At 63.1% G+C, this 55,802-nt stretch carries 54 protein-coding genes (2 of these 54 cut by a window edge); 29 read left to right on the top strand and 25 right to left on the bottom strand.

Annotated features, from left to right (window positions below; all coding sequences use genetic code 11):
* On the top strand, positions 1-163 hold the 3' portion of the coding sequence (locus ABWP89_RS01885; protein ID WP_353226776.1) for an alpha/beta fold hydrolase. It extends 560 nt beyond the left edge of the window; only the last 163 of its 723 coding nucleotides appear in the window; the start codon falls outside the window, past its left edge; it ends in the stop codon at positions 161-163.
* Positions 164-287: 124 nt separating this feature from the next.
* Here ABWP89_RS01885 and purU read toward each other — a convergent pair whose 3' ends face one another.
* Entirely contained in the window at positions 288-1,157 is an 870-nt protein-coding gene (gene purU / locus ABWP89_RS01880) for a formyltetrahydrofolate deformylase (RefSeq protein WP_353226775.1), read from the bottom strand.
* A 118-nt stretch (positions 1,158-1,275) separates the two neighbouring features.
* On the opposite strand from purU, the gene ligM reads away from it, so the two are divergent.
* From ligM to ABWP89_RS01865, 3 genes are read left to right on the top strand one after another with little or no spacing between them, the layout of a single operon-like run.
* Positions 1,276-2,676, top strand: coding sequence for a vanillate/3-O-methylgallate O-demethylase (gene ligM, locus ABWP89_RS01875; RefSeq protein WP_353226773.1), 1,401 nt, complete (start codon positions 1,276-1,278; stop codon positions 2,674-2,676).
* Positions 2,677-2,679: 3 nt separating this feature from the next.
* On the top strand, positions 2,680-3,558 hold the full coding sequence (locus ABWP89_RS01870; RefSeq protein WP_353226772.1) for a methylenetetrahydrofolate reductase: 879 nt from the start codon (positions 2,680-2,682) through the stop codon (positions 3,556-3,558).
* Entirely contained in the window at positions 3,555-4,223 is a 669-nt protein-coding gene (locus ABWP89_RS01865) for an alpha/beta fold hydrolase (RefSeq protein ID WP_353226770.1), read from the top strand. Before ABWP89_RS01870 ends, ABWP89_RS01865 begins: the two co-directional genes overlap by 4 nt.
* Positions 4,224-4,278: 55 nt before the next feature.
* Here ABWP89_RS01865 and ABWP89_RS01860 read toward each other — a convergent pair whose 3' ends face one another.
* Both ABWP89_RS01860 and desA read right to left on the bottom strand, forming a co-directional pair.
* On the bottom strand, positions 4,279-4,989 hold the full coding sequence (locus ABWP89_RS01860; RefSeq protein ID WP_353226768.1) for a nuclear transport factor 2 family protein: 711 nt from the start codon (positions 4,987-4,989) through the stop codon (positions 4,279-4,281).
* A gap of 125 nt (positions 4,990-5,114) precedes the next feature.
* Positions 5,115-6,518, bottom strand: coding sequence for a syringate O-demethylase (gene desA, locus ABWP89_RS01855; protein WP_353226767.1), 1,404 nt, complete (start codon positions 6,516-6,518; stop codon positions 5,115-5,117).
* Between the two features lie 121 nt (positions 6,519-6,639).
* On the opposite strand from desA, the gene ABWP89_RS01850 reads away from it, so the two are divergent.
* Both ABWP89_RS01850 and ABWP89_RS01845 read left to right on the top strand, forming a co-directional pair.
* Positions 6,640-7,770 carry a cobalamin-independent methionine synthase II family protein gene (locus ABWP89_RS01850; RefSeq protein WP_353226765.1) on the top strand — a complete coding sequence of 377 codons (1,131 nt, stop codon included), beginning with the start codon at positions 6,640-6,642 and terminating at the stop codon, positions 7,768-7,770.
* A gap of 98 nt (positions 7,771-7,868) precedes the next feature.
* On the top strand, positions 7,869-8,375 hold the full coding sequence (locus tag ABWP89_RS01845) for a MarR family winged helix-turn-helix transcriptional regulator (protein WP_353226763.1): 507 nt from the start codon (positions 7,869-7,871) through the stop codon (positions 8,373-8,375).
* A 1-nt stretch (position 8,376) separates the two neighbouring features.
* Here the strand turns inward: ABWP89_RS01845 and ABWP89_RS01840 are convergent, their stop codons facing one another.
* Positions 8,377-9,096 carry a nuclear transport factor 2 family protein gene (locus tag ABWP89_RS01840; RefSeq protein ID WP_353226762.1) on the bottom strand — a complete coding sequence of 240 codons (720 nt, stop codon included), beginning with the start codon at positions 9,094-9,096 and terminating at the stop codon, positions 8,377-8,379.
* Between the two features lie 120 nt (positions 9,097-9,216).
* Between ABWP89_RS01840 and ABWP89_RS01835 the strand changes: the two genes are divergently transcribed.
* Entirely contained in the window at positions 9,217-10,131 is a 915-nt protein-coding gene (locus tag ABWP89_RS01835; protein WP_353226761.1) for an SDR family oxidoreductase, read from the top strand.
* Positions 10,132-10,143: 12 nt separating this feature from the next.
* Here ABWP89_RS01835 and yghU read toward each other — a convergent pair whose 3' ends face one another.
* Both yghU and ABWP89_RS01825 read right to left on the bottom strand, forming a co-directional pair.
* Positions 10,144-11,049 carry a glutathione-dependent disulfide-bond oxidoreductase gene (gene yghU / locus ABWP89_RS01830; RefSeq protein WP_353226759.1) on the bottom strand — a complete coding sequence of 302 codons (906 nt, stop codon included), beginning with the start codon at positions 11,047-11,049 and terminating at the stop codon, positions 10,144-10,146.
* A 90-nt stretch (positions 11,050-11,139) separates the two neighbouring features.
* Entirely contained in the window at positions 11,140-11,613 is a 474-nt protein-coding gene (locus tag ABWP89_RS01825; protein WP_353226758.1) for a Saro_0803 family transcriptional regulator, read from the bottom strand.
* A 58-nt stretch (positions 11,614-11,671) separates the two neighbouring features.
* On the opposite strand from ABWP89_RS01825, the gene ABWP89_RS01820 reads away from it, so the two are divergent.
* Both ABWP89_RS01820 and ABWP89_RS01815 read left to right on the top strand, forming a co-directional pair.
* Positions 11,672-13,141, top strand: coding sequence for a lignostilbene-alpha,beta-dioxygenase (locus tag ABWP89_RS01820; protein ID WP_353226757.1), 1,470 nt, complete (start codon positions 11,672-11,674; stop codon positions 13,139-13,141).
* Positions 13,113-13,613 carry a DUF3237 domain-containing protein gene (locus tag ABWP89_RS01815; protein WP_353226755.1) on the top strand — a complete coding sequence of 167 codons (501 nt, stop codon included), beginning with the start codon at positions 13,113-13,115 and terminating at the stop codon, positions 13,611-13,613. The genes ABWP89_RS01820 and ABWP89_RS01815 overlap by 29 nt, the downstream gene beginning before the upstream one ends.
* Positions 13,614-13,697: 84 nt before the next feature.
* On the opposite strand, the gene ABWP89_RS01810 is transcribed toward ABWP89_RS01815, so the two are convergent.
* From ABWP89_RS01810 to ABWP89_RS01790, 5 genes are all read right to left on the bottom strand, one after another.
* The gene (locus tag ABWP89_RS01810; RefSeq protein WP_353226753.1) at positions 13,698-14,222 is read right to left on the bottom strand and encodes a hypothetical protein; all 525 of its coding nucleotides are present in this window, start codon (positions 14,220-14,222) and stop codon (positions 13,698-13,700) included.
* A gap of 353 nt (positions 14,223-14,575) precedes the next feature.
* The gene (locus tag ABWP89_RS01805) at positions 14,576-16,180 is read right to left on the bottom strand and encodes an MFS transporter (RefSeq protein ID WP_353226751.1); all 1,605 of its coding nucleotides are present in this window, start codon (positions 16,178-16,180) and stop codon (positions 14,576-14,578) included.
* A gap of 5 nt (positions 16,181-16,185) precedes the next feature.
* Positions 16,186-17,241, bottom strand: a complete 1,056-nt coding sequence (locus tag ABWP89_RS01800) for an amidohydrolase family protein (protein ID WP_353226750.1) — start codon at positions 17,239-17,241, stop codon at positions 16,186-16,188.
* 5 nt (positions 17,242-17,246) lie between these two features.
* Positions 17,247-18,677 (bottom strand): NAD-dependent succinate-semialdehyde dehydrogenase, encoded by a 1,431-nt coding sequence (locus ABWP89_RS01795; RefSeq protein WP_353226749.1) that lies wholly within the window; start codon positions 18,675-18,677, stop codon positions 17,247-17,249.
* Positions 18,674-20,074: an MFS transporter gene (locus ABWP89_RS01790; protein ID WP_353226748.1), complete on the bottom strand. Its 1,401-nt coding sequence runs from the start codon at positions 20,072-20,074 to the stop codon at positions 18,674-18,676. Before ABWP89_RS01790 ends, ABWP89_RS01795 begins: the two co-directional genes overlap by 4 nt.
* 182 nt (positions 20,075-20,256) lie before the next feature.
* Between ABWP89_RS01790 and ABWP89_RS01785 the strand changes: the two genes are divergently transcribed.
* From ABWP89_RS01785 to ABWP89_RS01770, 4 genes are read left to right on the top strand one after another with little or no spacing between them, the layout of a single operon-like run.
* Complete coding sequence (locus ABWP89_RS01785; RefSeq protein WP_353226747.1) at positions 20,257-21,183, top strand: SDR family NAD(P)-dependent oxidoreductase; 927 nt, start codon at positions 20,257-20,259, stop codon at positions 21,181-21,183.
* Positions 21,184-21,186: 3 nt separating this feature from the next.
* Complete coding sequence (locus ABWP89_RS01780; protein WP_353226745.1) at positions 21,187-22,107, top strand: SDR family NAD(P)-dependent oxidoreductase; 921 nt, start codon at positions 21,187-21,189, stop codon at positions 22,105-22,107.
* Between the two features lie 11 nt (positions 22,108-22,118).
* Positions 22,119-22,988, top strand: coding sequence for a CmcJ/NvfI family oxidoreductase (locus ABWP89_RS01775; protein ID WP_353226743.1), 870 nt, complete (start codon positions 22,119-22,121; stop codon positions 22,986-22,988).
* On the top strand, positions 22,985-23,482 hold the full coding sequence (locus ABWP89_RS01770; protein WP_353226742.1) for a DUF3237 domain-containing protein: 498 nt from the start codon (positions 22,985-22,987) through the stop codon (positions 23,480-23,482). The genes ABWP89_RS01775 and ABWP89_RS01770 overlap by 4 nt, the downstream gene beginning before the upstream one ends.
* Before the next feature lie 38 nt (positions 23,483-23,520).
* Here the strand turns inward: ABWP89_RS01770 and ABWP89_RS01765 are convergent, their stop codons facing one another.
* The 3 genes from ABWP89_RS01765 to ABWP89_RS01755 form a co-directional block, all read right to left on the bottom strand.
* Positions 23,521-24,444: an NAD(P)H-binding protein gene (locus tag ABWP89_RS01765; RefSeq protein ID WP_353226741.1), complete on the bottom strand. Its 924-nt coding sequence runs from the start codon at positions 24,442-24,444 to the stop codon at positions 23,521-23,523.
* A complete protein-coding gene (gene nov2 / locus ABWP89_RS01760; protein ID WP_353226740.1) occupies positions 24,441-25,910 on the bottom strand; it encodes a lignostilbene-alpha,beta-dioxygenase NOV2 in 1,470 nt (489 codons plus the stop codon). The genes ABWP89_RS01765 and nov2 overlap by 4 nt, the downstream gene beginning before the upstream one ends.
* Before the next feature lie 108 nt (positions 25,911-26,018).
* Entirely contained in the window at positions 26,019-26,813 is a 795-nt protein-coding gene (locus ABWP89_RS01755) for a CmcJ/NvfI family oxidoreductase (RefSeq protein ID WP_353226739.1), read from the bottom strand.
* A gap of 158 nt (positions 26,814-26,971) precedes the next feature.
* Here ABWP89_RS01755 and ABWP89_RS01750 point away from each other — a divergent pair, with 158 nt between their 5' ends.
* On the top strand, positions 26,972-27,373 hold the full coding sequence (locus tag ABWP89_RS01750; protein WP_353226737.1) for a nuclear transport factor 2 family protein: 402 nt from the start codon (positions 26,972-26,974) through the stop codon (positions 27,371-27,373).
* Between the two features lie 10 nt (positions 27,374-27,383).
* On the opposite strand, the gene ABWP89_RS01745 is transcribed toward ABWP89_RS01750, so the two are convergent.
* Positions 27,384-28,394 carry a sodium:calcium antiporter gene (locus ABWP89_RS01745; protein ID WP_353226736.1) on the bottom strand — a complete coding sequence of 337 codons (1,011 nt, stop codon included), beginning with the start codon at positions 28,392-28,394 and terminating at the stop codon, positions 27,384-27,386.
* A 182-nt stretch (positions 28,395-28,576) separates the two neighbouring features.
* Here ABWP89_RS01745 and ABWP89_RS01740 point away from each other — a divergent pair, with 182 nt between their 5' ends.
* The 7 genes from ABWP89_RS01740 (at position 28,577) to ABWP89_RS01710 (ending at position 35,517) form a co-directional block, all read left to right on the top strand.
* On the top strand, positions 28,577-29,329 hold the full coding sequence (locus tag ABWP89_RS01740; protein ID WP_353226734.1) for an IclR family transcriptional regulator: 753 nt from the start codon (positions 28,577-28,579) through the stop codon (positions 29,327-29,329).
* A gap of 227 nt (positions 29,330-29,556) precedes the next feature.
* Positions 29,557-31,854 carry a bifunctional salicylyl-CoA 5-hydroxylase/oxidoreductase gene (locus ABWP89_RS01735; RefSeq protein ID WP_353226733.1) on the top strand — a complete coding sequence of 766 codons (2,298 nt, stop codon included), beginning with the start codon at positions 29,557-29,559 and terminating at the stop codon, positions 31,852-31,854.
* Positions 31,851-32,612: an SDR family NAD(P)-dependent oxidoreductase gene (locus ABWP89_RS01730; protein WP_353226731.1), complete on the top strand. Its 762-nt coding sequence runs from the start codon at positions 31,851-31,853 to the stop codon at positions 32,610-32,612. Before ABWP89_RS01735 ends, ABWP89_RS01730 begins: the two co-directional genes overlap by 4 nt.
* On the top strand, positions 32,612-33,079 hold the full coding sequence (locus tag ABWP89_RS01725; protein ID WP_353226730.1) for a MarR family winged helix-turn-helix transcriptional regulator: 468 nt from the start codon (positions 32,612-32,614) through the stop codon (positions 33,077-33,079). The genes ABWP89_RS01730 and ABWP89_RS01725 overlap by 1 nt, the downstream gene beginning before the upstream one ends.
* A complete protein-coding gene (locus ABWP89_RS01720; RefSeq protein ID WP_353226728.1) occupies positions 33,076-33,885 on the top strand; it encodes an enoyl-CoA hydratase family protein in 810 nt (269 codons plus the stop codon). Before ABWP89_RS01725 ends, ABWP89_RS01720 begins: the two co-directional genes overlap by 4 nt.
* Before the next feature lies 1 nt (position 33,886).
* Positions 33,887-35,074, top strand: a complete 1,188-nt coding sequence (locus ABWP89_RS01715; RefSeq protein WP_353226726.1) for an acyl-CoA dehydrogenase family protein — start codon at positions 33,887-33,889, stop codon at positions 35,072-35,074.
* Positions 35,074-35,517: an acyl-CoA thioesterase gene (locus ABWP89_RS01710; protein WP_353226725.1), complete on the top strand. Its 444-nt coding sequence runs from the start codon at positions 35,074-35,076 to the stop codon at positions 35,515-35,517. The genes ABWP89_RS01715 and ABWP89_RS01710 overlap by 1 nt, the downstream gene beginning before the upstream one ends.
* Positions 35,518-35,790: 273 nt before the next feature.
* Here the strand turns inward: ABWP89_RS01710 and ABWP89_RS01705 are convergent, their stop codons facing one another.
* The gene (locus ABWP89_RS01705) at positions 35,791-36,897 is read right to left on the bottom strand and encodes an LLM class flavin-dependent oxidoreductase (RefSeq protein WP_353226723.1); all 1,107 of its coding nucleotides are present in this window, start codon (positions 36,895-36,897) and stop codon (positions 35,791-35,793) included.
* A 208-nt stretch (positions 36,898-37,105) separates the two neighbouring features.
* Here ABWP89_RS01705 and ABWP89_RS01700 point away from each other — a divergent pair, with 208 nt between their 5' ends.
* The 6 genes from ABWP89_RS01700 to ABWP89_RS01675 are packed head-to-tail and all read left to right on the top strand — an operon-like array spanning position 37,106 to position 43,825.
* On the top strand, positions 37,106-37,993 hold the full coding sequence (locus tag ABWP89_RS01700; RefSeq protein WP_353226722.1) for an alpha/beta fold hydrolase: 888 nt from the start codon (positions 37,106-37,108) through the stop codon (positions 37,991-37,993).
* Positions 37,994-38,042: 49 nt separating this feature from the next.
* Complete coding sequence (locus ABWP89_RS01695) at positions 38,043-39,395, top strand: aromatic ring-hydroxylating dioxygenase subunit alpha (protein WP_353226721.1); 1,353 nt, start codon at positions 38,043-38,045, stop codon at positions 39,393-39,395.
* 14 nt (positions 39,396-39,409) lie between these two features.
* Positions 39,410-40,423, top strand: coding sequence for an FAD-binding oxidoreductase (locus ABWP89_RS01690; RefSeq protein ID WP_353226720.1), 1,014 nt, complete (start codon positions 39,410-39,412; stop codon positions 40,421-40,423).
* Between the two features lie 21 nt (positions 40,424-40,444).
* Complete coding sequence (locus ABWP89_RS01685; protein ID WP_353226719.1) at positions 40,445-41,311, top strand: VOC family protein; 867 nt, start codon at positions 40,445-40,447, stop codon at positions 41,309-41,311.
* A 4-nt stretch (positions 41,312-41,315) separates the two neighbouring features.
* Entirely contained in the window at positions 41,316-42,497 is a 1,182-nt protein-coding gene (locus ABWP89_RS01680; RefSeq protein WP_353226718.1) for an amidase, read from the top strand.
* Between the two features lie 2 nt (positions 42,498-42,499).
* Positions 42,500-43,825, top strand: a complete 1,326-nt coding sequence (locus ABWP89_RS01675) for a M20 family metallopeptidase (RefSeq protein WP_353226717.1) — start codon at positions 42,500-42,502, stop codon at positions 43,823-43,825.
* Positions 43,826-43,972: 147 nt separating this feature from the next.
* Here the strand turns inward: ABWP89_RS01675 and ABWP89_RS01670 are convergent, their stop codons facing one another.
* The 6 genes from ABWP89_RS01670 to ABWP89_RS01645 form a co-directional block, all read right to left on the bottom strand.
* Positions 43,973-44,503 carry a winged helix DNA-binding protein gene (locus ABWP89_RS01670; RefSeq protein ID WP_353226716.1) on the bottom strand — a complete coding sequence of 177 codons (531 nt, stop codon included), beginning with the start codon at positions 44,501-44,503 and terminating at the stop codon, positions 43,973-43,975.
* Positions 44,504-44,556: 53 nt separating this feature from the next.
* Positions 44,557-45,303: a maleate cis-trans isomerase family protein gene (locus ABWP89_RS01665; protein WP_353226715.1), complete on the bottom strand. Its 747-nt coding sequence runs from the start codon at positions 45,301-45,303 to the stop codon at positions 44,557-44,559.
* Entirely contained in the window at positions 45,300-46,061 is a 762-nt protein-coding gene (locus tag ABWP89_RS01660) for an aspartate/glutamate racemase family protein (protein WP_353226713.1), read from the bottom strand. The genes ABWP89_RS01665 and ABWP89_RS01660 overlap by 4 nt, the downstream gene beginning before the upstream one ends.
* Before the next feature lie 84 nt (positions 46,062-46,145).
* Complete coding sequence (locus tag ABWP89_RS01655) at positions 46,146-48,638, bottom strand: TonB-dependent receptor (protein WP_353226711.1); 2,493 nt, start codon at positions 48,636-48,638, stop codon at positions 46,146-46,148.
* A gap of 174 nt (positions 48,639-48,812) precedes the next feature.
* Positions 48,813-50,405 carry a GMC family oxidoreductase N-terminal domain-containing protein gene (locus ABWP89_RS01650; RefSeq protein WP_353226710.1) on the bottom strand — a complete coding sequence of 531 codons (1,593 nt, stop codon included), beginning with the start codon at positions 50,403-50,405 and terminating at the stop codon, positions 48,813-48,815.
* A gap of 16 nt (positions 50,406-50,421) precedes the next feature.
* Positions 50,422-51,006 carry a gluconate 2-dehydrogenase subunit 3 family protein gene (locus tag ABWP89_RS01645; RefSeq protein WP_353226708.1) on the bottom strand — a complete coding sequence of 195 codons (585 nt, stop codon included), beginning with the start codon at positions 51,004-51,006 and terminating at the stop codon, positions 50,422-50,424.
* A gap of 147 nt (positions 51,007-51,153) precedes the next feature.
* Here ABWP89_RS01645 and ABWP89_RS01640 point away from each other — a divergent pair, with 147 nt between their 5' ends.
* Positions 51,154-51,978, top strand: a complete 825-nt coding sequence (locus ABWP89_RS01640; protein WP_353226706.1) for an alpha/beta fold hydrolase — start codon at positions 51,154-51,156, stop codon at positions 51,976-51,978.
* A 4-nt stretch (positions 51,979-51,982) separates the two neighbouring features.
* Here the strand turns inward: ABWP89_RS01640 and ABWP89_RS01635 are convergent, their stop codons facing one another.
* Positions 51,983-53,437 carry an oxidoreductase gene (locus tag ABWP89_RS01635; protein ID WP_353226704.1) on the bottom strand — a complete coding sequence of 485 codons (1,455 nt, stop codon included), beginning with the start codon at positions 53,435-53,437 and terminating at the stop codon, positions 51,983-51,985.
* 86 nt (positions 53,438-53,523) lie between these two features.
* Here ABWP89_RS01635 and ABWP89_RS01630 point away from each other — a divergent pair, with 86 nt between their 5' ends.
* A complete protein-coding gene (locus tag ABWP89_RS01630) occupies positions 53,524-53,913 on the top strand; it encodes a RidA family protein (protein ID WP_353226702.1) in 390 nt (129 codons plus the stop codon).
* A 9-nt stretch (positions 53,914-53,922) separates the two neighbouring features.
* Here ABWP89_RS01630 and ABWP89_RS01625 read toward each other — a convergent pair whose 3' ends face one another.
* Entirely contained in the window at positions 53,923-55,440 is a 1,518-nt protein-coding gene (locus ABWP89_RS01625; RefSeq protein WP_353226701.1) for an indolepyruvate oxidoreductase subunit beta family protein, read from the bottom strand.
* Between the two features lie 2 nt (positions 55,441-55,442).
* Positions 55,443-55,802: the 3' portion of a thiamine pyrophosphate-dependent enzyme gene (locus tag ABWP89_RS01620; RefSeq protein ID WP_353226700.1), read on the bottom strand. 1,779 nt of this gene lie beyond the right edge of the window; only the last 360 of its 2,139 coding nucleotides appear in the window; its start codon lies off the right edge, out of view; it ends in the stop codon at positions 55,443-55,445.

The raw sequence follows: 55,802 nt of genomic DNA, 5'->3' as shown, positions 1-55,802 counted from the left end.
CGTCTATATCGAATGCACCGATGACCGTACCATCCCGCTCACCAGCCAGCGGCGCATGCAGCAACTGGTGCCCGGCGCACGCGTGGAAACGCTGTGGGCCGATCACAGCCCCTTTCTGTCGCGCCCCGAAGCGCTGGCGGCGATGCTGCTGGCGCTCACTTAAAGCCCCGCCCCTCAGGGGAGGGGCTGGGGAGGGGTGTCCGGCGGCCGAATTGTCGCACGTCACATCAGCGTCAGACACCCCCACCCAACCCTCCCCCTGAGGGGGAGGGCTTTTTTGTTTTATTTCAATCCCTGAACACCACGGTGCGGGTGCCGTTGACCAGCACGCGGTCTTCCAGATGCAGCCGCACCGCTTCGGCCAGCACGCGGCGTTCGATGTCGCGACCCTTGCGCACCAGATCGTCCGGGCTGTGGGCGTGGCTGATCGCCTCGACATCCTGGTGGATGATCGGCCCTTCATCAAGATCGGTGGTCACATAATGCGCGGTCGCGCCGATCATCTTCACCCCGCGTGCATGCGCCTGGTGATAGGGTTTGGCGCCCTTGAACCCGGGCAGAAACGAATGGTGGATGTTGATGCAACGGCCATTCAGAAACGCCGACATGTCGTCCGACAGAATTTGCATATAACGCGCCAGCACCACCAGCTCGGCGCCGCTGGCGGTGACCACATCGCGAATCTGCGCTTCCTGCTGCGGCTTGGTGTCGCGGGTGATCGGGAAATGGTAATAGGGGATGTCGCCGATCAGCGTGATCGCCAGCGCTTCACGCGGGTGGTTGCCGACAATGCCGACCACATCCATGTTCAATTCGCCAATGCGGTTGCGATAGAGCAGGTCGCCCAGGCAATGGTCGAACTTGCTCACCAGCAGCAGCACCTTGCGCCGGGCGGCCTTTTCGCGCAGCGCCCAGCGCATGTCATATTGCGCGGCAAGACTTTCAAATCCCTGGCTTATCTGCATCAGATCTGATCCGCGCGGATCGAATTCGACGCGCATGAAGAATGTTCCTTCAATCACGTCATTGAATTGCTTGGCCTCGACGATATTGGCCCCGGCGCCGGCCAGATAGCCGGTGACGGCGGCGGTGATGCCGGGCAAGTCGCGGCACGACAGCGACAGAATCTGGTGCCGGGGTTGTGAAATCAGGCTCATGGGGTGCAGCTCTCCTGTTGGCCGGCATTGCGCCGTGCCGGTCCACTTTTCATTTGCATGGCCTTTGTTTCATAGTATGTGTTGCATACAAATAGCAATCCTTTGGAGAGGGAACACCGTGGCGGCCACAAATCTGGACCAGCTGCTTTCGCAGCAGAGCAGCATTGTCGATATGCTGCGCAATTCGCAGCTTGGCGCCTATGTCTATCCGGTAGTGGCGCCCGAATTTTCCAACTGGCGTTCCGAACAGTGGGCGTGGCAGCACAGCGCGGTGCTGTTCGACCAGTCGCACCACATGGTGAACCTGTATATTCGTGGGCGTGATGCGGGCAAACTGCTGTCCGACACGATGATCAACAGTTCAAAGGGCTGGTCGGTCAACAAGGCCAAGCAGTATGTGCCGACCACGCCCTATGGCCATGTCATCGGCGACGGCATCATTTTCTGGGAAGAAACCGAATCGTTCACCTATGTCGGCCGCGCGCCGGCATCGAACTGGCTGCGCTACCACGGCGCCACCGGCGGCTATGACGTGGAAATCGAGCTGGACGACCGTTCGCCGATGCGGCTGATGGGCAAGCCGGCGCATCGCAAGGAATGGCGTTTCCAGATCCAGGGCCCGCAGGCGTGGAACGTGATCGAAAAGCTGAACGGCAAGGCGCTGGAACAGCTGAAGTTCTTCAACATGTCGACGATGAATATCGCTGGCCGCGAAGTGCGCACGCTGCGCCACGGCATGTCGGGTGCGCCGGGTCTGGAAATCTGGGGTCCCTATGAAGAACAGGAAGAAATCCGCGCCGCCATTCTTGAGGCCGGCAAGGAATTCGGCCTGATCGCCTGCGGCAGCCGTGCCTATCCGTCGAACACGCTCGAATCCGGCTGGATACCGTCGCCGCTGCCCGCGATCTACACCGGCGAAAAGCTGAAGGGTTTTCGCGAATGGCTCGGGCCCGACAGCTATGAAGCAACCGGTTCGATCGGTGGTTCGTTCGTGGGTGGCAGCATCGAGGATTATTACCTCAACCCGTGGGAACTGGGTTATGGCCCGTTCGTGAAGTTCGACCATGATTTCCACGGCCGCGAAGCACTGGAAGCGATCGACCCGGCACAGCAGCGCAAGAAAGTGACGCTGGCGTGGAACCCGGAAGACATGGCGAAAATCATGGCCTCGTTGTTCAACCCGGATGGCGATCAGTACAAGTTCTTCGACGTGCCGCTGGCCAACTATGCCTCGTCCAACTACGACCGCGTGGTCGATGCTGGCGGCAAGACGGTCGGGCTGTCGATGTTCACCGGCTATTCCTACAACGAAAAGCAGGCGCTTTCGCTCGCCACAGTCGATGCAGAAATTCCGTTCGGCACCGAATTGCAGGTGATCTGGGGCGAAGAAAACGGCGGCACGCGCAAGACCACGGTCGAACCGCACAAGCAGATTGCCGTGCGCGCGATTGTCAGCCCTGTGCCATACAGCCGTGTGGCGCGCGAAACCTACCAGGGCGGCTGGCGCACCGGTCGCTGATCGATGGCCATCCCGCAGATCCATCCCAATTGGGACAAGCAGCCGGACGTCATCACCCACGGCTATTCGCTGGAAATGACTGCCAAGGACAAGGCGGCGCTGCATGAAGCAGCGCCGCTGATTCCTGCGGAAACGCCCATCGCGGTGACCTTTCTGCCCGGTGAAGAGGCCAGTGCGCGTATTTCCGCCACGGTGGCGGTGCGCGACCTGGGGCTGGAACCGATGCCGCATTTTTCGGCGCGGCGGATCACGTCGGAGGATGATTTCGAAGGCTATCTGCACGCCGTGGTGCGTGAGGCCGGCGTGCGCCGCTGCTTCATCGTTGCGGGTGATCCGCCAGAGCCGCAGGGGCCCTATTTCGACACCATGGCGCTGCTGGCGACAGGGGCGTTTGAACGCGCCGGGATCACCGCGATCGGCATTGGTGGCCATCCCGAAGGCCACCCCAATATGTCGGTTGAACAATGCTGGGATGTGCTGACGCGCAAGGTGGTGGATATCCAGGCGCGCGGCATGGCGCCGCTGGTCGTCACGCAATTCGGGTTTGACCCCGATGCGTTTCTGGCCTGGTTGGTCGAATTGCGCGCGCGCGGGATCGATGCGCCGGTCCGCATCGGCGTGCCGGGGCCTGCCGGGATCAAGCGCTTGTTGTCGTTCGCGGCGCGTTGCGGCGTGGGCGCATCGACCAGCGTGCTGCGCAAATACGGGATTTCGGTCACCAACCTGCTGGGCAGCGCCGGGCCGGACAAGCTGGTCGATGCGTTTGCCGCCGGGCTGGGGCCGCAGCATGGCCGGGTGCGGCTGCATTTCTATCCGTTTGGCGGCCTGCGCAAGACGGTGGAATGGATCGCCGATTATGAACGGCGGCATGTGCCGGCATGACCGATTATGTGCTGGTGCATGGCGCGTGGGGCGGCGGTTGGGGCTATGACCGGTTGCGCGCTGATCTGGTCGGGGCCGGCCACCGCGTGCTGGTGGCCGAACTGAGCGGTTTGGGCACCCGCGCCAATGCGTTTCATCCGGGGATTTCGTTGACCACGCATATCGATGATGTGCTGGCGCAGATTGCCGATGCCGGGTTTGACCGGTTCGTGCTGGCCGGGCACAGCTATGGCGGCATGGTGGTGACCGGGGTCGCCGCCCGCATCGGATCACGCATCGATACGCTGATCTATATCGACGCGTTTCTGCCCGCCGATGGTCAGTCGCTGTGGGACCTGACCGGCGATTTCGAACATCACCACTATATCGACAGCCAGAAATTCACTCCAGGTGCGGTGGCGCCGCTGCCCGGGCTGGAATCGCCGGCGTTGACGCGCCACCCGCTGCTGACTTTGCTGGAAGCGGTGCGGATCGACGATCCGGCGCAGGCAGTAGCGCGGCGCATCTACATTTTCGCCAGCGGCTGGCCGCATACGCCATTCACGCGGTTTCGCGATGCGGTGATGGCTGACCCGGCATGGGACTATCACGATCTGCCGTGCAGTCACAACGTGATGGGTGATTGCCCGCGCGAGCTGCTGTCAATCGTGCTCGGCGCGGGCTGATTGGCTGCGGAAAATCCCGCAGCGCGTTCTGGGGTATGTTGGGATTCAGCCCGCCCTAATCCTTGAATCCTTCGCGCGCGCGGGTGTTGTCACACACGATCGGTTCACCGGTTACCGGATGCGGATAGGGGAAGGGGACGATGTCGGTTGCCGGCCACAGCCGCGTTGGCGGGTCGACAAACGCGTCGGGGCCAAGCGGGTCTTCGGGATAGGCGACTTTGGTGAACGGGATATAGTCGATCGGCGTCTTGGCCCAGCCATCGGCAAAGGTGCCATGCCAGAACGGAAAATAGCCCAGCCGGGCGATTTTCCACACGCCATTTTCGCGCACATAGCGGTTGTCATAGATGCCGCCTTCCCACCACGCGCGCTGGTTGCCCTCGGCAGTTTCGTGCAGGCCGGCCTGCATCATCGACCGGCCGCGCACGGTGGCGGTCTGGCGGTCGGGGGCGACATCGATCACCATCTGCAATTGCGGGTGATCGAGCAGCCAGCCATAGCGCGGACCATTGTGGCCGCCGGTAAAAGTCTTTTGAAAACGTTCGATATACAACCGGCGCACCCCGGCCTTGCCGCGATAGATGCCACCCAGGAACCAGACTTCGCCATCTTCGGCAAACAGGTCCACCGTTTCATTGTATTGCGATTTGTCGATGAAATAGCCGTAGGTGTATTGCACCTTGCGGATCATTTCGATGTCCTGCTGGATCGCCAGTTCGTGTTCCAGCCGTTCGATCCGCGCCACCAGCGCCGCTACGTCAGTCATGGGCTTCCTCTTCCGGTTATCGATGCCAGGGCATCGTACCATTTGTTATGATCGAACCATATGGTGGCGGCTGATCAAAGGCAAGCCGTGATGTGGCCGGGCGAGGGGGCCCGGCCACAACTTTGTCACTTTTGCTGGGTGCGCCAGCTGGGGGCATAGGCGGTGCGCGCCACTTCGGAATAGGGCACCGGCGCGACCACGCCACGAATGCGGATCTGGCGGTGCTTTTCCACCGTCGGTTTGCTGGTGCCGCCATCGGGTTCGCCCCACACCAGGTCGATTTCGGTGCCCGGCTCGGCATGTTCGGGGTCGACCATCGCCAGCGTGACCATCTTGCCGTAATTGGTGGTATAGCCGATCCAGGTCGAAAGCCCGATCAGCTGCCCGTCGCGTTCAACCCGGTCGAACGGGTGCATGGCATAGACTGCGCTGGGGAATTCCATGAATTTCGGGCGCAGGCCATTGTTGCCAAACTGGCCAAAGATCGCCTCGGTCACGGCTTCGTCGTCCAGCGCCAGCGTCACCTTTTTGCGATGCGGACCGGCGGCGATCTTTTCCAGCGCCTCACGCCCGATGAAATCGTGGTCGAACTTTACAAACGCGCCATAGCCCAGGTCCCACGGCGTGGTGTAATACCCTTCGACGCTGTCGGGCACATAGCTGCCGCCGACCGAACAGCGCGATTCATAATGGTTGGCCGACAGCCATTCGCGATAAGGGCGGTTCGCTTCGCCGGTATAGATGCCGGGCAGGGGCGACGGAATCCACCCGGATTCCAGCGTGTTGGACGAATAGGTGCGTCCACCCACCAGCGCCAGGCCATGGTTTGCCCCCGCCGCGGTCAGCGCAGCATGGATCGCGTCGTGGTCTGCAAACGGCCCCATCAGCTCATAGCCCGGCTGCCCGGCCATGCCGTGACGCAGGGCGTGCACCTGTTTTCCGGCAATTTCGATCCAGGTCATGTGAAAGAATTTCAGATCGGGCGCGGTTGAACCCATCGCATCGGTCAGCACCGCGGCGGCATTCGGCCCCTGCAACTGGAACCGGTAATGGCGGCGATTTTCGGGATCGGGGCGCGCGGCGGTGCGTTCATCATAGGTCAGCGTGACGTCATCGCGGCCCTGACCATGAAACATCAGCCAGTTCAGCGTCGGCGCACGGCCGACCAGGTTGAACTTTTCGGGTGCCAGATAGAACAGGATGACATCGCCGATGACATGGCCATAGGCGGTGACCGGCACATATTGCTTGGCGCGATCGGGGATGAACCCTTTGAAACTGTTGATGCCAAGCCCCAGCAGAAAATCGAACGCGCCTGGCCCCTCGACCATCAGTTCGGCCATGTGATAGCTCTGGTTGAACAGCACGCAGGTTTCGTTCCACGCGCGCTGTTCGTCGCGCCAGTTGGTGTATTCGGCCGGCACGCCGGGATAGGCGTTGGGCCCGACCTGCTGGTTGCGCAGCATGTCCACCACGGCGGACGGGCTGTGGCCCAGATCGGCCAGGATCGCTTCGAGGTTTTTGGTCATGGTCTGCACTCTCCCAGAATCTGCCTGCGCCGCGCCGGTTGGACGCTTGCGCTTCGTCGTCTTTTTGTTAGTAATACATACAAATTGCAAGATTGAAAAAACTCGAGAGGAACATTTGCTCATGGGCACAATCGCAACGACGCATGTTGGCAGCCTGCCGCGCGGGGACGCGCTGGTCCCCCTGCTGCTCGCGCGCGACCATGGAGAGGCCTATGATGCGGCGGAATTCGACCGCGTGGTGGCCGCTGCGGTGGACGAAGCCGTCAATTTGCAGATTGCCGCCGGGGTCACCATGGTCAGCGATGGCGAACTGGGTAAGGTCGGCTATTCCACCTATATGACCGAGCGCCTGTCGGGTTTTGGCGGCGATGTCCCGCGCAAGCCCGCGCTCGATCTGGCGCCGTTGCCCGATTTCCGGCGCAAGCTGGCGGCAGTGATGGGCGATCAGGAATTTGTGCGCGCTGCCTGCATCGGCCCGGTCAAACTGGTCAATCTGCAACCCGCAATTGACGATATCCGCCGCTTTGCCGCCGCGCTGGAGGGCAAGAACACGCGCGGGTTCATGAATGCGGCCTCACCCGGGCTGATCACCGCGTTTCAGCCCAACCAGTTCTACCCGAGCCATGAGGCCTATCTGGCCGATCTGGTCGACGCGATGCGCCCGGAATATGAGGCGATTGTCGCGGCCGGGTTCGATCTGCAGCTTGATTGCCCCGATCTCGCGATGTCGCGCCACACCGGGTACCAGGATCTGTCGGAAGCGGAATTCGTGGCGATCGCGGCCGCCAATGTCGAGGCGCTGAACGCCGCCACCGCCAATCTGCCGCCCGAACGGCTGCGCATGCACATCTGCTGGGGCAATTACGAAGGGCCGCACGATCACGATATCCCGCTGGAACGTGTGATCGATGTGATCCTGGGCGCGCGGCCATCCACCGTGCTGTTTGAGGCCGCCAATCCCCGCCACGAACACGAATGGAAGGTGTGGGCCGATGCCGACATCCCCGACACCAAAGTGCTGGCCCCCGGGCTGATCGACACCTGTTCAAACTATGTCGAACACCCCGAACTGGTGGCGCAGCGGATTGAACGCTTTGCCGCGATCGTTGGCGCGGATCGCGTGGTGGCGTCAACCGATTGCGGGTTCGGCACGTTTGCCGGTTATGGCAAGATTGACCCGGCGGTGACCTGGAAAAAGCTGACAGCGCTGCGCCAGGGCGCGGATATCGCGGCGGCGCGGTTGGGGGCATAATTCGCGCCCCCTAAAGCGTAAAACTAACAAGTGATGCAAAAAAGGGATGGGCTCGCCCCCTTGCCAGCCATGCCGTGGAGTGGCTAAACGTTCACTCCATGAATGAACCATCCGCCGCAAAGCCGGTACCCGAGCCCGCACAACTGCTGATCAATCTGCTCAAACTGGGCAGCTTTATTTCGGGGCCGATGCGCGACGGCGTGTGTGACCCGGCGGAGATAAGCGCGAACGAATTGCGCGTGATTATGCCGTTGGCGGGCGAAGGCGAACTGGCCGGGCATGACCTGGTGGAAATTACCGGCCTGCCGGCAATGAACGTCAGCCGGGCGATTGCAACCTTGCACGAACGCGGCTGGATCGAGGATGCGATTGATCCCGACAACCGCCGCCGCCGCCCGGTGCGGCTGAGCGAGGCCGGCCACGAAGCCTATCGCCGCACGCAGCCCTATTTCGATGTGGTGGCCGATGCGGTGCTGGGTACGCTGACCACGCGCCAGCGCGCCCAGCTCGCCAGCCTGACCGACAAGGTCAACGCCCGGCTGATCACCTGGATCCGCGAACACCACGCCGAAGTGAAGCTGGCAAAGCCCGATCAGGACGGGTAATTCACGGCCATTGGCCCTGCAATTTGGTGAAATCACCGCGCACGAACGCCGCGCCCAGCACCGGGTGGGCAAAACTCATCGCCACTTCCTGCCGGTGTGGCCAGGTTTCGCGCAAGTCCTGGCCGGGCAGGATCACGTCTGGCCCGATCGGGTTTTCGGGATAGCACACTTGCGCGGGTTGCAGATGCGCGATGGTGTTTGCCCAGCCGGTTTCGTAATCGGCCTGCCATTGCATCAGGTAATCCAGCCGGCGGATTTTCCAAACCCCGTCTTCGCGTACATAATCGTTTTCATACAGGCCCGCCTCCCAGAACTGCTGCGGCACGCCGTCGGGCTTGTTGCCAATCGCGCTCTGGTGCCAGCCCCCGGCCAACAGCCCGCGAAACCGGCCTTTGGCGGTCTGCCGGTCGGGCGCCACGGTGATCACATCCTGCAGCTGGAAATGATCAAGCAGCAGCCCGTCGACCGGGCCACGACGGCCACCGGTGAACAGATTCTGGAACCACGTGCCATACAACCGCATGATGCCGGCGTGGCCGCGGTATTCGCCCGACAGGAATACGACCGCGCCGTCGCGTGAAAACAGCGCAGCGGTCTCTTCGGGTCGGTTGTAATCGATGTAATAGCCATAGGCCATCTGCAGGCGGCGGATGGCGTTCAGGTCTTCCAGTTCATCGACGCGCGCTTCCAGCGCGGCCAGGCGGGTATCCAGATCACCCATCGCATATCTCCCGTCATGCGTTTGTGCCCGGGCTTGCGCGTTGCCCGGATCATTTGATATGTATTGCTAACAAATGATAGAATGTATGGCGAGCGTTAAAACGGTAAAGGACAAATCGATATGACGCAGGCAGACCGGTTTCGCGGGCGCACCGCGCTGATCACCGGCGGGGTATCGGGCATCGGTTTTGGCATTGCCCGCGCGTTTGCGCTGGCGGGGATCGATCTGGTGCTGACCTGGCGCAACGCGGCACATCGTGAAACCACCGCGCAGTGGTTTGCCGATCAGGGCCTGCCCGTGCCGCGGTTTGAACGGCTGGACGTGACCGATCGCGCGCGCTGGGCCGATCTGGCCGCATCGCTTGGCCCGGTACACATCCTGGTCAACAACGCCGGGATCAGCGTGTTCGGGCCGACTGATTGCGCCACGCATGACGATTATGACTGGATCATGGGGGTCAATTTCGGCGGGGTTGCCAACGCGCTCGTGGCGATGCTGCCAGGGATGAAGGCGCTGACCGGCCCGCGCCATGTGATCAATGTCGCATCGATGGCGGCATTCTGCGCCGGGCCACAGGCGGGCATCTATACCGCCAGCAAATTTGCGGTGCGCGGCCTGACCGAAAGCCTGCGTTACAACCTGATTCCTTATGACATCGGCGTGTCGCTGCTGTGTCCCGGTCTTACCCAAAGCAATGCGTGGGACAGCGCGCTGAAACGCCCGGAGCAGTTCGCCGGGTCAGGTTTCCCGGCGGTCGATGCGGCCGAGCTGGCGCAGTTCGGCACGGCGTTCGATCTGGGCATGGACGCGCTGGAGGTGGGCCGGAAAACCCTGCGCGGCATGATCGCAAACCACCCGCTGATCCTGACCCACCCCGACCATCGCGAAGATTTCGAAGCGATCGCCGCCGAGCTGCTGGCCGCGCTGCCCGATGAGGCGATACCCGCCGGGCGCGCGCATATCGAAGCGCTGCGGCGCGATGCCAACCGCGCCGCGTTGGCCGGATCGCGGATCGGAATCAGCGACCTGACGTAACCGCCGCGATCATTACACTCGCGTGCCGCCGCGTGCCTGCACTTTGTCTTCGGTGTTGTGTTCAAAATCGCTGGCGTCGTGGCGTTCTTTCAGCTGGCTGGCGGGTTCGCCAAACGGGCGATTGACCATGCGCCCGCGCTGCACCGCCGGGCGCGCGGCGATCAGATCGACCCACCGCGACAGGTTGGAATATTCGTGCGTCGCCAGAAATTCCTGCGCGCTATAGGCATCGCGCATCATGCTGCCAAACCAGGTAAAGTTGGCGATGTCGGCGATGGTGTAATCATTGCCCGCAACATATTCGGTCTTGCCCAGCTGCGTGTCGAGCACGTGCATCAACCGCTTGGTTTCCATCGTAAAGCGGTTGATGGCATATTCGATCTTGATCGGCGCATAGGCATAGAAATGCCCGAACCCGCCGCCCAGGTATGGCGCGCTGCCCATCTGCCACATCAGCCAGTTCATCACCGCGGCCCGGCCACGCGTGTCGGTGGGCAGAAATTCGCCGAACTTTTCAGCGAGGTAAAACACGATCGAGCCGGATTCGAACAGATGCACCGGCGGGTCGAACGAATGGTCGGCCATCGCCGGGATTTTTGAATTGGGGTTGATATCGACAAACCCGCTGGAAAACTGGTCACCCTGGCCGATGTTGATCAGCCAGGCGTCGTATTCGGCGCCGCTATGCCCCTTGGCGAGCAGTTCTTCGAGCATGATCGTCACTTTGACGCCATTGGGCGTGCCCAGCGAATAAAGCTGCATGGGATGTTTGCCCACCGGCAGCACTTTGTCATGCGTGGCCCCCGACACCGGGCGATTGATATTGGCAAAGGTCCCGCCCGATGGCTGATCAAAGGTCCACACGGCGGCGGGAACATAGCCGGCAGGCAGGTTGTCGGCGGGGTCACCATTGGCCATGATCGTATCCTTGATTTTTGAGAGGGATCGCGTTGCGCTGAAAATGGCTTTGCCGTACTTGCATTGCAAGCCCGCGACGGGGTGCCAATTCTATTCGTGGATGCGCGCCAGCATTTCGATCAGCGATTCCACTTCCTTGTCGGTGAAACGCGATTTCAGCCAGCGTTCGTGTTCGCCAATGGCATCCTTGGCGCTGACCAGTGCGGCGCGCCCGGCATCGGTCAGATGCAGCGTCTGTTTGCGCCGGTCGGTCAGCGATGCACCGCGCACCAGATAGCCGCGATCCTGCAACCGGTTGACAATCGCCATGGTCGTGGCGCGGTCCATGCGCATGCGGTGGGCCAGATCGGTCTGGGCAATATCGGCATGATCGTCGATCAGCCACAGCACCGAAACCTGTTTCTGCGTCAATTCGATATCAGAAAACGTTTCGGTAAAATGGCGATAGACCGCACCATGTGCCAGCCGGATATGAAACCCCACGATCGACCGGATTTCGCCGATATCTTCATACCCGTCGACATGCGGGGTGGTCGGTACAAGGATCTCTTTTGGTCTTGCCATTCTCGTGTCCCTGGGGGATTGTAAGCATAACGTACTATAACAAATGAGAGCGATGTCGATGGCCCATTTCCCACAGACACCCGCCTTTACCGGTTTCAACACGCCATCGCGGATCGAAGCCGATATTGCCGATCTGGCACACGAAGGTGTGATCCCGGCCGGATTGTCCGGCGCGTTCTACCGTGTTCAGCCCGATCCGCAATTCCCTCCTTTGCACAACGATGACATCGCGTTCAACGGCGATGGCATGATCACCCGGTTTCACATTCACGATGGCCAGGTCGATTTCCGACAGCGCTGGGCCAAAACGCGCAAATGGGAACTGGAACATGCCGCCGGCCAGGCGTTGTTTGGCAATTACCGCAACCCGCTGACCGATCTGCCGCAGGTTGGCGGCGAAGTGCGTTCGACCGCCAACACCAATGCGTTCATCTTTGCCGGCAAGCTGTGGGCGATGAAAGAGGACAGCCCCGCGCTGCTGATGGACCCGGTCAGCATGGAAACGCTGGGTTTTGAAAAGTTTGGCGGGGCGATGACCGGCCAGACGTTTACCGCGCACCCCAAAATCGACCCTGCCAGTGGCAACATGGTGGCGATCGGTTATGCCGCCAGCGGCCTGTGCACCGATGATGTGACGTATATGGAGGTTGCGCCCGACGGTACGCTGATCCGCGAAGTGTGGTTCAAGGTGCCCTATTATTGCATGATGCACGATTTCGGCATCACCCGGGACTATCTGGTGGTGCACATTGTGCCATCGATCGGCAGCTGGGAACGGCTGGAAGCGGGCCAGCCGCATTTCGGGTTCGATACGACGCTGCCGGTCTATCTGGGGGTGATCCCGCGCCGTGACGGGGTGACCGACGCCGATATCCGCTGGTTCAAACGCGACAACTGCTTTGCCAGCCATGTGCTCAACGCCTGGCAGGATGGCAGCAAAGTGCATTTCCTGACCTGCGAAGCCAAGAACAACATGTTCCCGTTCTTTCCCGATGTGCACGGCGCGCCGTTCAACCCGCGTGAGGCGATGAGCCACCCGACCGAATGGGTGGTTGATCTGTCCAGCAACGACGACAGCTTTGCCGCGGTCAACCGCCTGTCCGACACCGCGGCCGAATTCCCGCGCATCGATGACCGCTTTACCGGGCTTAAAACCCGTCATGGCTGGTTTCTGGAAATGGATATGGCGCGTGCCGTGGAAATGCGCGGCGGCAGTGCCGGGGGCCTGCTGATGAATTGCCTGTTCCACAAGGACCTGGTTACCGGCGCCGAACAGCACTGGTGGTGCGGACCGGTCAGCAGCCTGCAGGAACCGTGCTTTGTCCCCCGCAGTGCCGATGCGGGCGAGGGCGATGGCTGGATCGTGCAAGTGTGCAACCGGCTGGACGAAGCGCGCAGCGATCTGCTGATCTTTGACGCGCTCGACATCGCCAAGGGCCCGGTGGCGACCGTGCATATCCCGATCCGGTTGCGCTTTGGCCTGCACGGAAACTGGGTCAATGCCGATGCGATCGGGCTGGCGGCATGATCGAACTGCGATGATTCAGCCGGGATTGGAATTTGTTTACGAGGCGCACGGCGATCTGGAACCGCCGCGCCAGATTGGCGCGACCTATGATGGCACGCGCCGCATCATTCCGATCGTCGGTGGCGGCCGTGTCGAAGGGCCGCGCATCACAGGGCGGCTGATCGGCAATTCGGCCGATTGGCAATTGACCCGCGCCGATGGCGTGACGGTTGCCGACGCGCTCTATGCCATTGAAACCGACGACGGCGTGGTGATCCAGATCCGCAACCGGGGCCTGCGCCACGGCCCGCCCGAGGTGATGGCGCGGCTGGCAGCGGGCGAAGCGGTCGACCCGGCCGAATACTATTTCCGCACCGTGCCCGAATTCATCGCACCGAACGGGGCGTACGATTGGCTGAACCGGTCGATCTTTGTGTGCGCCGGCGCGCGCTATCCATTGGGCATCCGGCTGTGGGTGTGGCGGGTGACGTAGCCACACCGTTCGTCATTCCTGCGAACGCAGGAATCCAGTTCGGTGGTTGCAACCGGAATCGACCCGGTGGGCTGAGCGTTACCCCTATCCACGGATTGTTATTTCGATGGCCTCGGGGGAGACTCCAAACATAAGGGCCAGCCCTTTTTTGGCGTCATTCATGGTAAGTGGTTGAACGACGTCGATGATGTGCTTCGGCACTTCGTATCGCTCGCTAATGTCAGTCAACACGGCTGGCATAGGTTGCCAGACCAAATCTGCCAGCTCAATGCCGAGTTCGTCCATGTCAGCGTAGCGAACCGGATTTCGATCACCTTTCCAAACCTCCGGGATTGCGACCAACGCATATTCGCTGAACTGAACGAGATAGCGGTTTTTCATGTCGCTGTCGGGATCGTTTGTCGGCACCACATCCCTGACCTTCCCGATTAGAAAGGCAGAGTGGTGTGCCTCAGGACCTTCCACCCATTCGGCGTAGGCATTTCGGGTACAGATCGCAAAAGCGCACTTCCGTGCGTGTTTTCGATCTAGCCGCCACGACGAAGTGCCGCCGTCGGCCAGAATTCGCTCGACGCTCTTGGCGGTGAAAAACAGTGCAACTTCAGGCATGGCGGTAACATTCCTTGCGCAAGCCCAGAGGCGGGTTGCCAAGGTCGATATACATTATACAACCATTAATTCAATACATGATATAAAATTTATATAAAATTTATCATAAAAGGTGGCACAATCGTAGCCCCGCCATTCGGCTAACTACGTGCATGGCGTGGATGCGGTCTGCCTTTGTGACGCCACTTAAGGGGGGCTGGGTTTTTGTGGTAAACTAAACCAAATAACCGTGTCTATCCCGCGAAGGTGGGGAAAGGAGTGCACCGAGTGTAATCCAGTTGGAACCGTCGAACTGGATTCCTGCGTTCGCAGGAATGACGAAGAAAATCTAATTATCGCAATGCCTTATTTCCCTAAACCAATTCCCCCGCCGCACATGCCCGGCCCAGCGCCCCCGCCGCATCACGGTCTGCGCGGCGCCACAGTGCCAGTAGCGCGATCACGATCACCGGTGACAGTCCGTTGACCGACAGGATCGCCGTGCCCAGGTTGCCATGGGTGCGGTCCGCCACCATGCCCACCCAGTATGGCCCGATACCCAGCCCCAGAATGGTCATCAGCAGGATATACAGTGCCGCGGTCTGCCCGCGCATGCGCGGCAGCACTTGTTCGTACAGCACGGCATAAAGCGGCGGCAGCCACATTGTCAGGATCACGCTGTACAGCGTGAAACGCAGGTAAAACGTTGCCGGATCGGGCGAGGTGTAGACCGCCATCGCCACAAACGGCGATACCCCGAGCGACAGGGCCACCAGCATCACCCGCCCGCCGGCGCCATGGCGCGCCGCCAGCCAGTCCGACAATGGCCCCGAAATCATCGGCCCGATCATGCCGATCGCCGCCGACAGCAACCCGAATTTCAGCCCGACGTCGCCCGCGCTCAGGTGCCAGGTTTTCATCAGGAACGCCGGGGTAAAGCCCATCACCCCGTAATTGATGGTGGTCTGCAACGCGCCGACAAACAGGCATAGCCACAATGCGGGCGACCCCATGATCACCGCATGCGTCGGCGCATCGGCCAGCCGCAGCGATTGCAGGAAATTGACCACGACATACCCGCCGATGCCCACGATCGTCCATTGCAGGGCATGCGGATCGATCGTCAGCCCCAGCAGATGCAGCGGCGGGCGCGGGGACAGGCCTGCGCAAAAGTGCGCCAGCGCGACCATGACGACGGATATCGCCACCAGCGCGAGCGCATTGCGCGCGATCACGCGCGATCCCGCTTTTGCCCGCGCCAAAGTCCACCACACGCCCAGCGGCAGCACCGCGACCAGCACCGCCAGGCTTGCACGAAACGGCGCCGGATCAACCCGGCTGACGATCCCGTCGCTTTGGCCGCGCACCGGTTCGCGCATCAGCGCCAGCAGGATCGCCAGCGGCACGCCGGGCAGGGCCGCCAGCACAAATGCGAACTGCCAGCCTTTCAGCCCCAGCGGCGCCAGGTGTCCCGGCCCGAACGCATGGTCCCAGCCATCGGCCGCCATCCCGCCCAGCACCGACGACAACCCCAGGCCCGCCGCCAGCATGGCACCCATCACCGCCAGCGCCAGCCCCCGCCGGCTTTTGGGGAAACAGTCGAACACCAAGCTGGTGCCGGCTGGTTGCACCGCCGCTTCGCCAATGCCGACGCCCAGCCGCGATATTGCCAGCATGGCAAACCCGCTGGCAAACCCGGCCATCCCCGTGGCCAGCGACCACAGCACGATACAGATCGCCAGCAACCAGCCGCGCCGCCAGCCATCGGCCAGGCGTCCCAATGGCAGCGAAAACACCGCATAGAACAGCGCAAACACCGTGCCGTACAACAGCCCCATTTCGGCATCGCCGATATGCAGATCGGCCTTTATGCGCGGGTTGAGGATCGCCAGAATATTGCGATCGAGCATGGCCAGGCACTGCATTGCGCCCACCAGCCCCAGGCAGATCCACGCATCGCGCCGCGGCCGTGCCGGCACGCCAATCACAATTTGAACCAGCGTTCGGCGTTGCTCTGGAAAAACCGCTTTTTCGCTTCGGCGCTGATATCCATCGCATCCATCGCACGCACTTCGTCGGCAACATATTGATAGGGATAATCCATCGCATACAGCACGCGATCATCCCCCATCACCTGCTGGCAGAACCGCACCGCCGGTTCCCACGCCATGCCGCTGCAGGTGACCAGCACGTTCGATTTGAAATATTCGGCGATGGTCTTGTTGAGCGGTTTCATCCGTTCATAGCGGTTCGACCGCACCCCGGCCTGGTGCATGTAATCCAGCCGATAGAGCCAATAGGGCAGCGCTTCACCCATATGCCCGACCATGATCTGCAAGGTGGGATAGCGGTCGAAAATGCCGATGGTGATCAGGCGCAGCAGATGCATGCCGGTTTCGACGCCAAAGCCGAATATCGCGCCATCCAGCCCCGCCTCCAGCATCGGCCCGATCATGCTGTCGGGCGGGGTGGCGGGGTGGATGTACAATGGCTGATCCATGTCCACCAGCGCGCGAAAGATCGGATCAAAGAACGGATCATCCAGATAACGCCCCTGCGTGTGGCTGTTGATCTGCACCCCTTTGAAGCCGAGTTCGGTCGCACCCCGGCGGATTTCGGCAGCTGACCAGTCCGGGTCCTGCGGCGCGACCGCGGTCAGCCCGATGAACCGGTCGGGATAGCGCGCGCAGGCGGCGGCGAGCTGGTCGTTGGCAGCGGCGGCAATGCGCTTTGCCTCCGCCACATCGAGCATGGGTTGCACCCCGGGCGAGGTCAGCGCCAGAATGGCCTTGTCGATGCCGGTTGCATCCATATGCGCAATCCGCTGGTCCCCCAGATCGAGCAGCCGGTCCATGATCTGTGTCGCGCGTTCGGATGGCGATTGCGCGTAAAAGCCCCAGAGCGACACCATGCCCTGATCGGCCTGGCCATCGCGGATCATGCGCAGAAACACGTCGATCTGTTCGCGCGTGGCAAACGCCTCTTCGGTGGCGATGCGCAAATAGCCATGGGCGCCGCCGGTTTTCAGATCGTTTGTCATCACCATCATCCTTCGTGAACGGTTTTGGTAACCAGGCAGGCGTGCAGGCCTTCGGGGCCGTCTTCGGCGCCATGGCCCGACCATTTGACCCCGCCGAACGGCGCATCGGCACCGGCGATCATCACGGTGTTGAGCCCGATCATCCCCGCCTCCAGCTCGGCAGCGAGCCGGCGCTGGCGCCGCGCATCCTCGGTCCAGCCATAGGCGGCCAGGCCATAGGGCAGACGGTTGGCCTCTGCGATCATCGCCGCTTCGTCGGGCAGCGGGTTGATGATGGCGACCGGGCCGAACGGTTCTTCGTTCATGATTGCCGCGCTGGTCGGGACCTCTGCCAACACGGTCGGGGCAAAGAAATAACCCTGGTTGCCGATTCGTGCGCCGCCGGTCAGCAGCTTGGCACCGTGCGCGGTGGCGTCGGCCACCAGCCGCTCCATCGCTTCGGGGCGGCGCGCATTGGCCATCGGCCCCATTTGCGTGGCGGGATCGAGCCCGGGTCCGACACGAAACGCGCCGGCGCGTGCGGCAAACCCACTGGCAAAGCGGTCGAACACGCGTTCTTCGACCAGGAACCGGGTCGGGCTGACGCAGACCTGCCCGGCGTTGCGCAGCTTGTGCGGCACCACGGTGTCGAGCACGCGTTCGATATCGGCATCGCCAAACACCAGCACCGGGCCGTGCCCGCCCAGTTCCATGGTGGTGCGCAGCATGTTGTCGGTGGCCAGCCGGGCGAGATGTTTGCCCACCACGGTCGACCCGGTGAACGACAGCTTGCGGATGACGGGGGAGGCCAGCAAGTGCCGGCTGACTTCGTCGGGCACGCCGAACACCGCCTGCGCGACATCGCCGGGCAGCCCGGCATCGAGCAGTGCCTGCACGATTGCCAGCGCCGACGCAGGGGTTTCCTCGGCCGATTTCAGGATGACCGAACACCCGGCGGCAATCGGTGCGCCCAGCTTGCGCCCGGGATTGCCGATCGGGAAATTCCATGGCGCAAACGCGGCGACCGGCCCGACCGGGGCATGTGTTACGGTGGCGCGCTGGCCGGCCGGGCGCACCAGCGTGCGGCCATAGATGCGCTGGCATTCGCCGGCGTAAAACCGGAACAGATTGACCACCATCATCACTTCGATCCGCGTTTCCGCCAGGGTCTTGCCCTGTTCGAGCGTGGCGTTGCGGGCGATTGATTCCTGCCGTTCAATCAGCAGCCGCGCCGCGCCTTCGAGCACATTGGCACGTTCGGCCGCGGTTGATGTGCGCCAGCGGGCAAAACCGTGCGCCGCGGCATCCAGCGCGCGATCAAGATCGGCGGGGTCGGCCAGCGGCAACTGCCCGATCACTTCGCCAGTGGCCGGGTTGATGACGGCATGGGTGCGACGGCCGCCGCCGGTCACGTGTTCGCCGGCAATGATCATCGACAGCGCGGGGTAATCGGTCATGATGGGGTATGCTCCACAGCTTCATGGCGTGCGACTTCGTCAAGCCGTTCGATTTCTTCACGATAGGGGCGGATGGCCAGCACCATCAGCAGCGTCGCCGCCGGCAGCAGGGTGCCGGCGCAGATCACCAGCGTCAGCCACAGCCGGTGCGGATCACCCACCACGTGGTCCTGCACCAGCCCGACCACAAAGCTGCCCATGGCGCCAAAAAAGGTGAACATGAACAGATAGATCGCGGTGACCTGCGCGCGCATCGCAGGCGGTATCACGCGTTGCACGGCAGCATTTTGCGGCACCGCACCGGCCAGCCCGAACGCCACGCCCACCCCCATCAGCGCCAGCGACCATTGTGCGGTGGGCATCATGGGTGACAGCACGGCGGCGACAGTGGTGCCGGCAAAGCAGATCGCCGCGGCGCGCACATTGGCATCGGCATAGCGACGCGCCAGCGCCTCTACCAGCACGGTGCCCAGCGCCAGCCCGGTCACCGATCCGACCAGCACGGCCAGGCCCATCGCCGCGCCGATCTGCCCTTCGTTCCAGCCATAGGTACGGATCAAAAAGGGCGTGCGCCAGAATTGCAGGCCGAACACATCGAGCGCCGACAGCGCCAGCGCGCCGAACAGCGGCACAAACAACCGGGGGCGCTGGCCCAGCGCGACAAACGCCTGCCAACCGAGCACCGCCGCCAGCCCGTCATGCACCCCGCCACGTTGCAGCACGGCGGCGCGGGGCGGTTCGCGCACGGTCAGGAACAACAACCCCACGCACAGCGATGCGGCGCCGCCAACCATCAGGATCCATTGCCAGCCAAACAGGTGCAGCGGGCCCAGGTGCGTGCTCCAGCCGCGGCTGGCCATCACCAGATGCCCGCCGATCAACGGCCCCAGCGTGGTGCCGCCGATAAACCCGAATTGCAGCAGCGCAAACGCGCGGGTCAGCCGGCGTGGCGGGAACGCATCGGCCAGCAGCGAATAGCTGGCCGGGGCATGCGCCGATCCGCTGGCGGCCAGAAACACCCGCGTGGCGACAAACTGTCCCAGATTCTGCGCAATCCCGCCCGCCGCGATCACCGTGCCGATCGCCAGCGACCCCGCCACCAGCACCAGTTTGCGCGGGAAAATATCCGCCAGCCGCGCCAGCGGAATGCCGACAAAGAAAAACGCGATCACCCCGGCCGGCCCGGCCAGAAAGCCCAGTTGCGAATCCGACAGGCCAAAATCGTGCTTGATCCGCTCTGCCAGCATGCCGAACGTGACTTGATCAAAAAAGATCACGAATGTGCCCAGCACGATCACCGCCAGCGCCCAATGCCGCGCCGCTACCGACGGGTAACGGTGCGTCCCGGTTGCCGCATCGGGTTCACCCGCGATCCCGGGTTGTACTGCGCCTGCCATGGCCAAGACCTCTTCCCGCAAATGCGGCCGGCGGTCGCGAACCTGCTCGCGCCATCGTACCATTTGATATCGTATGTCTTGCACACAATCGCCGCATGGTGAATAGTCGGCGCAGAAAAAACAACATTCACCACGCATGCAGCGTGACGATCATCGTCATGGGCGCAGCACGGGAGCGGGATATGCAGGATCTGATTGGAAAAACCGCGTTTATCACGGGCGGCGCCAGCGGTATCGGGCTGGGCATTGCCAAGGCGGTGCTGGGCGCGGGGATGAACGTGGTGATCGCCGACATCCGCGATGATCATCTGGAATCCGCGCGTGCCGAACTGGGCGATGATGCGCGCGTGTTGCCAGTGAAGCTGGACGTGACCGACCGTGCCGATTTTGCCCGCGCCGCCGATGCGGCAGAGGCACGGTTTGGCAAGATTCACTTGCTGGTAAACAATGCCGGGGTCGCGGTGATCGGGCCGACCGAGCTTGCCACCCATGCCGATTGGGACTGGGTCATGGGGGTCAACCTGGGCGGCACGATCAACGGCGTGGTGGAAGTGCTGCCGCGCATCCTGGCGCATGGTGAGGGCGGCCATATCGTCAACACCGCATCGATGTCGGCGCTGGTGCCGGTGGCCGCCACCACCATCTATTCAACGACAAAGGCGGCGGTGGTCGGCATGATCGAATGCATGCGGCCGGAACTGGAATCGCGCGGAGTGATCTGTTCGGCATTCTGCCCCGGCGCGGTGCAATCCAACATTGCCGAGGCGGGCAAGACCCGCCCCGCTACCCTTTCACAAACCGGCTATGCCGAGGCCGACAAGCGCCGCCAGGCCGGGGGCAATTTTTTCCACCTGTACCAGACCAAGGAGGAGGTGGGCGCGCGCGTACTGCAGGGCATTCTCAACGACGAGCTCTATATCCTTACCCACAGCGAATTCCTGACCGGGGTGCGTGAACGCGGTGAGGCGACGACGGCCGCAGTGCAGACGCAATTGCCCGAAAACGCGGAATACAAAGCGACGTTTGACCGGCTGTTCCGCAACCCCGCCATCACCGATGAAATCGCGCGGCAGACCGCGTTGCGCGCCGCGCAGACCAAGGGAGCATAACCCATGAAAAACTTTGCCGGGCGCACTGCCTTTGTCACCGGCGGCGCCAATGGCGTCGGCATCGGGCTGGTCCGCCAGCTGCTGAACCAGGGGTGCAAGGTCGCGATTGCCGATATTCGCCGCGATTCGATCGACCAGGCGCTGAAAACGCTCGACAACCGCGAAGTGATGGGGGTGGAGCTTGATGTGTCGAGCCGCGATGCCTTTCGCGCCGCCGCTGATGAGGTGGAGGCCGCGTTCGGGCCGGTGTCGATCCTGTGCAACAACGCCGGGGTCAACCTGTTCCAGCCGATCGAGGAAAGCAGCTATGACGATTGGGACTGGCTGCTGGGGGTCAATCTGCATGGCGTGATCAACGGCGTGATGACGTTTGTCCCGCGCATGGTCGAACGCGTGAAGGCTGGCACGCAAGAGGGCGGCCATGTCGTCAACACCGCGTCGATGGCGGCGTTCATCGCCGCTGGTACGCCCGGGATTTACAACACCACCAAATTTGCCGTGCGCGGGTTATCGGAATCGCTGCATTATTCGCTGCTGCAATATGGCATTGGCGTGTCGGTGCTGTGCCCGGGCCTGGTCAAAAGCTATATCTATGCCAGCGATGACATCCGCCCCGACGCGCTGATGGCCGGGGCGCGCCCGGTCAACCACGCTGCGGTCGAGCGGCTGGCGGGGGTGCACGAATTCGGCATGGAGCCCGATGTGATCGGCGCCCGGGTGATCGAGGCGATGCGCGCCAATCGGCTGCACATCTTTTCGCACCCCGACCACAAGGAAGAACTGCGCGGGCTGTTCGACGACATCATCGCCGAATATCAGGATTATCCCAAAGACCCCGGTTATGACCAGCGCGTCGCATTCGAAGCGTTCCGCGAAAAAAGCTTTGCCGAGGCGCGCGCGCGTTCGGCCGCGGCCGATTTCTGAAGGGACACGCCGTGGCCACCACCCCCAGCACGGCACCGGCGCAAGTGCCGGCGATCATCACCTATCTGCTGCCCACCAGCCGCATCAACCGCCGGTTCTGGGCGCCGGGTGAGGAATACAATACCGGGGTCTATGCGTCCTATGACGTGGTGATCCGCAACGCACGGCTGGCCGGGCCGTTTCGGGCCGATGTCCACGGGTTTTGCCTTAGCCAGCACCACACCGCCGTGACCGACTGGGATGCCAATTACGGTCCCGACAGCGATTATGCGGCCGAAGTTGTCGAAAAAGTGCTGGAACTGACCGGCGCCGACCTGGTCGTGCCGATGGGCGGCATGGTGCGCACATCGGGGTTGACCAATGCCACGATGCAGCCCCCGGCGGCCGAGGCGCATGTCGATTTCACCACGCGTTCGGCGGCAATGGTGGCCGAACGCATGTACCGCAAGGTGCGGCCGCACGGCGCAGGCTATGACCGGTTCATCTGCTTTTCGCTATGGCGCGTGCTGACCCCGCCGCCGCAGGATATGCCGCTGGCCCTGTGCGAAGCCGGCAGCGTGCGCGATGACGAAGGCACCGCCAACACCAAGGTCGATGTCGATGTCATTCCCACCGGCGATGCGCTGTTTGCAGCCATCGCCGGCGAAGAGGACATGGTCGCAGCCACCATCTTTCACCATTCGCCCGATCACCGCTGGTGGTATTTCCCCGACATGATGCCCGATGAGGTGATTTTCATCACCTTTCACGATTCCGACCACAGCAAGGGCTGGCGCGCGCCGCACACCGCGTTTCGCGATACCAGCCGGCCCGACGCGGTCGAACGCCGCAGCATGGAATTTCGCGGGGTGGCTTTTTTCACGAAGGATGCCGCGGCATGACCTTTTCAACGATCGACAATCCCCGCCTGGAATTCGTGTTCGAATGCCGGTTGATGTTCACCCGCGTGTTCACGATCCCCGATGTTCACAACGGCGGATTCCGATCGGCGGTGCTGGTGGATGAGGGCCATTTCGAGGGGCCGAATTTTCGCGGCCGCGCGGTGCCCAATTCGGGCGGGGATTACGCCCATTTCCGCGCCGATGACACCGCGGTGTTCGACGCGCGGTACTTGCTCGAAGTCGATGACGGCACCATCATCTATATGCAGAACCGCGGTTTCCTGTGGGGCCGCGCGCCCGATGCCATGGCGCGGCTGCGCGCCTGGGCGTTCGAAGGCGGGCCGCCGGTGGCGCACGAAGACTATTACCTGCGCGCCCAACCGACGTTTGAAACGCCGAAGGGCCGGCACGACTGGATGACGCGCCACGTGTTCGTCGGCGTGGGCGAGCGCAAGCCGGATGGGAACCTGGTGCGGTATTACGCGCTGACCTGAATTGCCGGATGCGGTTCACCCACCAGAATCTGTAACGATCAGCCCGCCGCCGCGCGCAACATCGTGGCGTTCGCCTCAATCATCGCGCGCACACTGCGGGGGGGGCGGCCCAGCAATTGCGCCACGTGATCGCTTTGCACCGCCAGAAATCCTTCGCGGATGGCCTGCCCGAAAGTGACCATGTCGTCGCTGTTCCACGGGATGCCGGCGACCGACTGGTCATCGACCGGGCGGCGCGGGATGCCCATGGCGTCGAACAGCGCATATTGGGCCTCATCATCGACCGCAACATAGGCCAGCGGCACGCCGGTGACCGCGGCCATCAGCGCGTTGACCTCGGCAAAGGTCTGCAGATCCGGGCCGGTCACGTCATAAGTCTTGCCCACATGCGCCGCGCCGGTCAGCACGGCGACGGCGCACAGCGCGCAATCCTCGCGCCAGACCATCGCTTCGCGGCCGTGGCCGGCGTTGCTGATCCACTGGCGGCTGGCCATCACCCCGGGGCCGGCCATCACGATCATGGAATCTGCATAGTGCGCATCGCGCAGCATGGTCCAGCCCAGGCCGCTGGCCTTGATCAGGCGTTCGGTTTCGATATGGTCGTGGCGCACTTCGGCGGGATTGGCGGGATCGTCGATGCCGATGAAGCTGGTATAGACAATGTGCGAAACGCCCGCCGCCACCGCCGCATCGATCGCCGCGCCATGCTGCGCCACGCGCGCGCCGACGCGGGTGCCCGATATCAGCAACAGCCGTTCGGCCCCGGCCAATGCAGGTGCCAGCGTTTCGGGCAGGTCATAATCGCCCTGGCGCACGGTGCAGCCCAGCGCGGCATAGTCGGCCAGCCGTTCAGGCCGGCGCGTCATCAGAATCAGGTCGCGCGCACGTCCCTGGGCGATCAGCTGGTCGATCACGATCCGGCCATAGTGGCCCGATGCGCCGGTAATGGCGATGCGGGTCATGCGCTTGCGCCTGCCCACCAGCCATGCACTTGCGGGCGCTGGCGATGCGGCATGGTGACCTTTGCGACCGGTCCGGCGGCCAGATTGCCGGCATCGACGATCCAGCATTCGTGCACGAATGCATCCGGGCCGGTCTGGTGGTCGACCATCATCACCAGCCAGCCCTGATGCCCCTCGGTCGTTGACGGCACATGCACCGGTTCGTTGAAACAGCTGCCCATCGGCAGGGCCAGCGCCTGTGGCGGGCCGCCGGTCATGTCGAGCCGCAGCAACAGATCGAACATCGCGCCGACCGGCCCGCCAAACACCGGTGGCCCGCGCCGTTCGGGGTTCATCGTCAGCATCCATGCGTGGTCATAGGCGCGGCCCTGACGGCTGGCGGGGATCACCGGAAAATCACCCGGCGGGCCGATCACGGTTTCGTGGATCGCAGCATCGGCAGCCCTGGGGTCAAAGCTCCAGCGTGCCAGCCGGCCATTGAGGTCGGGCTGGGCAATGTCGATGCCGGATGCTTCGCGGATAAAGGGAAACGCGTTTGAATCCGACAGGCACTGGTCGAAATGGATGACCCCGGCCGCATCTTCAAACGCGTTCATCATGTGATAGCACGACACGCCCTTTGGCCCGCGCAACCAGCGAATTTCGGCCACATCGCCATCGCGCGGCATCACCCCCACCCAGCTGTCGAGGTCCTGATGATGGACCCAGTGGTCGCCGCCCGCCTGCAACCGTGCCAGATCGGCCGTGGTCGGATAGATCGGAAACAGCACGTAATGTTCGGTGATCGCAAAATCGTGCATCATCGCGCAATAGGGCGCATCAAACCATTGTTCGCGCACCAGATTGCCTGCGGCATCGATCACCAGCCAGGCAATCGTCGTGCTGGCCAGCCCCGACGCTTCATAGCCAAAGGCAAACATTTCGCCGGTGACGGGATCGATGCGGACATGCGCGGTAAAGGTTTCGGACCGCAGCGCGCCGCCGAAATCATATTGCCCCAGCGTTTCCAGTGTGGCCGGATCAACGCGATAGGGCCGCCCATCCTCTTTGGTGAGCAACAATTTGCCAGCGTGCCACACCGGGGTGGTGTTGGCGACAGTGCGGTCCACGCCGGCAGCTTCCGCCCGATCGGTATAGGGATTGCGGTATTTGCCGAACAGCGCATGCCCGGCGGCGGTTTCGGCCTGGTGGCGCGCGGTGCCGACATAGCGGATCGCGGTCGACACGTTGTCCTGGCCAAAGCGGATCGCCGACACCATGCCATCGGCCGACAGGATCGCGCCGGCGTCGCTGACAAACGGGGGGAAGGCGGGATCGGGCACCGCGCGAAAGAATGTGCCACGCACATCGGCGGGAATGGTGCCCGTCACAGCCAGGTTATCGACAGCATATTCGGCGCGCTGGGGCGTGTTCAGCCCGATATAGTTTGGCTCTGCCGGGAAACCGGCTGTTTCGCTGTCTGCCATGGAACCTCTCCGCGCGGTTGGGCCGCTTTATAACATTTGTTATCATATTCGGAGAAAAGGCCGCGCATTGCAAGCCCGATTGCGCAGGCAATCACCGGCGTGCTGCGTTCAGTGGTCCCACAGCGCCAGGCAGCGCATTTCAATACTGGCGCGCGGGGTGCAACCGGGGGCGGTGTGGCGGTTGTCAAACGCGACATGCGGCACCGCATGACCGGTTAGCGAATCGCTGCTTTGGAACAACAACACTTCATCGCGCGACAGGTCGGGAAACCAATGCCAGCGGTGCGCAGGGTTGGCCGCCAGCACCCAGCTGGCAAAGCGCCATTCATCGCCACCGGGCGGGTCGAATATTGCATCGGCCTCAATCCGGTCGGCAGGATCGACGCTGGTCATGTCGCACAGTGCCAGCGAAACGTCTTGCGGCGCGCCCGAAAACGCGCGCCACACGTTGTAATGCGCCCAGCGTTGCGCCGGGCGCCCTGCCGGAATTGTCCGCGCGGCGAACTGCGCCGCCGTCGCATCGGTCTGGTCGATATGGACAAACCGTGCCGGGTGGGAATTGTCGCGGGTGCCCGCCCGGCCCGAAGCCTCGCTGAACCGCACGATGCCGGGCGCAGTCACCATGACCGCGTCGGCGCCGGTGGCCGCGCGTACCAGTGCCACAATCTCGTCGGCATAGACCGCCGCCACCGCATCGCGATCGGTAAAATCGGCCACGGCGCTGACATGCGGCAGGCAGGCAAACCCTTCGCGATCAAGCCGCGGGTCGGTCCTGCGTCCGTCGATCAGCGGCATCGCGCGCGGATCAAGCGGCACGGCATCGCGGTCGTGCGCATTGGCATAATAATAGGGCCGCGCCCCATTGCGCGCGACATAGGCGATCGTGGCGCTGTCGGTGCTCATGGCGGGTTTTCCTTGTTCGTGTCGGGCGCTGACAGGCATAGGGCCAGTGCCCAAACTGATCCGCCGGATTGCGTTTGTCGAGTGGCCGCAGCATAGCGGCGGCGATGGGGGCATTCGATCGGCGGTCTATGGCCGGCCACGCCAACCGGGGGGAATTCATGGATCAGGTGACCGCAACACTGCTGGCCGAACGCGCGATCGAACGGCTGATTGTCGATTATGCCGCATACAACGACGCTGGCGACTGGGATGCGGTGGCGGCGCTCTATCTGCCCGACGGGCGGATGAGCCGGCCCACCGCGCCCGACGTGTTCATCACCGGGCGTGATGAAATCCTGGCCGCGTTCCGCGCCCGGCCGCGCCGCGTGACGCGGCATATCGTCGCCAACATCCGCGTGACGGTCAGCGGCGATACCGCCAGCGCCACCAGCCAGATCCTGTTGTTCACCGCGCCCGGCGCACCACCGCTGGTGGGCAGCTATCACGACCGCCTGGCACTGACCGAAAACGGTTGGCGCTTTGCCGAACGTGCAGGTCACCTGGATTTTCCGCCCGCCTGAGCGACACCGGTCAGCCCGGCAGCATGACCAGCACCGCGGCGAACAGCGCATAGAACAGCGCCATCGCCGCCAGCAACCAGCGCGAAATCACCCCGCGCCGGAACGCGATCAGCATTGTCGCCACGGCAATCGCGGTCACCGCGCCCGCCGCAATCAGCGACCGGTCAAGCAGCCACGGGGTATAGAACAGCCCGAACGCGGTCGGCACGGTCGCCTGGATCATCATCGCGCCGCTGATATTGGCAAGCGCCAGCCGGTGTTTGCCCTGGCGCACCCAGATCACCGCATTCATGGTTTCGGGCAGTTCGGTCGCGATCGGGCTGAGCAGCAGCGCCAGCAGTTGCGGCCGTATCCCCAGCGCCGGGCCCAGCGCATCCAGCTGCCCCACAAACAGCCGCGATGCGGCAAAGATGACCACCAGCGCCAACCCGGTCTGCACGGCGCTGAGCGCCAGCGGTGGTGGCCCCGGCCGCCGCCGGGCGATGATCAGCGGTTCCAGTTCGTCCTGCACCTCAAGGCTGTCGTCGCGGCGCATTTCCTGCCAGAAATAGGCGGCATAGGCGGCCAGAAACGCGATGCCCAACCACGGTTTGAACGCAAACGCCACCAGCCCGACCAGCATTTTCACCACAAAGATGCACAGAAACCAGGTCTGGTCCCGGCTGAGTCGCTGAAATTCTGCGCGCACCGCGGCGGTGCGTTGCAGGTGTCGCCGGCTGAGGATCAGGGTCGCGCCAACGGTGGAATAGGCAATCGTTGACAGCACCAGCGGGCCGCCCAGCGCGGCGCCGACCCCCAGTTCGCGCGTGGCATCGCTTTTGCCAAAAGCCACCGCGACAAAGGTGATCGCAGATTCGGGCAGGGCGGTGCCAAACGCGGCGAGCACGGTTGCGGTGGCGGTGCTGCCGATCGCCAGCCGGCGCCCCAGCCATTCCACCCCGTTGACAAAAAATTCGCAGGCAAAATAGATGGTTGCGGCCGATCCCAGCAGCAGCACGACAGGCACAATCAGCGGGTTCATCGGCAATCCAGGGGCCGGGGCGGCGCGCCCGGTCGGCCCGGCGTCTATACCCGATGCGAACGCGCAGACCAGCGAACACTTGGCTGCGGCACGCCAGACCGCGCGGCGAAGCGCGCTGATTTTATGGGTTGTGCCGCTGGGGCAGGCGCCTACTATCTCGCATCATGAGAACCGGAACCCCATTGCTGAGTTCACTGTCGCGCGCGCTGGCCATGCTGGAGGCGATCATTGCCGATGGGGCGACCCGCAGCGTCGCCGCCATCGCCCGCGATCTGGATGTGCCGGTGGCCACCGCGCACCGCCAGGTGGCTTCGCTGGTCGCCGACGGATATCTGGCGCGGCAGGGGCGCGGCTTTCACGTGGCCGGTCCGCGCCTGCTGCGGCTGCTGCGCCAGCTGGATGAAAAGCAGGTCATTGCCAATTGCGCGGCCCCGGTGTTGCACCGGTTGGCGGGCGATCTGCGCTGCGTGGTACAGCTTGGCACGCTGGAAGGCGACATGGTGACCTATCGCATCAAGACGGGTGAGGGCGCGGGCGATCTGTTCACCCGGGTCGGCCTGCAGTTGGAGGCCTATTGTTCGGGCATCGGCAAAGTGCTGCTGGCCTGGCTACCCGATCCCGACCGTGAGGCGTACCTTGCAACCGGACCATTTCCGGCGCTGACATCCCGGACGATTACCGAACCGGGGGCGCTGCGCCGCGAACTGGCGCGGGTGCGCGAACAGGGCCATGCATTGGACGATGGCGAAATTGCCGAAGGCCTGCAATGCCTGGCCGTGCCGGTGCGCAGCCCGGACGGGCGGGTGCTGGCAGCCATTTCCGCCTCACGCGGGGCGGCACAGAGCACTGCTCTGCCACCGGATGCGATCCTGGCCGACATCCGGCTGGCGGCTGCGGAGATTGAGGACATTTTGGGCGCATTGCTGGTGGCCTGACGTTTCGCGCCTTGTCAGCCGTACCAGTTTACTTTAAGCCTAAAACAAATCGTGACAGTGGGTGTCGGGCGCGCTTGCGTTGGCCGAAATCGGCTGGTTGACCGCTCTGCCGGTGTCTTTCGGGCCATTGTGTCGTTGTGACCCCTGGTTCGCTTGACACCGAGATATTTTAAGCTTGAAACTTTGTCCCGGCCATTCCGCCGGAACCAGCAAGGGATGTGGATGCGATGAGGATTGCCAGTGTCGGCGGTGGTCCCGCGGGGCTCTATTTCGCCATATCGATGAAACTGCGCATGCCCGATGCGCAGATCGAGATATTTGAGCGCAACAAGCCGGGCGACACGTTTGGTTGGGGCGTGGTGTTTTCCGACCAGACCATGGCCAACCTGCGCGCCAACGATCCGGCCAGCGCCGTCACGATGGAGGCCGAGCTGGCGCATTGGGACGATATCGACGTTCACGTCAACGGCACGAAAGTCACCTCCACCGGGCATGGTTTCATCGGCATCGGCCGCAAACGCCTGCTGAATATCCTGCAGGACCGCTGCGCCGAACTGGGCGTGATCCAGCATTTCGAAGTGGAGGTTGATCCGACGCTGGAGGCTTACAAGGATTTCGATCTGGTCATCGCCAGCGACGGCCTGAACAGCCGCATCCGGGCCATGCGCGAAGCAACCTTCAAGGTCGATATCGACATGCGCCCCAACAAGTTCGTGTGGCTGGGCACGCACCAGCTGTTCGATGCGTTCAAGTTCATTTTCGTCGAAACCGAGCACGGCTGGGTCTGGGCCCATGCCTATCGGTTTGACAGCAATACCTCTACCTTCATCGTCGAATGCCAGCCCGATACCTTTGCGGCCTGGGGCTTTGGCGAGATGAGCCAGGAGGAAACCTGCCGGGTGTGTGAGGCGATCTTTGCCGACCATCTTGGCGGTCATCCCTTGATGACCAATTCCGGGCATGTGCGCGGTTCGGCCTGGATCAATTTTCCGCGGGTGCTGTGCCACCAATGGTACGATGGCAACCTGATCCTGCTGGGCGATGCGGCGCATACCGCGCACTATTCGATCGGTTCGGGGACCAAGCTGGCGTTTGAGGACGCGATCAAGCTGGCGCAAGTGCTGGCCGACAGCGATCTTCCGCTCGCCGATGGTCTGCGCCAGTACCAGGACGAACGCCATGTCGAGGTGCTGAAACTGCAAAGCGCGGCCAAAAATTCGATGGGCTGGTTTGAGGAAGTGGATCGCTATCTGCACTTCGATCCGTTGCAGTTCACTTATGCCCTGCTGACCCGCAGCCAGCGCGTCAGCCACGAAAACCTGCGCCTGCGTGATCCGGCGTGGCTGGCGCAGCTGGAAAAGGCGTTTGCCGAAAAGGCCTGCGGTCATGCGCTGGAAAAACCGGTGCCGCCGATTTTCACGCCATTCCGGCTGCGCGGCATGGAACTGGCCAACCGCGTGACCGTTTCGCCGATGGCGATGTACAGCGCGGGCGATGGCGTGCCCAACGATTTCCACCTGGTGCATTACGGTGCGCGCGCATTGGGCGGGGCAGGGCTGGTGTTCACCGAAATGACCTGCGTTTCGCCCGAAGGCCGCATCACGCCGGGCTGCACCGGTCTGTACAGTGATGAGGCAGAGGCCGCATGGCAGCGCATCGTCAGCTTTGTCCACACCAGCAGCGCGTCAAAAATCGCGCTGCAACTGGGCCACAGCGGCGCCAAGGGATCGACCCGGCTGGGCTGGGACGCGATCGATGCCCCGCTGGAACAGGGCAACTGGCCGCTGATCGCCGCGTCGGCTGTGCCCTGGTCAACCGCCAACCAGGCCCCGCGCGAAATGACGCGGGGCGACATGGATCTGGTGCGCGACCAGTTCGTGGCCGCCACGGTGCGCGCCGCGCGCGCCGGTTTCGACATGGTCGAATTTCACGCCGCGCATGGCTATCTGCTGTCGAGCTTCATCACCCCGGTGCTTAACCGGCGGACCGATGAATACGGCGGCAGCCTGGAAAACCGTCTGCGCTATCCGCTGGAAGTGTTCCGTGCGATGCGCGCGGTGTGGCCGGCTGAACGGCCGATGTCAGTGCGCATTTCGGCAACCGACTGGATTGGCGAAGGCGGCATGACCGCGCGTGACGCGGTTGAAGTGGCGCGTGCATTCCGCGATGCCGGCGCCGACCTGATCGACGTATCCACTGGCCAGACCACGCGCGAGGCGCGGCCGGTCTATGGCCGGATGTACCAGACCCCGTTTGCCGACCTGATCCGCAACGAACTGGACGTGCCGGTGATGGCGGTGGGCAACATTTTTGAGGTGGATCATGTCAATTCCATCCTCGCATCGGGCCGCGCGGATTTGTGCGCGCTGGGCCGGCCGCACCTGATCGACCCGGCCTGGACGCTGCGCGCCGCGGCAGAGCTGGGCAGTGATGCGGCACCCGTGCCGCTGCCCTATCGCAACGGCTTTGATCAGCTATCGCGCAATCTGGCGCGCGCGCATGGCCAGGCGGTGTTGCCCGTATGACCGATCTGTCGGGGCATCATGCGGTCATCACCGGCGGCGGCACCGGCATCGGCGCGGCCATCGCCCGCACGCTGCACGGCGCCGGTGCGCGGGTGACGCTGATGGGGCGGCGGCGCGAGCCATTGGAACACGTTGCGGCCGGGCTGGCCGGGGCGACAGTGATCTGCGTGGACGTGACCGATGAAGCCTCGGTCGAGGCGGCCATGGCACGGGCGCGCGCGATTGCCCCGGTCACTATCCTGGTCAACAATGCCGGCGGGGCCGAAACGGCGCCACTGGCAAAGACATCGATGGCGCTGTGGCAACAGATGATCGCGGTCAACCTGACCGGCGCGTTTCTGTGCACGCGCGCGGTGCTGGACGAGGTTGCAGCGGCAAACGGCGGCCGGATCATTACCATCGCCAGCACATCGGGCCTGAAGGGCTATGCCTATACCGGCGCCTATGCCGCCGCCAAACATGGCGTGATCGGGCTGACGCGGACGCTGGCGCTGGAACTGGCGAGCACGGGCGCCACCGCCAACGCGATCTGCCCGGGCTTTGCCGATACCGAACTGGTGCAGCGATCAATCGCGGCGGTGACCGCCAAGACCGGTAAATCGGCCGAAGCGGTGCTGGCGCAATTCGTGCGCGACAATCCGCAAAAGCGGCTGATAAGGCCCGAAGAAGTGGCGGCAACGGCCTTGTGGCTGTGTGATCCGCTGTCGGGTTCGGTCAATGGTCAGGCAATCGCGATTGCCGGTGGAGAGGTGATGTGATGGCGGCACCCCATGCCAAACAATCGCTGCGCGTGTGGCTGCGCATGCTGCGCGCAACCACGATCATCGAAAAGCGCATCCGTGGCCATCTGAAGACCGAATTTGACAGCACCCTGCCGCGCTTTGACGTGCTGTCTGCGCTCGATCGCGAGGTTGCGCCGATCACCATGTCGCAATTGACCGATCATCTGCTGGTGTCGAATGGCAATCTGACCGGGCTGGTCAACCGGCTGGTGGACGATGGCCTGATCAGCCGCGAAATCGATCCCGATGACCGCCGCGTGCAGCACGTGATGCTGACCGAACAAGGCCGATCCGCCTTTCGCGAAATGGCGCAGCGGCATGAGGCGCTGGTAGATTCGCTGTTCGCCGCAATGTCTGATGAAGACATGGATACGCTGCTGCGACTGACAAAAACGCTCAACGCCGCCCTGCAACATGGCGCGCGCCCTGTGGAGGATGCATGAACCCCGCCCAATACCAGCCCGCCCATTTTCTGTGGTCGTTTGCCGACGGCGTCGGCACGATCACGCTGAACCGGCCCGAACGCAAAAACCCGCTGACGTTTGAATCCTATGCCGAATTGCGCGATCTGTTTCGCGCGCTGGCCGCAACGCCGGCGGTGCGGGCGATCGTGATCACCGGCGCGGGCGGCAATTTCTGTTCGGGCGGTGACGTTCACGAAATCATCGGGCCGCTGGTGGGCATGGCCATGCCCGAATTGCTGAACTTCACGCGCATGACCGGCGATCTGGTCAAGGCGATCCGCCATTGCCCGCAGCCGGTGATCGCCGCGGTCGATGGGATTTGCGCCGGCGCCGGGGCCATTATCGCGATGGCGTCGGACCTGCGCATTGCCGCGCCGGACGCCAAAGTGGCGTTCCTGTTCAACCGCGTCGGGCTGGCCGGTTGCGACATGGGCGCCTGCGCCATCCTGCCGCGCATCATCGGGCAGGGCCGCGCCAGCGAACTGCTGTTCCTGGGCCGCGCGATGTCCGCCGATGAGGGTGAGCGCTGGGGCTTTTTCAACCGTATCACCGCGCAGGACGGCGTGCTGGCAGAGGCCACCAAAATGGCCGCACAGATCGCCGCCGGGCCGGCCTTTGCCAATGCGATGACCAAGGTCCAGCTCCATGCCGAATGGGACATGGGGGTCGATGCCGCGATCGAGGCAGAGGCGCAGGCGCAGGCGATCTGCATGCAGACGCAGGATTTTGCGCGCGCCTACCACGCGTTCGTGGCGAAACAGAAACCCGTGTTCGAGGGCAATTGACATGGCCGATACCAGTTTCCTCGAATGGCCGTTTCTGGAGGATCACCACCGCACGCTGGCGCGTGAGCTCGACACCTGGGCGGCGCAGCATATTGCGCCGCTGGCGCATGGCGCTGGTCATGGGCAGGGCGATGTCGATGCGACCTGCGGCGTGCTGGTGCGCAAACTGGGCGAAGGTGGCTGGCTGCGCTATTGCGTTCCGGCCAGCCATGGCGGGATGTTTGAAACGCTCGATGTGCGATCGCTGTGCCTGATTCGCGAAACGCTGGCGCGGCATTTCGGGCTCGCGGATTTCGTGTTCGCGATGCAGGGGCTGGGCAGCGGGGTGATTTCGAATTTTGGCAGCGACGCGCAAAAGGCAAAGTATCTGCCCGGCGTGGCCCAGGGCACGCTGGTCGCGGCATTTGCGCTGACCGAACTCGACAGCGGATCGGATGTTGCGGCCACTGCCTCGACCGCGACCGACATGGGTGACCATTATCGCGTTGACGGTGCAAAGACCTATATTTCCAACGGCGGGATCGCTGATTTCTATGTCACGTTCCTGCGCACGGGTGAGGCGCCCGGCGCGCGCGGATTGTCAGCGCTGGTGATCGACGCGGATACCCAGGGGCTGGAGATTGCGGAGCGTATCCATGTCGCCGCACCGCATCCGCTGGCAACGTTGAAATTCAATGGCATGGCAGTGCCAAAACACGCGTTGATCGGCACCGCCGGCGCGGGCTTTGCGCAGGCGATGGCCAACCTCGACATTTTCCGCTCCACGGTCGGCGCTGCGGCACTCGGCTTTGCCCGGCGCGCGCTGGATGAGGCGCTGGCGCGGGTGAAATCGCGCAAGCTGTTCGGATCGACGCTGGCCGATATGCCGATCGCGCAAAGCCAGCTGGCGGAAATGGCACTCGATATCGATGCGGCGGCGCTGCTCGTCTATCGCGCGGCGTGGACCAAGGATGTCCGCAAAGTGCGCGTCAGCCGTGAGGCGGCGATGGCCAAGCTGTTCGCCACCGACCAGGCGCAAGTGGTGATCGACAAGGCCGTGCAGTTGCACGGTGGCCTGGGCGTGGTGACGGGCCAGGTGGTGGAGGAACTGTTGCGCGAAATCCGCCCCTTGCGGATTTACGAAGGCGCCAGCGAAGTGCAAAAGCTGATCATCGCCCGTCAATTGTTGAGCGGCGCAGGAGCCAGCTGATGCCAGCCTATCAACGCGAAGTTCTGGTCCGTTTCGCGCATTGCGACCCGGCCGGAATCGTTTTTTACGCCCGCTATTTCGAAATGATCAACGGCGTGGTCGAAGACTGGTTTGAAGACGCGCTGGAAACCAGCTTTTCCGGACTGCTGTTCCACCGCAACCTGGCCACGCCAACGGTGCATTTCAACGTCGATTTCACCGGCCGTTCGATGATGGGCGACCGGCTGACGTTCGAAACCTCGGTCACGCGCTTTGGCAGCAGTTCGTTCGATTTGTGCCACCAGGTATCGTGCCGCGGTGAACACCGCATGCGCGTGCACCAGACACTGCTGTTCACTGACGCCAATGCCAAGGGATCACAGCCGATCCCGGATGATCTGAAGCGGCGGATGGAACGCTACTACATGCCCGAAAACGCGCCTGCCGTCCTGACCGCGGGCTAGGCAGCGTAGAGAAATTCATGCACTGCTTTAATGTCTAATTTTGGAGGGAAGCGGACTCTCGGCAACGCACTCCTCGTCATTCCTGCGAACGCAGGAATCCAGAGTGGATGGCAAAACCTGTTGATTGTACAAGACGATTTTGTCGCGGAGCCGTGGTACCTGGATTCCTGCGTTCGCAGGAATGACGATTGTAAGGCCGCAATTGGGGCGATAGCAGTCACTCTGCAACGCGTCGGTCGATAGCCAGATTTGTGTAGGCGTCCGCCGACCCCATTAACCCGGCTGGCGAATGCCCCGGGCCTCCAGAATGGGCAGCACGTTGTCGCGGAAATAGGGGAATTCCGCGCCGTAATCGACAAACGACAGCGTGGTGCCGCCCAGGCCCAGTTCGTGCAGCTGGCACAGCCCATCGGCCACTTGTTCGGGCGTGCCGATCAGCGGGATGCCGCCGTGGCCCATGGCGAAGCGGTCGCGGATCAGCGCCAGCAGATCGTGGGGAAAGCTTTGCGCGTGCGCGAATTGCAGGCGGACCAGGTTGTCGACCGCTTCCCAATCGGCATTGTCCTGTGCGAAATGCTTGAGGTAATCCTGTGCTTCCGCTTCGGTCGGCCGGCACACGACATGGCTGAAGGTCAGCACGTCGACATTTCGGCCTTGTGCTGCGGCTTGCGCCTTCAACTCGGCAATTTCTGCGCGCGACCGGTCAAAATCGATGACCGAGGTGAACAGGAAATCGGCATTGCGGGTGGCGAAATCGCGGCCCAGTTCCGATCCTGCGGCATTGAGGATGGGGGGGCGTCCGTTGACCGGCTTGGGTTCGGCCTCGATGCCCTTCAGCTGGAAATGGTCGGTGGTGATGTCGAACGACCCTGATTTCGACCACAGCGTCTGGATGATGTCGAACCATTCCTGCGCATAGGCGTAACGTGTTTCATGGTCGTCGGGCAGGGTCAGGCCCAGCGCCTCATATTCCGGCTTGTTCCAGCCGGCGACAATGTTCAGCCCGGCGCGGCCCTGGCTGATCGCGTCGATCGTGGCGATTTGCTTGGCCACCACCACCGGATGGTTGCACGCGGTGTGGATGGTGGCGATCACCGATATGCGCCTGGTCGATGCCAGCAGCCCGGCCGCCCAGGTCATGGTTTCCAGCACATGGCCATGGAAATTGGTTTCCCCGCCATACCCGATCCAGCGCGCGATCGGCAGCATGAAATCGATGCCGGCATCGTCGAGCATATGCGCAAGCGCAAGGTTGCTGTCCCAGCTGGCGTCCCAGCGTTCGGGGATTTTGGTGACGGACATGCCGCTGGAGCAGTTGGTGGAAAAGGTGCCGAGCTTGAAGTGGTTCGCCCGGCGCATCCGGTTTTCAACAGGTGGCATGCGTCGCTCCCGCGTGAGTGGCTGGTGTGTGTGGCTGGTCCGTCAACAGATTATTTCAAGGTTAAACTATGTCTGCGGCGCGCGGTTGCGCCTGTCAAGCAGATTGCCGACCCGTCGATAGGATTTCAATTGATTTTCGATCTGTGACCTGTCAGCAAGGGTGCAAGGGTAGCGGCGGTGACCGTCTGACCCCGGGGAGTTTTTGCGCGTGACCATCCATGTTGACCTTTTGGGTACCGAGACCCGTTTTATCGATACGGGCAAATATGTGACGCGCTGCATTTCTGCCCCGGGTGAGGGGGAACATGTGTTTCTGCTGCATGGCGGTGGCGGTCATGCCGAAACCTATTCGCGCAACCTGACCCGGCTGGGGCAGGTGTGTCAGCCGCATGCCATCGATTTCATCTGGCACGGCATGTCGTCGCGCCCGGCGTTTTCCAACGGCGCGCCGCGCGCATCCGAAAACTGGCTGACCCAGTTTACCGACCAGCTGATCGACCTGATGGACCATATGGGCATTGAAAAGGCCGTGGTTGAGGGTGAATCGCTGGGCGGGTGGATCGCCTACGACATGGCGATCAACCACCCCGATCGCACGTCAAAAGTCATCCTCAACACCACCTGGGGCATGCACCTGGACCCGGACCATGTGTTTGAGGGTGATTCCGATCTGGATGCGCTGCGCCAGACCTCGGTCAATGCGCTGCTCAATCCCACGCCTGAATTGCTGCGCAAGCGGCTGGAATGGCTGATGCCACTGGGCGGGGTGACCGACGAACTGGTCGACCTGCGCCGCGCGCTGTGGTCGATTCCCGAAACACGCACCGCGCTGATCGAATATTACGAACGCCTGTTCGCGCCCAACATCGCCGAATTTTACTGGCAGGAAGCCGACATCGTCAAAATCGCCTGCCCCACGCTGGTGCTGTGGACCGACAAGAATCCGATCCACGGCGAAGATGCGGCGCACCGGCTGCAAGCGATCATCCCCGGCGCGAAAAAGCACATCATGCGCGGTTGTGCACACTGGCCGCAATGGGAGCGGCCGGAAGAGCACGATGATGTCGTTTCCCGCTTTCTGCTTGGAACTCTCTGACGAATATAAACAACTATAATTCAGAACGTTGCCTGAAAGGAACTGCGAGATGAATGAAGCCACTCCCGTCCGCCGCCGCTCCACCGTGCGCATCAACACCACCAGCGATCAGCGCCTGAACGACAGCAAGACCCAGAGCCAGTATCAGCCCTACAAGGATGCGGCCTGGGGTTTCATCAACCACTGGTACCCCGCGCTGTTCAGCGAAGAGCTGCCCGAAGACAAAGTTGAGGGCATCCAGATTGCCGGGGTGCCGATCGTGCTGCGCCGCGTCGATGGCAAGATCTTTGCGCTGAAAGACCAGTGCCTGCACCGCGGCGTGCGCCTGTCGGCCAAACCGATGTGTTTCAACAAAAGCTCGATCACGTGCTGGTATCACGGTTTCACCTACGATCTGGCGGACGGCAAGCTGTCCACCATCGTCGCCAACCCTGATGATCCGCTGGTCGGCACCACCGGCATTACGTCTTATCCGGTCGAGGAAGTGGCCGGCATGATCTTTGTGTTCGTGCGCGAAGACGATTTTCCGCTCGAAGACGTGCCGCCGCTGTCCAGCGACCTGCCGATCCGCTTTCCAGAAAACAGCGAAAAATTCCCCCATCCGCTGTGGCCGGCCGCACCCAGCCTGATGGACGAGGGCGCGGTGGCGCTGGGCATGCACCGCACCGGGCAGAGCAACTGGCGCATCGCCTGCGAAAACGGTTTCGACAACGCGCATATCCTGGTGCACATGGACAACACCATCGTCCATGCGCTGAATTGGGTGCTGCCGCTGGGTATCCTGCCCGATCATGAAGAGCCGATCACGCTGATCGAGGACGAGGACGGCCCCAAGGGCATGATGCAGTGGCTGTTTACCGACCGGTGGAAACCGGTGCTGGAAAACGAACAGCTCGGGCTGAAAATCGATAACCTCAACGGCCGGTTCTATCGCACCTCGGTGGTGCTGCCCGGTTGCCTGATGGTGGAAAACTGGCCCGAGGAACACATTGTCCAGTACGAATGGTATGTGCCGATCACCGACGACATGTACGAATACTGGGAAGTGATGGTGCGGGTGTGCCCCACCGACAAGGACAAGGCCGCGTTCAAGCACCGCTTTGACCGCGTCTTTCTGCCGCTGTGCCTGCGCGGGTTCAACGATTGCGATCTGTATGCGCGGGAAGCGATGGAGGAATTTTATGCCGATGGCACCGGTTGGGATGCCGAACAGCTGGTGGCGACTGACGTTTCGCCAATCACCTGGCGCAAACTGGCCTCGCGCTGGAATCGCGGCATTGCCAAACCGGGCAAGGGCGTGCCCAACGCCACCAAGACATCGAGCATCCGTCTGCGTCGGCTGGCCGAGGGCAAGGCACCCGGATATTTTGTTGAGAAGATCGAAGACGTGAACAGCTACTGATGGGCGGACCGGTGGTGCACAGGGTAACTCTGGTGTTCAGCGACGGGGTTGAACACGAACTTGCGGTCGATCCCGGCGCCAGCGTGCTCGGCGCCGGGCTGGCGGCCGGGTTGCCCCTGCTCCACCAGTGCCGTTCGGGCAGCTGTTCAACCTGCGTGGCCTCGCTGGTGGAGGGCGAGGTGGGCACATTGCCCGGCTGCGGATCATCGCTGCTGGCGTCGGAGCGGGCGGCGGGCAAGCGCCTGCTGTGCGTGACCGGGGCCAGCAGCGATTGCCGCTTTGCCTTGCCCTATGACAGCAAGGCCGGCGCAAACCCGGTTGTGAAAGGGCATGCGTTTGTCAATGCGGCGACGCAGGTCGCGGCCGATGTGATGCGGCTGGAACTCGAACTGGCGGAGGATTGCTGGTTTACCTTCCGGCCGGGCCAGTTCATCCAGATCACGGTGCCGGGCACCGATCAAACCCGCAGCTATTCGATTGCATCCACGCCGGCCGAACTGCCTAAGATCGAATTGCTGATCCGGCTACTGCCGGGTGGGGTGATGTCGGAATGGCTGCTCGGCCAGGTGGCCGCCGATGCAGTGCTGGAAATTTCAGGGCCTTACGGTGCGTTCTTTCTGCAGGATGGCAATCGGGCGCCGGTGGTGATGATTGCCGGGGGCACCGGTCTTGCGCCGATGATGGCGATGATCGATGTCATCCGCGCGCGGCCAGGACGCAAACCGCCGATCCATCTGAGCTTTGGTTGCCAGACGGCTGAAGGCCTGTTTCATGGCGACGCACTCGACTTGCGCCGCTTGTGGCTGCCCGGGCTTTCGGTCACCACATCGGTCGATCGCGGCCCCACGCCCGATGGCGTGCGCGTGGGCAATCCGGTCGAAGTGATCGGCGCGGACGGCCCGCTCGATCCGGCAACGGTCGCCTATCTGTGCGGCCCGCCCGGCATGATCGATGCCGCGCGCCGGCATTTGCAGGCGCTGGGGCTGGCCGACAGCAACATTCACGCAGAACAGTTTGTGGCAAGCTGACACGGTTTGGGAGATGGGGACATGGGCGTCGACAGTCTGGGGTATATCGCCCTTACGACAACCAAAATGGACGAATGGCGCACGCTGCTGGAACGCGTGTTCGGCATGGAACCGCGCATGCGCGACGGCGCCATCGATTACCGTATCGACGGCTATCATCACCGCATCACGCTGACCCCGGATACCACCGACAGCGTCGAGGTGATCGGTTGGGAACTGGGCAGCAGTGAAGCGCTGGCGACGCTGGTCAAAATCCTGCAGGACCGGGGCGTCGCCGTAACCATGGAGGGCGCAGACTTGCGCGCCCGGCGCAAGGTCAAGGAACTGTGCAGTTTCACCTGCCCGATGATCGGCAACCGGCAGGAGCTCTATTACGGCCCGCTCATCTCCAACACGCCGTTTGCGCCCAGCCGCGGCATCAGCGGTTACAAGACCGGCACGCTGGGGCTGGGGCATGTGGTCTATTGGGTGAAAGACCTGGCCGCGTCGGTGAAATTTTATCAGGATGTGATGGGGTTCGCCATTTCGGACTATATCGCGTGGGATAACAATGATGCGGTGTTCATGCACTGCAACCGGCGCCACCACACGCTGGCGCTGATGCAGGATGGGCCGAACACGCCCGCTGGTGCGTTGATGCACCTGATGGTCGAGGCCAATTCCTACGATGATGTCGGCTATGGTTATGACCTGGTGCGCGACATGGGCATTCCGGTCATGATCGAGCCGGGCAAGCATTCCAACGACCACATGCAAAGCTTTTATCTGCAGACCCCGTCCGGCTTCTGGCTGGAATATGGCTATGGCGGGATCGAGATCGGGCCGGATTGGCAAGTGCGCAATTACGACGCGCCCATGCTGTGGGGCCACCGGTTTGTCGGCAGCTGAGCCCATGGGATATGCCGAATGCCTGGCCCGCATCGATGCGCGCGATGCTATGGTGCGCGGCTGGGCCTGGATCGACCGCGAAGCCGTGGGCGGGGCAGGGCCGCTGGCCGGGCTGGTGCTGGGGGTAAAGGACGTGATCGATGTGGCCGGGATGCCGACCACGCATGGCTCGCTCGCCTATCGTGACAGCATCGCCACTGCCGATGCGACCTGTGTTGCCCGTTTGCGTGCCGCCGGCGCGATCGTGCTGGGCAAGACGGTCACCGCGGAATTTGCCACCTATCACCCCGGGCCAACCGCCAACCCGCGCAATCCGGCGCATACCCCCGGCGGCTCGTCCAGCGGGTCGGCGGCGGTGGTGGCCGATGGCCAGGCCGATCTGGCGCTGGGGACGCAGACCGCCGGTTCGGTAATCCGCCCGGCGAGTTTTTGCGGCACCTTTGCGTTCAAGCCCAGTTTTGGCCGCTATCCGCTGGATGGCGTGCTCGAAACCGCGCCCAGTCTGGATACAGTGGGGCTGTTTGCGCGCAATCCGGCGATCCTGATGGTGACTGATGCAGTGCTGTCGGGCGACGATGCGGTGCCACTGGCCCCGGCAGCGTTGCGCGTGGGCCTGTGCCGCAGCCCGGCGTGGGATCACGCCGATGCAGACATGCAGGCTGCGTTCCTGGACTTTGCCGAGGCTCTGCGCACCGCCGGGCATTCTGCCGTGACGCGCGAACTGCCTGCGCCGTTTCGCGACCTTGGCGCGGCGCAGGCGCTGATCCACCGGCGCGAAGCGGCGATGGTCATGGGCCACATCCGCCGCGACCATGCCGCGCTGATCAGCCCCGCCTTTGCCGCGATGATCGACGCCGGCGCCGCCGAGAGCGAAGCCGACTACACCGCCGCACTGGCCTTGCAGCAGCATTGCAAGGCGCTGGTGCCTGAAGTGTTTGACGGCGTGGACCTTTTGCTGGTGCCCGGCGCACCCGGCGCGGCACCGGCCGGGTTGGCCGCGACTGGCGACCCGGCGTTTCAGCGTATCTGGACCGCGATCGGCGCGCCGTGTTTCGGCTTTCCGGCCGCCTGGCGCAGCGACGGTCTGCCGCTGGGGCTGCAGGTGATCGGCGCGCCGGGGCATGACCGGCAAATGCTGTCCAACATAATGGCTATAGCGGCGCTTGCCGTGCCCAGGGAGAACTGACCATGGAACCCACTGCTTCGGCGCCGTTCACGCCGGCCATGGAGGCTGCATTCGCGCGTGCGAAAGCGCGGCTTGATCCGGACCGGCTGAAACATTTGTTGTTCGCGATCACCGATATCCATTCGCCCACCGGTGCCACGCGCACTGCGGCAGAATTTGTGGCGGACCACATGGCCCGCATCGGCCTGGCGCCGACGCTCGACCCGATGACCCCCATTTCGTCCAATGTGCTGGGCGAAAAGCGCGGGACAGGCGGCGGGGCGACGCTGCTGCTCTATGCGCCGATCGATACGCACCTGGAAGGCGATGAAACCGATTTCCCCTGGGCCGGCCCCGAACAGTTTGCCGATTTGCGCCCTTCGGCCAAGATGGTCGGTGACTGGGTCTATGGCCTGGGGTCATCCAACCCAAAGGCGATGGTGGCCAGCCTGCTGGAAGTGGCGACCGCGCTGATCGAGGCCGATGTGCCGATGCTGGGCACGCTCAACGTGGCGTTTGCCGATGGCGGGATGCCCGTGACCATTCCCCAACGCGACAATGCGGGGATGAGCCATGGCGTCCATCACTTGCTCAACCGCGGCATGGCGCCCGATTTCGCGATCATCATGAAGCCATGGAACTGGGTCTATCACGAAGAGCCCGGCATGGGGTGGTTCAAGATCCAGGTCAAAGGCACGCTTGGTTATGCCGGGGTGCCGCGCGGCACGCCTGGTTTCCGCAGTTCGGTGGTGCCGGCGGCGACGGTGATCCTGGAATTGGAACAATGGCTGATCGACTATGCCGAAAAGAACCGGTCGGGCGATATCTATCCCCACGGCTGGATCGCTGGCGTGCGCGGCGGCTGGCCGGAACGGCCCGCGTTCCCCAGCGCGGTCACCGAAGTGTTTTTCGATGTGCGCATCAGCCCGCGCACCACGCCGGGTGAGGTAAAGGCCCAGTTCGAAGCGTTCATGATTGATCTGGCCGCACGATTCCCCGAAATTGACTGTGACTGGCAAATGTATGGATCAACCCCCGGCGGCACCACCGATCCGGCCAACTGGATCATCCAGTCGTGCCGGCGCGGATGGGAAAGCATCGAGAACCGGGCCTATGTCACGCCCGATCCGCTGGGCGGGCAGACCGATGGTGCGGCACTGCGCCGGTTGGGCGTGCCCACCGCGCGGATCGGCTGGCCCTGGCCGGCGGAAGGATCGCCCGAACCGATTGCCGAAGGGCTGGGTGGCATGGGCGCGACTTATGTGCCCGATCTGATGCCGTGCCTGGAAAAGATCCTCTATGCCTGCATCGATACGCTGATGCGGCCGCGCAGCGAACTGGGGTTGTGAGGTTCAGAGTCTGTTTTGAAAGTGCCACCCCATCGCCCCGCACCCCCGGCCCATCCGCCCGGTTAAGGTACCCTGTGGGCGGATGGGCCGGGGGTGCGGGGCGGTGGGTGGCATAAAGTCGCCTGCAGGCGACTTTCAAAACAGTCTCTAAACGTCGCTGGCGCGGTTCAGCGTGACCGAGGTGCGTGCGGATTCCTCGTAAATGCCGGTGATGATCGACAGCAGTTCGGTCGCATCCTCCACCCGTTCGTCAAAGCTGGTCAGGCTGCGAAATTTGCGAATCAGGATTTCGCTGCGGAGTTTGGAATATTCGTTGGTCAGCCGCTCACCCAGCTTGGTGATCGAATAAGTGTGGTTTTTGGTGCCCGCTTCCTTGTTCTTGTGGATCAGCCCGGCGCTTTCCAGCTTGCGCAGGCTGTACTGGATGTTGGGCAGGTCATCGCGGTTGAGCAGGCGCGCGATGGTTGCGCCGCTTTTGGGCCGGTTCTGCATGCGGATCACGTGCAGGATGACATGCTCCGCATGTTTCAAATCTGACAATCCGACCATTTCGTCGGCCGCGGCAACCCACCGGGCAAACGCCTCGATCACGCGCATCAGCGCGAATTCCATCTCGGTGACCTTGAACTCGGTCTCGTCGTTGGCGAGGTGCCAGTTGCGGTAATATTTGGATTTCATGGCGGCGCGCGGGCTCCTGACAAGCGGATCACCAGCCTTATCGGGCAAGGTGCTCACGCAGACAAGGCCGCGCCAAAACCGGGCACGATTGCCGGCAGGCCAAGCGCGTGCAACATTTGCCGCACGGTGCAGCTGGATGCCGTCACCACCGGCAGGCCAAAGCGCTGCTGCGCCGCCTCGATCGCCGCGGCGGCGGGCATCTGCACACAGGCAGACAGCACCAGCGCATCGCAACCGGCCAGGTCGAGCTGATCCGCCGCCGCGATCGCCGCGAACGGATCGCGCCGGCCAACGGCAAGGTTGTCCGATATTTCCAGTGAATGGACCGATTGCACAGTGAACCCTTCGGCGGTGATATAGTCGGTTACCATGCGGGTTAGCGGTTTCATATAAGGCGTGAGCACGGCAATCCGTGCAAAGCCCAGTTCCCCCAGCGTCTTTACCAGCGCGCCGGCGCTCGTCACGACCGGGGCCTGACCGCCTTCGCGCGCGGCGATCCCGGCGAGATTGGTCTCGCTGGTGCGGTGATAGCCGGGGCCCATGGCCATGATCGCCACCAGGCAGGCGTAGCCAATGACATCCACCCGCGCGTCGGCCAATTCGGCGGCGCAGCGCAGCGATTGCGCATCCATCGCCGCCAGCTCTTCCCTGACCACGTGCATCATCCGCATGCGGCTGGAGTGATAGGTGAACCGTTCGGGAAAGGCCGCTTCGCGCGCGCGCAGCATGGCCGGGATTTCGGTTTCCATGGTGGTGTTGGAACTGGGCACGATCTGCCCGATCCGAAAAGGCCGGGTCATGGGAACAGCGGTGCGACCGGATCGAGCAGCCCGTCCTGCGCGGTTTCGGGCGGAAAATAGGTGGTCTTTGACTGGGCCAGCCCCAGGTCGATCAGCATTTCGCACTGTTTGAACGCAATCAGCCCGGGATTGAGCACCGGTACTTCCACCCGCGATGCCAGCCAGGTGGCCGACTGGTGCATGGTCGTGGAACCCAGGATCAGCACATCGGCGCCGTCTTCGTCGATCGCCCGCCGCGCCTCGCGCTCCAGCAGGGCGAACACGATGTCTTCCTTGCCGGCCAGCAGCTCGGCCGTGTCGGGGCGGACATCGATATTGCGGATCGACGCCAGCCGTGAACCCAGCCCGGTTTCCAGCGCCAGTTTTTCATAAAGTGGATGCCAGCGTTTCCACATGGTCAGCACTGAAAAGCGTTTGCCCAGGTCCGCCGCCAGAAAGAAGGACGACCGCCCCGGGCCGACAACGGGAATGGACAGGCGCGATCGCAGGGCGGCGAGACCGCTGTCGCTCATCGAATTGACGCATACCGCCGCATAGCCCTGGTCTTCTGCCCGCGCGCCGGCATCCAGCACCCAGGCATCCGCCAGCGTCTGTTCATAGGGAGAATCGATGAGGTTTGCGCCGTTGCGGCAACCGACGAAATCGATGGCAATATCGGGACGGATCAGTTCCGCCGGAATCTGGCCGGCAAAACCGCCCAGCGCGAACGCGGGAACCGGAACTGGAACAATCATCAGGATGCGCTTGATCGCGACCACGTTGGGAAAATCCTTTGTGCGCAAAGAAAAGTGACGCAATCGCCTCCGCCGCCAGACCGGGGGCAGAGGCGATTGCGCCGTTGATCAGAAGTTGACGCGCGTGTGGATCGAGAAGGTCCGCGGCGGTTTGTAGGATACTTCGTTACAACCGCACAGACCGGCCAGATCATAACCTTGCAGCCCGATCAGGTGGTTGGTGACGTTGTCCACCCGCACACCGACTTCGAGCATCTTGCTGGCCGAAGTCCAGCCCAGACCCAGATCGACATTGGCATAGCCACCAAATTTGTCGGCGTCGAAGTTGCGCAAGTTGTAGAAGAACGATGACGAATAGGAAACGTTGGCATTGGCCGCCATTTCCCCGCCGAACATGTCCCAGCCATAGCGGATGATACCCGACGCCTGGGTTTCAGGCGCGTAAGTCGGCTTTAGATCCTTGCGGATCGGGCCACCCACCCGCAACGGCACATTCTTTACCAGGGCGTTGAAGTCCGAGAACGACAGCGCCAGATCCAGCCCGCGCATCGGGTTGGCCTGCAGCGAAATTTCGCCGCCATAGGTGCGCGCATCGGCATTGATGACCAGCCCGGCCACCCCGGTGAACAGGAACGACTGGTAGTTCTTGTAATCATAATAATAGACCGCGCCGTTCAGCCGGACCTTGTTGTCCAGCATCGACAGCTTGAACCCGCCTTCATACGACCACAGCGTTTCCGCGCCATATTTGATCGCCGAATCCGGGGTGGCCAGGCCGCCGTTGAGCTGGGCGTTGTAGCTGCCCGCCTTTACCCCGCGGTTGATGCCGGCATAGAGCAGCGTGCCCCTGGCCGGGCGGTATTCAACCTGCACTTTGCCCGCCCACAAGGTCTTGCTGTCCTTGTCGAGATAGGGCGAGGGCACGCCACCGGGATAGATCGGCCCGATGGTGAGCGGAAAACCGGGCGCGGTCTGCGCCGGTTGCACCACGTTCGGATCGGGCGAGACAAACAGCTGCTGAATAAAATTATAGTCTTTGTGTTCGCTGATGATCCGGCCGCCCACAATGACCTTGATCTGGTCGGTGACATCATAGTCGACCTGGCCAAACCCGGAATAGCTGGTCGTTTTCAGGTGCGCGGTCGATGCGATATCGATCGGGTTGCCCGGAACCAGTCCGTTGAGCGGGGCTTTCAGGCCATTTTTCGACAAGTTGTCGATATGCAGAAAGTATACGCCTGCCGTCCAGTTCAGCTTGCTCGCCTTGCCGTTCAGGCGCAATTCCTGGGTAAAGCTGTTGGCATCGACATTGCCATAATTGGCCAGCTGGTTGGCCGGGCCGGCATCGACGTCGATGAACAGCAGCTTTTTGAAGTTCTTGTAATCGGTGATCGACGACAAGGTGATGCTGTCGGTCAGTTCGGTCTTGGCGCGCAGGTTGACCCCCCAGGTGTCAACGTGACCCTGGTTTTTAAAGGCAAAATCGCTGGAAAACGTGCGCGTTGCCGGATTGGGCGCCTTGTATCCGAAAAAGTCTGCGCCCGGTGCACGGCCATAGATTTCGCCTGCGCCGCCAAACACGCCATCGTTGTTAAGGTCGGACCCGGCGTCACCGTTGACGACGCGCGGAGCGCCCGCAACGCCGATCGAGGCGCGCGTTTCGTTGGGACCGACGTCCAGCACGTTGACCAGTTCACCGTTCTGGTCAAACTGCGCGATCGTTGCCTTTTGCGTGTAGGGCCCGGTGCTGACCTTTGACCGCGAACCGTTGGCGGACAGGATCAGCTGTGTGGTCGATGACGGTTCCACCAGCACGGTGAAACGGCCCGACAGCGTGTCGTCGTTGCCCAGATCGGCCCCGGCACCCGCACCGGGTGATCCGCCGACCGCGCCCAGCGGGTAAAGGTTTTTAAGATAAGGCTGCGCCTTGTTCCACCGGCCCGACGCCCGTACCGCGACCTTGTCGCTAACGGGGCCGCCAACCGCGCCCTCCAGCGTGAACACGCCGGGGTTGGAGGTGCTGTCGAGAATGCCATAGCGGGCATCGGCATAGCCTTCCCACTTCTTCAGCGAGGGCAGGTGGCTGATGTAATGGATCAGGCCGCCGGTGGCATTGCGTCCGAACAGCGTGCCCTGGGGGCCCTTCAGCACTTCGACGCGGTCGATGTCGAACACCGCGAACGACTGGCCCTGCGCGATGGCGATATAGCCTTCGTCGAGATAGACCGCATTGGGAGCCTCAACGATGTCGTTGAAATCGTTCTGGGTTACGCCGCGAATGGTGAACTGGGTGTTCTGCCCGGCCAGGCTGCCCGAAATGAACACGCCGGGGGAAAAGCTGGCGACATCGGCGCTTTTGGCGATGCCCAGTGCGCGCAGCTGGCTGCCCGAATAAGCGGTGATCGCGATGCCGACGTTCTGCACGTTTTCCGAACGTTTTTGCGCGGTCACGACGATTTCGCCGCTCAGCACCGAATTGTCCTTTGGCGCGGCGTCCTGCGTGGCCGGCGCAGCGGCCTGTTCGGCCATGGCCGGCAGTGCCCATGCCATGGCCAGCGTGGCCGCGCATGCACCCAGTGTCATTTTCGTGATGGTCCTCATGGTACTCCCCTTTGATACCCCCCTCGGCTGAGTGCCCAAGGTGTGTGTGTCTGTTCCGGTGCCTGCGTTCCGGTATGTGCCGCGCGCAATTTCAGATGCGTCGTAGTGGTTTGGTGATCGTGTTATTACAAATTTCAATCGAAAGTCAATTTAACTTGATAGCGCCAGCTCGCATTATGAGAGCCAGCGCGACACGGCGTGTTCGGCGTTGCGCAAGGCCAATGCGTGGTTGGTAAAGTTCGGGTTCATCGCTCCCGCGGTCGGATAAAGTCCCGGCCCGGCGATGATCAGATTGCCGATATCGTGGCTGCGGCCAAAACTGTCGGTCACCGATCTGTGCGGATCGGTGCCCATGATCGTGCCGCCCATCATATGCGCGTTCGCCATCGGCCCTGCCCATGGTTCGCTGGCCCCGCCGCTCGCGACGATTTTGAGCCCCAGCTTTGCCGCGTTCTGCGACAATCTGATCGATTCAGGCGCAAACGCATGCACCACGCGCGGCGTTCTGGTGCCACCAGGCCCCACCCGGTCGGACAGTTCGACGCGGTTGTCCAGCAGCGGTAAGCCTTCGCCAAAGCCGAACATGACCGCCAGGTGGTGCACCGCGCGTTCCATGAAACGTGTCAGATCGGCGCCAAACAGGTCGGCGCGGGCCATCGCCACCCCCAGCAGATCGTTGGGTTTCATGGTCGGCGCCAGTTGCCATTGCAGGCTGCCAAACGCACCGTCACCCAGGCTCAGCTTGCCATAATGGTCCATGTTGGTGGCCTGGGCGCCGGTCACGCCCAGGTAGTTTTCGGTCTCTTCGTCATCAAAAAAGCCGTAAACCGAGGTGATCGAATGAGTCATGAAATAGCGGCCGACCAGGCCTGAGGAATTGCCAGCACCAAGATGCCAGTCGCCGCCGGTGCTGTTGAGCAGGATCGTCGGGTTGGAAATGGTCGACGCGGCCAGGATGACCATGTCGGCCAGCACGGTGTGGGTGGTCCCGGCGGCGTCGACATAGTCCACCCCGGCGGCAACCCGCGCGGTCTTGCCCGGCAACAGCCGCGTGACATGTGCATGGTTCACGAATTTCGCGCCGGCCTTGATCGCGCGCGGGTGGTACGTCACCAGCGGATTGGCGAGAGCGCCGATCGGGCAGCCGGCATCGCACCAGCCATCATACAGACACGCCGGGCGGCCCTTGTAGTCCTGCGACAGGATTGCCATCGGGCTGGGTGCGGTCTTCATGCCGGATGCGTGAAAGCACTTGGCCAGCAGCCGTGCCTGCGCAAATTGCTGGAGCGGGGGCAGGGGATAGGGTTCGCCCGCCGGGCGCCAGATTTCGGCCACCGCATCGCCCGACACGCCCACCTCTGTCTGAACGCGGTCATAGAACGGGCGCAGGTCGTCATAGCCGATCGGCCAGTCCAGCCCCTTGCCGTGATCCGATTGCATGGTGAAATCGGCCGGCATCAGCCGTGGCCAGGTGCCATAGTGGTGAAGCGCCGCTCCACCAGTGCCCCAGCCGGCGTTGAAACCCGCCCCGAACGCATTGGCGCCGGTCGATTCCACCGGTGGGCCACCCCAGCGCAGCCGGCGCGACCAGATGGCGGAACTGTACAGATCGGCCGGCTTCCACGCCGGGCCGGGATCGAGCACGAGCACCGACTTGCCCGCCTCTGCCAGTACCGCGGCAAACACATTGCCGGCGGCCCCGGCGCCGACGATGACCGCATCGACCCGTGCATGACGCGTCGGGCTGTGGGCCTGGTTGTGGGACACAGGTCGGACCATTGTCCTACCAGTCCCCCGGCGGCGCGATGTGCGGCATATAGGGAACATTCATCCGCGCAAACGCGGCAGGCGTGCCATAGACCAGATCGGCGGCATCGCTGCGCACTGCCAGATAGAACAGCGCCGGCGGCGGGCCGTGCCACGGGGCGATCGTGCCCGGCAGCATCGCGGCAATCAGCGGTTTGGCCTGTTCCGCAGAAACCTGCACAAACGGGGCACCCAGCGCCGCGTGACTGGCACGGTCCAGCGCGGCCAGACCTTCGCGGTAAAAGGCATCGTGCGGCGGCAGCACATCGAGATAACGTGCGGTCAGCAGCGATTGCGCATGCGGACGGGCCAGATTGGCATCGACAAAATGGGCAATACCCGCGACGCGTGCACCAGGGACCAGCGCCTCACCAAATGCTTCGAGCAGAGCAGCCTCGTCATGCGAAAGCACGGTCAGGGCGGCGTCGCGGGCGCGGGCTTCCTGCGGGGACAGCAGCATATCAATCCCGGCAACGCTGAAGGCAAACATGCCGAACGCGGCGGACTTCAGCAAAGTCCGTCGGCCTGGCCCGTTACCCTTGTCGCGCAGGTCCATTACCATCAAAACCGCCCCCTCAAGGAGATATTTAAAGCCTAAACTAAATTGCCCCCCTGTCCAGAAACATTTTGAGCTTCGGCCGGATAAGCGCTAACCATGCGATTGACTGTCGATTGAAGTTCGACGGATGAGCCTATGTGGAGAAACCGGATGAGCGATAACCCCGAAATCGGCGAATTTGTCCAGACCGGCAGCTATCGGACCAACACCCATATCCACGGCGATGGCCCGGCGATGCTGGTACTGCATGGTTCCGGCGCGGGTGCCTGTGCCTGGGCCAACTGGCGCACGTTCATTCCGGCGATGCAGGACCGGTTCCGCATTATCGCCCCTGATCTGGTCGGGTTCGGCTATACCGAAACACCCGCCGATTTCCCCTTTCGGTTCATGGATTCCTGGGTCGAACAGATTATCGCGCTGCTGGATGCGCTGAATATTGATAAGGCGCACGTCGTCGGCAACAGCTTTGGCGGTTCGCTGGCGTTGTGGCTGGCGTGGAAACACCCCGACCGCATCGACCGGCTGGTGCTGATGGGGCCGGGTGGCTGGCCAGCGCGTGTCAACGAAAACCTGGAATTGCTGTGGGATTTCAAACCCACGGCGGAACATATGAAACGCGCGATGAGCGTGATGGCGTGGAACCAGGCGCTGATCACCGACGAACTGATCGCGATGCGGCTGAAGGCCTGCTCACGGCCGGGCGCGCTCGATCATTTTCACCGCCTGTTTCCCGCACCGCGCCAGCGCTGGCTGGATGCGCAGTGCCTGCCGATCCACGCGTTGCAGACGATCACCCACGAAACGCTGCTGGTGCACGGGCGCGACGACCGCGTGGTCGATCCACAAGTGTCATGGAACCTGCACCAGCACCTGCCCAATTCGCAATTGCACACGATTGCAAAGTGCGGCCATTGGACCATGATCGAACACGGGCCACTGTTCCGCCGGCTGGTGGGCGATCACTGCGCTGGCTGAACGGTTATCCCGCGCCGGCGTCCCACGCCGGCGCGGTCAACCGCCGTTTTCCGTCGTGCGACATGCCGGTCTGGGTATCGCCGGTCTTTTGCCGGTCCCACAGCTTGCACGTCACCTGCTTGTGTTTCTGGTCCAACCCTTCGCAATAGTTGGAAAATTCGCATTGCCTGACGGCGTCGCCGGCGCCGGCGCGGACCTTGCGAAACCAGTCCGGGTCGGCAAGCGACTGGCGGGCAGAACCGATCACATCGGCGTCGCCCTGCGCCAGCATCGCTTCGGCCTGGGCAAAGCCGTGGATACCGCCGGCCAGCACCACCGGGGTGGTAAAGCCTGCCGTGCGAACCGTCGCGCGGATGGTATGGGCCGGGCGGGCGTTGCGCCCGAACGGTCCCGCGACATCGGAAATGAACGCCGGCATGCATTCATACCCGCTGGGCCCGGTGTAGGGATAGGCGGCCTCACCCACGCGCGGTTGCAACGCGTCTTCAAACTTGCCGCCACGCGACAGCGACAGGAAATCCATGCCGGCGCGCGCAAATTCGACTGCGAACCACGCTGCATCATCGACCGTGTTGCCGCCCGCAATGCATTCCTCGGCCAGGAACCGGCAGCCCACCGCCATCTGTGACGGCACCGCCGCGCGCACCGCGTGATAGACGTTCAGTGGCAGCCGCACACGGTCTTCGCGCGGCCCGCCAAACCCGTCGCTGCGGTTGTTCAGGCCCGACAGAAACGACGCCATGGTATAGGCATGGGCATAGTGCAGCTCGATACCGTCAAAGCCGGCGTGTGCCGCACGCGCCGCCGCCGCGGCAAACAGACCGGGCAGCACCTGTGGCAGATCGGCGATATGCGGCTTGTCCACATCGGTCACGCGTTCGCGATAGCCCTGGGTGAGCGATTCGCGGTCGCGCGGATCGAGTACCGCGTGCAGATCTGCATCAGGCATGGCGATCAACGCGCGCCGCACCGCGTCATCATCAGTCTCACCGGTGGCGGCGCGGTGCCGGTCGGTCAGCGCCAGAAACCGCGACAGAAAGGTGGTGCGGTCGGGCCGGCGGCGGATCGCCAGAAAATCGATCAGCTGGATCAGCAGCTTTGTCTCGCCGCCACTCGCCTCACGCACCGCGTCGACCAGCCGGGTGAGGCCGGGCAGGAAACGATCGTCACCGATACGCAGCAGCGGGCCGGATGGCACATCGCGGATACCGGTGGCCTCAATCACGATCGCGCCGGGGCGGCCGGCTGCAAACCGCGCATACCAATCGATCACGTCGGCGCCGGCCGCTCCATCCGGGGTGGCGCGCCACGGCACCATGGCGGGTACCCAGGTGCGCGTGGCCAGTGCCAGCGGACCGATCTGCACGGGTGAAAACAGCCGCGACCGCGCCGCTTCGGCCGCATCGGGCCAACGACCGGGATCGGGGCGGTGGATGATCCGTTCGGCAGGTTTGAACATCGGCCTGATCCTTGGGCTGGACATTATTTCAAGTTTAAAATATCGGTCACCGCAGACGCACTGTCAAGCAGCGCCACAGGAGGATCATGAAGGTTCTGCAACCCGACGGCTGGCCCCGTCCCAAAGGCTATGCCAACGGCATCGCCGCGCGTGGTGAGCTGATTTTTCTGGCCGGCATCGTCGGCTGGGATGCAGAGGAACGTTTTCACGGCGGCCTGGTCGTGCAGTTCCGGCAGGCGCTGAACAATATTGTCACCATCCTCGCCAGCGGCGGTGCCCGGCCCGAACATGTCGTGCGGATGACCTGGTATGTGACGAGCCGTGACGATTACCTGGCCAATGACCGCGAGATCGGCGCGATCTATCGCGAGATCATGGGTCGGAATTTTCCGGTGATGGCGGTTGTGCAGGTTGTCGCGCTGATGGAGGCCGAAGCGGTGATCGAGATCGAGGTGACCGCGGTCATTCCCGACTGATCCGCCGCGTCAGGCCGCTTCGGCGGTCGCTTCGGCCAGAACTTCGGCCAGACGCGCGCCCTTTTCGTCGGCAAGCGCGGCTTCGCGCAGCCGGCGAATGCGCAAGGCCAGCCCGGCATGGCCCGATGCCGCATCCACCGCCGCCATGATCAACCCGAAGTTGTGCGATCCGCGCTCGTTGGTATCGCCATAGCCACGGATCAGTTTCTGGCAGCGAACGACTTCGACCGCTGTGGCATAGTCGCTGGCCGCAAGCCGCTGCACGCGGTCCAGCCAGCCGTTGATGGCGGCATCTTCGCGCTGAAAACGCAAGGTGGAGCGGCGCCAGCGGCGGCCCGTCGCCAGCAGGCTCAGCATCAGGAAACCGCGCAGGCTGCTGGTCTGTACTTTGCGGCCTTTGGCAAACCACCGCCCCAGCCAGGCCTGTCGTGCGGCCCAACTGCCCAGCGCGGCGGGCAGTGAATCCGCCACCTCCTGCAGGCGCGGGTGCATGAATTCGGTGACCGCGACGATCTGGTCGGGCGCGGCATTCACTTCGCGGCGAAAGCGTTCGAAACGGCTGCTGCGGGTTTTCAGATCGGCGACCCGGAACGTATCGTCAAAGGTCATCCACAGCGCCAGGTGGCGGGCCAGTTCGCGGATCAGGTCGTGGCGGCGGGTGCTGCCCCCGGCCGCGGCGTCCCAGTCGGCCGCTTGTTTCAGCCGGTCAAGATAGAGCACGCCATAGCGCAAATCCTGAAAATCGATGGTGCGGCGCAGGCCTTCGATGGCAAATTCGCGCGCGATGAACGGCATTTCGGCGTCAATGCGGGCGAGCAGCGGTTTCACCACTGCGGGTGGCTCAACAGCGGCCACCACTGCAGCGGCGGGCGGAGCAACGGGCATGCCGATCCCGCGCGCGCGATCAAACCCCAGCGCAAAAGTCGCCAGATTGGCGGGCACGGCCTTGCCGCTTTCGCGGATTACCGCTTCAAACACGTCGCGCGGGATCGGCAAAGCGCCCGATCCGGCCAGCGCACCGAACATCACCGCGCTGATCACGCTGCCGCCTTCGCGGGCGGTGGCCTCCATATCGAACGCGATCCAGCGTTTGGCGCGGGCCTGCGCCGCCTCGTGCACCGCGCCGCTGTCGGCACGCCCGTCGGCCATCGCGATCTTTTCGGAAATCGCAAAGACGCGGTGGCTCGATCCGATCAGCGTGGTGCGTTCAGGCGTGACAAAGCCGCGCATCATCGCGCGGCCGGCCTCCATCAGTTCCGACGCGACCACCACGTCGACATCGCCCGGCACCGGCATCAGCGCCAGCACCGGTTCCTTGCCCCGGGCAGCGATCTCGGTTTCCGGGAACAGTTCGATGTAATAGATCGTGGCGCCGGTGCGCTGCGCCACGCCCTGAACCGAGGTATATTGCGCGCGGAAATTGGCCAGTTCAGCGGCGCGCACGGTCCAATCGGCCATGACCCCACCGCCCTGGCCGCCCAGCGCCATGATCGCGATGCTGATCGGACGGGTGCCACTGGTCTGCATGATCAAAACGCCGTCAGGGCACGGCGACGCGCGGCGCGTGCCTGGAAAAAGCCGATCACCGCGCTGCGAATGCTCTGGCGCAGGCGATCCCAACGCCCCGGATTGAACACCATGTCGGCGCGGTAAAAGCTGGGGCACAGCACCGCGGCATGGGCGGTTTCGCCGCAATGGCCGCAGCCCACGCAATCATCCAGCACTTGCACCACCGGATCATCGCGCAGCGGATCGGGATTGTCGCGCAGCGTCAATGTGGGGCAGCCGGACAGGCGGATGCATGAATGATCACCGCTGCAGGTATCGGCATCGACGCCGAACCGTTCCTTGACCACGCGCTTGCCGCCCTTGATCGCCTTGGCCACCAG

Origin of the sequence: Novosphingobium sp. (genome assembly GCF_040398825.1) — a bacterium.
GTDB lineage: Bacteria > Pseudomonadota > Alphaproteobacteria > Sphingomonadales > Sphingomonadaceae > Novosphingobium.
Note: the sequence above shows the minus strand (reverse complement) of the source record. Positions and strands in the feature narration are given on the sequence as shown.

What these genes read in the sequence shown, in the direction of transcription:
- purU (WP_353226775.1), bottom strand. Translation starts at nt 1,157, where the DNA reads ATGAGCCTGATTTCACAACCCCGGCACCAGATTCTGTCGCTGTCGTGC.
- ABWP89_RS01870 (WP_353226772.1), top strand. Translation starts at nt 2,680, where the DNA reads ATGGCCATCCCGCAGATCCATCCCAATTGGGACAAGCAGCCGGACGTC.
- ABWP89_RS01865 (WP_353226770.1), top strand. Translation starts at nt 3,555, where the DNA reads ATGACCGATTATGTGCTGGTGCATGGCGCGTGGGGCGGCGGTTGGGGC.
- ABWP89_RS01860 (WP_353226768.1), bottom strand. Translation starts at nt 4,989, where the DNA reads ATGACTGACGTAGCGGCGCTGGTGGCGCGGATCGAACGGCTGGAACAC.
- desA (WP_353226767.1), bottom strand. Translation starts at nt 6,518, where the DNA reads ATGACCAAAAACCTCGAAGCGATCCTGGCCGATCTGGGCCACAGCCCG.
- ABWP89_RS01850 (WP_353226765.1), top strand. Translation starts at nt 6,640, where the DNA reads ATGGGCACAATCGCAACGACGCATGTTGGCAGCCTGCCGCGCGGGGAC.
- ABWP89_RS01845 (WP_353226763.1), top strand. Translation starts at nt 7,869, where the DNA reads ATGAATGAACCATCCGCCGCAAAGCCGGTACCCGAGCCCGCACAACTG.
- ABWP89_RS01840 (WP_353226762.1), bottom strand. Translation starts at nt 9,096, where the DNA reads ATGGGTGATCTGGATACCCGCCTGGCCGCGCTGGAAGCGCGCGTCGAT.
- ABWP89_RS01835 (WP_353226761.1), top strand. Translation starts at nt 9,217, where the DNA reads ATGACGCAGGCAGACCGGTTTCGCGGGCGCACCGCGCTGATCACCGGC.
- yghU (WP_353226759.1), bottom strand. Translation starts at nt 11,049, where the DNA reads ATGGCCAATGGTGACCCCGCCGACAACCTGCCTGCCGGCTATGTTCCC.
- ABWP89_RS01825 (WP_353226758.1), bottom strand. Translation starts at nt 11,613, where the DNA reads ATGGCAAGACCAAAAGAGATCCTTGTACCGACCACCCCGCATGTCGAC.
- ABWP89_RS01820 (WP_353226757.1), top strand. Translation starts at nt 11,672, where the DNA reads ATGGCCCATTTCCCACAGACACCCGCCTTTACCGGTTTCAACACGCCA.
- ABWP89_RS01815 (WP_353226755.1), top strand. Translation starts at nt 13,113, where the DNA reads ATGCCGATGCGATCGGGCTGGCGGCATGATCGAACTGCGATGATTCAG.
- ABWP89_RS01810 (WP_353226753.1), bottom strand. Translation starts at nt 14,222, where the DNA reads ATGCCTGAAGTTGCACTGTTTTTCACCGCCAAGAGCGTCGAGCGAATT.
- ABWP89_RS01800 (WP_353226750.1), bottom strand. Translation starts at nt 17,241, where the DNA reads ATGACAAACGATCTGAAAACCGGCGGCGCCCATGGCTATTTGCGCATC.
- ABWP89_RS01795 (WP_353226749.1), bottom strand. Translation starts at nt 18,677, where the DNA reads ATGACCGATTACCCCGCGCTGTCGATGATCATTGCCGGCGAACACGTG.
- ABWP89_RS01790 (WP_353226748.1), bottom strand. Translation starts at nt 20,074, where the DNA reads ATGGCAGGCGCAGTACAACCCGGGATCGCGGGTGAACCCGATGCGGCA.
- ABWP89_RS01785 (WP_353226747.1), top strand. Translation starts at nt 20,257, where the DNA reads ATGCAGGATCTGATTGGAAAAACCGCGTTTATCACGGGCGGCGCCAGC.
- ABWP89_RS01780 (WP_353226745.1), top strand. Translation starts at nt 21,187, where the DNA reads ATGAAAAACTTTGCCGGGCGCACTGCCTTTGTCACCGGCGGCGCCAAT.
- ABWP89_RS01770 (WP_353226742.1), top strand. Translation starts at nt 22,985, where the DNA reads ATGACCTTTTCAACGATCGACAATCCCCGCCTGGAATTCGTGTTCGAA.
- ABWP89_RS01765 (WP_353226741.1), bottom strand. Translation starts at nt 24,444, where the DNA reads ATGACCCGCATCGCCATTACCGGCGCATCGGGCCACTATGGCCGGATC.
- nov2 (WP_353226740.1), bottom strand. Translation starts at nt 25,910, where the DNA reads ATGGCAGACAGCGAAACAGCCGGTTTCCCGGCAGAGCCAAACTATATC.
- ABWP89_RS01755 (WP_353226739.1), bottom strand. Translation starts at nt 26,813, where the DNA reads ATGAGCACCGACAGCGCCACGATCGCCTATGTCGCGCGCAATGGGGCG.
- ABWP89_RS01750 (WP_353226737.1), top strand. Translation starts at nt 26,972, where the DNA reads ATGGATCAGGTGACCGCAACACTGCTGGCCGAACGCGCGATCGAACGG.
- ABWP89_RS01745 (WP_353226736.1), bottom strand. Translation starts at nt 28,394, where the DNA reads ATGAACCCGCTGATTGTGCCTGTCGTGCTGCTGCTGGGATCGGCCGCA.
- ABWP89_RS01735 (WP_353226733.1), top strand. Translation starts at nt 29,557, where the DNA reads ATGAGGATTGCCAGTGTCGGCGGTGGTCCCGCGGGGCTCTATTTCGCC.
- ABWP89_RS01730 (WP_353226731.1), top strand. Translation starts at nt 31,851, where the DNA reads ATGACCGATCTGTCGGGGCATCATGCGGTCATCACCGGCGGCGGCACC.
- ABWP89_RS01725 (WP_353226730.1), top strand. Translation starts at nt 32,612, where the DNA reads ATGGCGGCACCCCATGCCAAACAATCGCTGCGCGTGTGGCTGCGCATG.
- ABWP89_RS01720 (WP_353226728.1), top strand. Translation starts at nt 33,076, where the DNA reads ATGAACCCCGCCCAATACCAGCCCGCCCATTTTCTGTGGTCGTTTGCC.
- ABWP89_RS01715 (WP_353226726.1), top strand. Translation starts at nt 33,887, where the DNA reads ATGGCCGATACCAGTTTCCTCGAATGGCCGTTTCTGGAGGATCACCAC.
- ABWP89_RS01710 (WP_353226725.1), top strand. Translation starts at nt 35,074, where the DNA reads ATGCCAGCCTATCAACGCGAAGTTCTGGTCCGTTTCGCGCATTGCGAC.
- ABWP89_RS01705 (WP_353226723.1), bottom strand. Translation starts at nt 36,897, where the DNA reads ATGCCACCTGTTGAAAACCGGATGCGCCGGGCGAACCACTTCAAGCTC.
- ABWP89_RS01695 (WP_353226721.1), top strand. Translation starts at nt 38,043, where the DNA reads ATGAATGAAGCCACTCCCGTCCGCCGCCGCTCCACCGTGCGCATCAAC.
- ABWP89_RS01685 (WP_353226719.1), top strand. Translation starts at nt 40,445, where the DNA reads ATGGGCGTCGACAGTCTGGGGTATATCGCCCTTACGACAACCAAAATG.
- ABWP89_RS01680 (WP_353226718.1), top strand. Translation starts at nt 41,316, where the DNA reads ATGGGATATGCCGAATGCCTGGCCCGCATCGATGCGCGCGATGCTATG.
- ABWP89_RS01675 (WP_353226717.1), top strand. Translation starts at nt 42,500, where the DNA reads ATGGAACCCACTGCTTCGGCGCCGTTCACGCCGGCCATGGAGGCTGCA.
- ABWP89_RS01670 (WP_353226716.1), bottom strand. Translation starts at nt 44,503, where the DNA reads ATGAAATCCAAATATTACCGCAACTGGCACCTCGCCAACGACGAGACC.
- ABWP89_RS01665 (WP_353226715.1), bottom strand. Translation starts at nt 45,303, where the DNA reads ATGACCCGGCCTTTTCGGATCGGGCAGATCGTGCCCAGTTCCAACACC.
- ABWP89_RS01655 (WP_353226711.1), bottom strand. Translation starts at nt 48,638, where the DNA reads ATGAGGACCATCACGAAAATGACACTGGGTGCATGCGCGGCCACGCTG.
- ABWP89_RS01645 (WP_353226708.1), bottom strand. Translation starts at nt 51,006, where the DNA reads ATGGTAATGGACCTGCGCGACAAGGGTAACGGGCCAGGCCGACGGACT.
- ABWP89_RS01640 (WP_353226706.1), top strand. Translation starts at nt 51,154, where the DNA reads ATGAGCGATAACCCCGAAATCGGCGAATTTGTCCAGACCGGCAGCTAT.
- ABWP89_RS01635 (WP_353226704.1), bottom strand. Translation starts at nt 53,437, where the DNA reads ATGTTCAAACCTGCCGAACGGATCATCCACCGCCCCGATCCCGGTCGT.
- ABWP89_RS01630 (WP_353226702.1), top strand. Translation starts at nt 53,524, where the DNA reads ATGAAGGTTCTGCAACCCGACGGCTGGCCCCGTCCCAAAGGCTATGCC.
- ABWP89_RS01625 (WP_353226701.1), bottom strand. Translation starts at nt 55,440, where the DNA reads ATGCAGACCAGTGGCACCCGTCCGATCAGCATCGCGATCATGGCGCTG.